Genomic DNA, 57,671 nt, shown 5'->3' on the forward strand with positions numbered 1-57,671 from the left:
CGCTCTGATGATTGCGGCTGAAATGGTCGAGGTAGCGCTTCACCTGTTCGGAATACGCCTTGTCGTCGCTGCGAATATGGTTGAACAGCCAGCGCGACAGCATCGAGCGCAGCTCATCGGCCACATCCTCGCCGGCATCGAAGCGCAGCTTGTACTCGTTCACGCGCCGCGTGAACATGTCGTGCACGCGTTTGTGCGCGGCGCAGAACTGATAGCCGGCCTCTTCCATCAGCTCTTCTTCGAACGCGAAGTGCGACATCGTGTAATCGACGAGCTCGCCGATCGCGTCGGCGATCGCATCCTGATCGTGGCCGGCGGCGCCGAGCGCATTGATCAGATCGACGATGCGTTCGTGTTGCCGGTCGATCACGGCGATGCCGGTGTCGAGTTCCGGTGTCCAGACGAGTGCTTTCATGGGCGCTTCCTGCGTATGCGTCGTGGTGGTGGTGTACTCTCTCCATCGCGACATCCTGAAGTTTTGAGCCGAATCAAAATGCGAGCGACCACATCCGCATGCGCGGAACGGAAAACGCGAACCGTGAGACGTTTCGCGCTTCCTGTCCGAGGTTTCCGGGCGCGATCACGATGCGTCGCATCCTGATCGTCGGTCCCGGCGGCAGCGGCAAATCGGCTCTTGCCCGACGTATCGCGGCGCGGCTGGATCTGCCGTTGATCCATCTCGATGCCCGCTACTGGCGCCCGGGTTGGGTGGCGCCTTCGAAGGACGACTGGCGACAAACGGTCGAGCGCCTGACGCAGGACGAGCGCTGGGTGATGGACGGCAACTACGGCGGCACGCTCGGGCTGCGCCTCGACGCCTGCGACACCGCGATCCTGATGGACCTGCCGCCGCGCGTCTGTCTGTGGCGGGTCCTGCGGCGACGCTGGACCTACCGCGGCGTCTCGCGCCCCGACATGGCACCCGGGTGTCCGGAGACCATCGACCCGCGGTTCCTGGGGTGGATCGCGCTCTACCGCTGGCGCAATCGTCCCGCGGTGCTCGCGCGATTCGCCGAGGCCGCGGCTGCGGGCAAGCGGACGCTAGAGCGTGTTATGTACTTTTTCATGTGCCGCGAAGGTCGTCTGCGGGCCCGAGCCAAGGCGCGCGCCGCGGCCAAGGCTGGCGGCCTTGGCAAGGTGCGCAACGCTGGATCGGGCCCGCAGACGGCCTTCCCTCCGGGTTGCGCCCCTGTGGCGCCGATCCTGCGGTCCGTGACTTGCCTTGGCCGCCAGCCAAGGCTGCGCCACGGAACCTTGCCTCGACGCCACAGGCTGCGCAACGCGACACATGAAAAAGTACATAACACGCTCTAGTGCTGGATTCGGATGCGGCCGTCGAGGCGTTCCTCGCGACATTGCCCGCCGCGGGCGGATGATGCGCCCGTGGCGGATGGCGTACGCTTGGCGCATGCGCACTCTTCTCCGCTCCGCTCTTGTTCTGATCCTCGTCTCGGTCGCCGGGTGCGGCGAGGAGGCCCCGCCACCGAAGCCGCTGATCGCCGGCGATCTGACCATCGAAGCCTGGCCGCTGCCGGCGATGCCGGGTTCGGCGCAGCCCGATCTGGTCGTGGCGCCGGATGGTCGCCTGTTGCTCAGCTGGATCAACACCCAACCCGGACGCCGACCGGCGTTCCAGTTCGCCGAGTCCTATCCCGACGGCCGCTGGGCCACCGCGCGCACCATCGCGGTCGGCAACTCGATGTTCGTGAACTGGGCCGACACCCCGCACATCGCGGCCACGGCCGATCGCGCGCTGTGGGCGCACTGGCTGCAGAAATCCGCGGACGCGCCCTACGCCTACGACGTCATGCTGGTGCGGTCGCTCGATCACGGCATGAACTGGAGCGCACCGCGCAAGGTCCACGACGACACCACCACCACCGAGCACGGCTTCGTCTCCTTCTGGCCGCAGGGCGACGATGCCCTGGGCGTGGCCTGGCTGGATGGCCGCAATACCGGAGCCGGCGATCACGACGGCCATGGCGACGCCTCTCACGGCGAGGGCCACGGTGGCGCGATGACCGTGCGGGCGGCGGTATTCGACGCGGCGCTGCGCCCGTCCGCGGCCGCCGAAATCGACGCCAGCACCTGCGATTGCTGCCAGACCGATGCGGCCGCGATCGGCGATGGCGCGCTGCTGGTCTACCGCGACCGCAGCGACAAGGAAATCCGCGACATCTACGCCACCCGCTTCGACGGCGAGGTCTGGTCGAAGCCCGTGCGCGTGCATGCCGACGACTGGACCATGCCGGCCTGCCCGGTCAACGGTCCATCGGTGGCGGCGAGCGGCGAGGCCGCGGTGGTGGCCTGGTACACCGCGCCGGGCGATACGCCGACGATCAAGCTGGCGCGTTCGACCGACGGCGGCGCGAGTTTCGGCAAGCCGCTGACGGTGGACAGCGGGGCTGCGGTGCTGGGCCGGGTCGCGGTCGCGAGCGACGCGCGGCAGGTGTGGCTGGTCTGGATGCGCGAGGACGCAGGCAGGCAGTCGCTGTGGTTGACGCGTTATTCGCCCGACCTCGCGACGGAACTGCAGCGCACCCGGCTCGCCGACGTGCAGGGCGGCGGCCGTGCCACCGGATTGCCGCGGCTCGCGCTGCGCGGCGACGCCGCACACGTGGTGTGGACTGATGTCGTCGATGGCCAGCCGCAGCTGCGCGGGATCCGGCTGACGGCGCGATAGCCTTCACGGCGGCGGCTTTCGGATTCTCGAGTTTCACGACCGACATCGTTCCGGCGATGCGGGACGTGGTCCTGCTGCGCTACGCCATTTCGAAAAATCGATCGATTTTCTTCAGCCGAGATGTTCCAGCGCCAGATAGTCCGCGCTCTGCATTTCGATCAGGCGCGATGCGGTGCGTTCGAACGCGGCGGCCAGACGCTCGCCGCGATACAGCGCGTGCGGCGCCGCATCCGCGCTGCACACGAGATTGACGCGGCGATCGTACAGTTCGTCGATCAGCGTGACGAAACGGCGCGCGGCATCGTCGTTCTGCGCGTCGAACGCGGGGATCCCGCCGAGCAGCACGGTGTGGAATTCGGTGGCGATCTCGATGTAGTCGGCGCTGCCGCGCGGACCTTCGCACAGTTCGCCGAAATCGAACCACGCCATGCCCTTGGTGCGCGCGCGCACCGCGATGCGGCGACCGTCGATGTCGATGCCGGCATCGCGGTGGCCGTCGTCGCCGTGCAGTTCGTGCCAGCGCGATTCCAGCCAGACGTCGCTGTCGGCGTCGAGCGGCGCGCGGTAGACCGGCGATCGGATCAGCGCGCGCAGCCGGTAGTCGTTCGGCGAATCGAGATGGACCACATTGCAGTGGCGTTCGATCAGCGCGATCGCCGGCAGGAAGCGCGCGCGCTGCAGCCCGTCCCTGTAGAGGTCGGAAGGCGCCGCGTTCGAACTGGTGACGAGGACGATGCCTTCCTCGAACAGGCGTTCCAGCAGCCGGCCCAGCAGCATCGCGTCGCCGATGTCGCTGACGAAGAATTCGTCGAGCACCAGCACCCGCAGCGAGGTGCGCCACTCGCGCGCGATCGCCGCCAGCGGATCGCGCTCGCCGGCATGCGCGCGCAGGCGTTCGTGCACTTCGCGCATGAAGCGGTGGAAATGGGTGCGCCGTTTCTCGCGGATCGGCAGCCCGGAATGGAAGAGATCGATCAGGAAGGTCTTGCCGCGGCCGACGCCGCCCCACAGATATAGGCCGTTCGGCGAAGGCGTTACCGGTTTGCCGAACAGCGCATCGAGCAGACCCTTGCGCGGCTGCGGTGCGGACAGGATCGCATGCAGGCGGTCGAGTTCGCGCAGCGCGCCGTGTTGCGCGGGGTCGTCGTTCCAGTCGCCGCGGGCCACGCCCTCGGCGTAGCGCGCGGATGGCGCCGCGGTGTCGCTCATGATGCGGTGCCGGTCTCCGGCAGGTGCCGCTGCACGCCATGCTTGATCGCGCCGCGCAGATCCATGAGTTTGCGATGGAAGAAATGGCTGGTCTCGGGCATCCGCACGATCTCGGCCTGCGCGCCGATGCGCTGCAGCCAGTCGTACACCGCCTGCGGGTCGACGATCTCGTCTTCCTCGCCCTGGATCACCAGCCACGGCATCGTCGGCGTGGCGATGCGTTCGAACTCCCAGCGTCCGGCCGGCGGCGCGATCGACACCAGCATCGCCGGACGCAGTTCCATCGCGGCGCGCAGGCTGACGTAGGCGCCGAAGCTGAAGCCGGCGAGCCACAGTGCGGCGTCCGGGCGCGCGGCGCGCACCCAGGCGACCACCGTGCGCAGATCGTCGAGTTCGCCCTCGCCGTGATCGAATGCGCCCTCGGATTGGCCGACGCCGCGGAAGTTGAAGCGGACGGTGGCGATACCGAGTTCGCGCAGGCTGCGCGCGGCCATCGTCACCACCTTGTTGTGCATGCTGCCGCCTTCGGTGGGCAGCGGGTGGCACAGCACCGCCACCACCGGCACGGCGGCGACATCGGCCTCGGGCGGATCGACCGCGACCTCGAGCGCACCCGCCGGTCCCGGCAGGGTCAAGACGGTCGCGACGGCGGGGAAGGCGGGCGAGGTCATGTGGGGATGATAGCCGCCGGGGCGCTCAGGGCCGGCGCAGGCGCAGGCCGACCACCAGCGGATCGTGGTCCGAACTGCGCCAGGGGCCGCGGTCGCCGGGGCGCGCCTGATAGCCGCGGTTGTCGGGTTCATCGGCATTGCTGTGCCATTCCGCCGCGCCGGCGAGCCGTGCGGCCAGCCCCGGGCTGAGCAGCGCGTGATCCAGGCGGCCGGTCTGGGCCTCGTAGACGTAGCTGTACGGGCTCTCGCCACGGGCGCCTTCGAAGGCATCGCGCCAGCCGGCCGCGACCAGCGCGCGCACCGGGTCCTCCATGGTGTAGGCATTCAGATCGCCGACGATCATCATCAGATCGCTGCCGCTGCGCGTCGGATCTGTCCGCAGCCAGGCGTCTAGGCGGCGCGCCGATTCGGTGCGGGTGGGGTTCCAGCAGCTCTGGCCGTCCTTCTGGTCGGCCTCGGCGCCGGTCGCGCTGCCGCAGCCTTTCGACTTGAAGTGATTGGCCACCACCGTGAACACCGGGCCGTCGCCGGCGCGGAAGCTCTGCGCCAGCGGCGGGCGGCTGCGGCTGCCGAACAGGTCGTCGGCCAGCGCTGCGGCGGCGCCGACGGGCTGCGCACGGGAGGCGCGATAGATCATCCCGACCCGGATCTGGTCGCCGCCGGCGGGGGCTTCGCTGGCGATGAACCGCCAGTCGCCGTCGCCGCTCCGGTTCAGGGCGTCGACCAGCAGCGCGACCGCGGATTCGGGGCCGAATCCGTCGTTCTCCAGCTCCATCAGCGCGGCGATGTCCGGATCCAGGCCGCGGATCGTGGCGACCAGCCGGCCGAGCTGGGCCTCCAGTTCGGCCGGAGTGCGCGCACCGCGCGGGGTCGGAAACCCGCCGCCGCGGCCGTCGCCGTTGAAGAAATTCTCCAGATTGAAGCTGGCGATGCGCACGTCGCCGCCGACCTTCGGCGGCTTCGGTGCCCGGGCGGGCCGGAATTTCGGGGGCGTGGTCGGCATCAACAGGTAGCCGCCGCCGCGCTGGTCGATCACGCCTTCCAGCCGCACAACCCGGCTGCCGCTGCGAAGGTCGGCGTCCTTCGGCAGGAACCACACCGTTTCCGGGCGTTCTGCGGTGCTGCCGTCGTCCACCCGCAGGGTGCGGCGGACATTGTCGGCCGCGAGGGCCCGGGCGGCTTCGCCCGGAGCCACGGCGTCGCTGGGCGTACGCAGGCGTTCGCCGAAATTGACGATCAATTCGCCCTGTTTTTCCAGGCGATGGGTCCCGGCGACGGTCAGCGGCGCTGCGATCCGCACGCGCATGCCCTCGAACCGTTCCCAGTCGGCCGGCGCGGTCGCGATCCGGATCGCGCGTGGCGTGTCGATGGTGGCTTTCAGCGAGGCGGGCGACACTCGCTGCAGGGCGGTCAGCGTGCCGCGCCCGGCGTCCAGTTCGGCGACGGTGCCGCGGATGCGGAGCGATTGGCCGACCGTGATCGGCGGCCCGGAGGCGCCCTCGGCCTCGATGAAGACAGCATCGGAAGTCGCCGGGTCGCCATCGCCGCCGTCCTGCAGGTACCAGCCGCGTCGGCCGCCGTCGACCGCGGCGGTGACGATGCCCTGCACCGTCACCGCTTCGCCGACCCGCGCGCTGCGCTCGCCGGTGCCCTGGACATCGCCGATGCGGAGGGTGTCCTGTGCGGCGCCGGTGGCGCTCCAGAGGAGACACAGCAGCGGCAGGAATCGGAACGGGACGGGTCGGCGCATGGGTGGCCCCTGTGGCGGAAAGGACAACGCCGCCCGGAGGCGGCGTTGCGGATGTGCTGCGGCGCTGACGCTGCGGCGCCGGGACCTGCGATCAGACCTGTTCGAGCATCCAGTCGACCGTGGCCTTGACCTGATCGTCGGTCAGGGCCGGGTTGCCGCCCTTGGCGGGCATCACGCCGGCGCTGCCGGTGAAGCCTTCGATCGCATGCTTGTACAGCGTGTCCTTGCCTTGGCCGGCGCGGGCGCCGATGCCTGCGGCGTCGAGCTTCGGCGCGCCGCCGGCGCCCGAGTTGTGGCAGCCCGCGCAGAGATTGCCGTAGATCACCGAGCCGTCGAGCGTGCCGCCGTAGGCGACCTGGGATGCGGCAGCCGCCTTGGCGGCTTCGTCGGCGGCGGCCTTGGCGGCTTCGCCGCTGGCGCCGGCGTAGACCTGGCCGGTCGGCGCGATGCGGGCTTCGGTGCGCTTCACTTCGACCGGATTCGCCTGCCGCGGCAGTTCATGGTGGAGGTAGGCCGCGAACAGGATCAGGCCCAGCGTCACCGCCATGAGGAAGGCGATGACCATCGAAAAGCGCTTCAGAAAGTCCAGATCGTAATTGCGCACGAACTCACCCGGGAACAGAGCATGATGGAACCGCCGCGATGGCGGGACGGCCGGTTGAGGCCGCACAATCCGGGCAGTATAAGGGGTGTGACGGCCCGGATTCGAGCCCGGACGCCCCGAAAGCCGCCCGATCCGGTTCCAGGGCGGGCATCGTCGGTCCCCCGGCGGCGATCTTTAGTACGGAAGTCGGGTTCGGCTTCGCGCCGGCCCGTGGCACACTAGGCCTGCCATGAGCGATTCCTCCGTCCTCGATCTGATCCAACTGCGCCGCGGTTGCACCTACTGTTCGGTCCGCCAGCTTTGTCTGCCGGGCGGGATCGCCGCGGAAGAACTGCAGCGGCTCGACCAGATCGTGCAGCGCCGCCGGCCGGTGGCTCGCGGCGAGCGCCTGTTCCGCCTCGGCGATCCGCTGACCGCGGTCTTCATCGCCCGCGACGGCGCGTTCAAGTCGGTCAGCATCAGCGAAGACGGCGAAGAACAGGTGCTCGGCTTCCATCTGCCTGGCGAACTGATCGGTCTGGATGCGCTCGGCAGCGGCCAGCATCGCTGCGAGGGCGTGGCCCTTACGGCGGCCACGGTCTGCGAAGTGCCCTACGACCAGCTCTCCGAGGTCGCGGCGCAGGTGCCGACGTTGCAGCAGCAGTTGTTCCGCGTGATCGGCCAGAGCGTGGATCGCGACCAGGATCATCTCGGCATTCTCGTCCGTCGTCAGGCCAACGAACGCATCGCCCTGTTCCTGCACAGCCTTGGCGAGCGTTATCGCAACGTCGGCCAGTCCGATCGTCTGTTCCAGTTGCCCATGAGCCGCGAGGACATCGCGCGTTTCCTCGGCCTCGCGCTGGAAACCGTGAGCCGCGGCTTCACCCGGTTGCAGGACGACGGCGTCATCGACGTGACCGGGCGTCGTGTCGAGATCCTGAACGTGGCCGAGCTGTTGCGGCTTGCCCACGGCGCCGAATCGTCCGGCGACGGCAAGCAGCGACGCGCCTGATCCTTGCCGCTTCGCGCGGCACGTGAAAGCGCATCACACGCTTCAACCCGCCGGATCGACGTCCCGCACGCGCTCCCAGTCCAGACCGAACCGTGCCAGATACTTGCGCAGGCGGTCGGCGTCGTTGGTGCTGCTGCGCCGTGCGCGTGAGGCGGCGAACAGCGTGCGCCCGGCTTCCGACAGCGATTTCGCGCGTGCGCAGACGCGCACCGCATCTTCGAGCTGCACCCGATCGAAGCGATCGAGCGACGCCGCCTCGTCGCCGAGCAGCGCGTCCAGCAGCGTTCCGCCGTCGTGGGTGCGCCACAGCGCGCGCAGCCGCGCGATTTCCTCGTCCACCAGCGCCACCTGGATGCGCCCGGCATCGGCCAGCGTCGCCATCCGCATCACCGAGGCGCCGAGATCGCGGAAATTCCCGCGCCATCGCGCATCGGCGCTGGTCGCGAAGCGCAGATAGCGCGCCCGCGCTTCGCGGTTGAAGGCCACGCGCTGTCCCTGTTCGCGCGACCAGCGCTCGAGTTCGAAATCGAGGTTGGGTTCGATGTCCTCCGGGCGTTCGGCCAGGCCCGGCAGGCGATAGGTCCACAAGTTCAATCGCGCCAGCAGGTCGTCGCGGAAGCGTCCGCGCGCCACCGCGTCCTGCAGATCGCGGTTGGTGCCGGCGATGAGCTGGAAATCGCTTTCCACGTCCTTGTCGCCGCCCACCGGCGGGAAGCGCTTCTCTTCCAGCGCGCGCAGCAGCAACGCCTGTTCGTCCAGGCCGAGTTCGCCGATCTCGTCGAGGAACAACAGCCCGCGATCCGCGGAGCGCAGCAGCCCGGCGCGATCGCTGCCGGCGCCGGTGTAGGCGCCTTTCACGTGGCCGAACAGCGCGCTCATCGCGCCGTCGCCGCGCAGCGTGGCGCAGTTCACTTCGACGAAACGCCCGGGCAGCTGATGCTTGAGTTTCTTCAGCTCGAACACGCGCTTCGCCAGTTGGCTCTTGCCCGCGCCGGTCGGGCCCATCAGCAGCATCGGCGCCTTCGAACGCGTGGCCACGGTTTCGATCTGTTCGATCATGCGGTTGAACGCGGCGTTGCGGGTGGCGATGCCGCTCTTCAGCAGATCGCGGTCTTCCAGCCGCTGCTGCGCGAAACGCTGCGCGATGCGGTCGTAGCGGGAGAGATCCAGATCGATGATCGCGAAGCTGCCGGGATCGCTGCCGCCCTGCTTGCGCGGCGGCGAGGTCTGCAGCAGGCGGCCCGGAAAATGCCGGCTCTCCGCGAGCAGGAACCAGCAGATCTGCGCGACATGGCTGCCGGTGGTGATGTGGATGTAGTAGTCCTCGTCCTCCGGGCGGAACGCGTAACCGCGCAGGAAATCGTGCAGCGTCGCGTACACGCCCTCGAAATCCCACGGGTCGGCGAGGTAGGTGTCGTGCCGGCGCACCGCGGTGTCGGGCGAGATCTGCGCGAAGTCGTCCTGCACGATCTGCGCGAGCTTGCCGTAGCGGCGCTCGTCCACCAGCAGTTCCAGCTGGTCCACGAGGAAGTCCTCGTGCTGGCCCAGCGAGATCGTGGGCCGCCATTTTTCCCACCGCCCGGGACCGCTGCCGGCATCCAGCTGGGTGCCGAGCATGCCGAAGATGACCTGACGCCTGCGCATGATCGAATCCGATAAGAAACGATCCAAATATATATGAAATATCAGATAACAGTGCGGACGGAAATCCATGAAATCAGAACAACATTCTTTGAAAACAATGAATTGAATCAATTCGGGTGAAGTTGGCATGGCGATTGCAATGCATGGGGCAAACCGGAACGGGCATTCCCGACAAGACGACACCATGGCCAACCTTTCCCTCTTCGCTTCCAGCCGCCGTGCCCTGCCGGTGGCGACCGCCCGCAACGAAGCCGGCGGACTCGCCTATGCCCGCAGCCCGCGTGGCGCGCTGGCGCTGTATGCGGCCACCGGCTGCCTCAACAGCACCTTCTACGCGAGCGATGCCGAGCAGCTGGACCGCGTGCTGGCGCTGTGCGCCGAGGTCGAGCCGCGATTCGTCGCGCAGACCGCGATCCATGCCCGCCGCATCGGCGCGATGAAGGACATGCCGGCGCTTCTGCTGGCCAGCCTGTCGGTGCGCGATCGCGCGCTCTTCGCCGCCGCGTTCCCGCAGGTCGTGGACAACGGCCGCCTGCTGCGCAACGTCGTGCAGATCCTGCGCAGCGGCCGCGTCGGCCGGAAATCGCTGGGGTCGCTGCCGAAGCGCCTGGTGCGCGAGTGGCTGGATCGCGCGTCCGAGAAGCAGCTGTTGAGCGCCGCGATCGGCAATGCGCCGTCGCTCGCCGACGTGATCCGGATGGTGCACCCGAAGCCGGCGGATGCCGGGCGCGAGGCGCTGTACGCCTGGATCCTCGGCAAGCCGCACGATCCGGCGCGATTGCCGGACACGGTGCGCGCCTACGAGGCGTTCAAGCGCGACCCGGCGAACGCCGAGCTGCCCGACCTGCCGTTCCAGTACTTCACCTCGCTGACGCTGGATCGCGCGCAGTGGGCGACGCTGGCCCGCCGTGCCTCGTGGCAGAGCCTGCGCCAGAACCTCAACACCTTCGCCCGCAAGGGCGTGTTCGAGGACAAGGCCGCACTCTACGAGGTGGTGGCGAAGCTGACCGATGTCGATGCGATCCGCCGTGCCCGCGTGTTTCCGTATCAGCTGTTGACCGCGTACCAGGCCACCGAAGGTCTGCCGCGCGAGATCGGCGAGGCGTTGCAGGACGCAATGGAAATCGCGACCCGCAACGTGCCGGCGCTGCAGGGCGACGTGGTAGTGGCGGTGGACGTGTCCGGGTCGATGGCCTCGCCGGTCACCGGCGTGCGCAAGGGTGCGACCACCAGGACCCGATGCGTGGACGTGGCGGCGCTGATCGCGGCCTGCGTGCAGCGCAACAGTCCGCTGGCCCGGGTGATGGCGTTCGACACCGCCGTGCGCGACGTGCGCCTGAATCCGCGCGACAGCGTGATGACCCAGGCGCGGCAGTTGGCGCAGTTGTGCGGTGGCGGCACCAACGTCAGCGCGCCGTTGGCGCAGTTGAACCGGGAGAAGGCGAGGGTCGATCTGCTGGTGCTGGTGTCCGACAACGAAAGCTGGCGCGACACCCGCGGCGAAGGCGCGACCGAGACCATGCGCCAATGGGCGCAGATCAAGGCGCGTTGTACGCAGGCGAAGCTGGTGTGCATCGATCTGCAGCCGTACGCCACCAGCCAGACGGTGGAGCGTGCGGACGTGATCCACGTCGGCGGCTTCAGCGATGCGGTGTTCGATCTGCTCGCGAATTTGGCGGCGGAAGGCGCCGGTGCGCAGCGTTGGGTCGACAAGATCGCCGACATCGAGGTGTGAGTTTCAATGCCCGGCCGGCAATGGGGCCGGCCGGGCCGGGGGAGATTGTTCTTGGGCGGTTGCGAATGCCCGTCGGACTACATTCGGTTCCAGCCGGTTCGATTCCGGCAAGTCCGGCGTCTTCTTGTCGCAGCCGCCCGTCGTTTCATCGCTGTCGATGATCGCGAATGCTTTGGGAACTACAGACTCTTAATCTCCAGGTCGCGGGTTCGAGTCCCGCCCGTCGAAAGACGGTAGCTCAGTCGGTAGAGCAGGGCGTTCCCTCACTTCTTGTCGCGGTCGTCGGCAGCTTCATTTCAACGGAATCTTCATCATGCAATGCAACGGGAGCAGTCACATGTCCGAAGTCTGGGCGATCATCATCGGTGGATGCCTGCTGCTGATCGTGTACGGCATCGTCTCCGCGAACAGGAGCGCGAAGCGTCAACGCGAAGCGCGCGAAAAAATGCTGCCCTACCTCGAAGAAACGATCGCGACGGATCGCAGGCATCACCTGTTCATGTCCGATGGACGCAGGTTCATGGACGTCCGGATCCTCGGCACCACCGATCCGAAGCTGGGCCAGTCTCCGCTCGGGGACTGGGGTCTCATGCTCGTGATCCTCCTGGATTCGGGAAAGAAGGCGTTCATCCGTCCGTCTTCGGTGCGCTGCATCGAGGAAGCCTGACATCTTTATCTTCGTCGGCCGCGAATGCCGATGGAACTACACGACTTCTGTTGTCGCGGGTTCGAATCCCGCCCGCCGCAGGGCGGTAGCTCAGCCTGGTAGAGCTCAGAAAAACGTTCCATTCCTTTCGTCGCGGCCGGCGATCTTCTTTACACATGCGAGAATGCAACATGACCACCAATCACTACGATGTCATCCAGGAAGCCGGTGCCGCGCCGATCAAACTGTGGACCCGCGGCGTGCCGCTGGAGGACGAGGCGCGCAAGCAACTGCAGAACATCGCGAAACTGCCCTTCATCCATCGCTGGATCGCGGTGATGCCCGACGTGCATCTCGGCAAGGGCGCGACCGTGGGGTCGGTGGTGCCGACCATCGGCGCCATCGTGCCGGCGGCGGTGGGCGTGGATATCGGCTGCGGCATGATCGCGGCGCGGACCACGTTGACCGCGAGCGATCTACCCGACAATCTCGCCGACATCCGCAGTGCCATCGAGCGCGCCGTGCCGCACGGCCGCAGCCCCGCACGTGGCGGACGCGACAAGGGCGCCTGGGACAGCGCGCCGGCGCTCGCGATCGAGGGCTGGTCGCAGCTGGTCTCGGATTTCGAGAAGATCTGCGAGCGCCACCCGCACCTGAAGAACACCAACAACCTCAATCACCTCGGGACCCTCGGCACCGGCAACCACTTCATCGAGATCTGCCTCGACGAGGACCAGCGCGTGTGGTTCATGCTGCACTCCGGTTCGCGCGGCGTCGGCAATGCCATCGGCAGCCATTTCATCGAGCTGGCGAAGCAGGAAATGCGTCGCTGGATGATCAATCTGCCGGATCAGGATCTCGCGTATCTGCCGGAAGGCAGCGCGCACTACGCCGATTACGTGTTCGCGGTCGATTGGGCGCAGCGCTATGCGCGGATGAACCGCGAGATCATGATGCGCCACGTGGTCGAAGCGATGCGCAAGGCGATTCCGAAGCCGTTCGAAGCCCAGGCCGAGGCGGTGAACTGTCATCACAACTACGTCCAGCGCGAGCATCACTTCGGCAAGGACGTGCTGGTGACCCGCAAGGGCGCGGTGAGCGCGCGCAAGGGCGAGCGGGGCATCATTCCGGGCAGCATGGGCGCGAAGAGCTTCATCGTGCGCGGGCTCGGAAACGAGGACAGCTTCTGCAGCTGCAGCCACGGCGCCGGCCGGGTGATGAGTCGCACCCAGGCGAAGAAGCTGATCAGCCTGGACGATCACATCGCCGCGACCGCCCACGTCGAATGCCGCAAGGATGCCGACGTGGTCGACGAGTCGCCCGCGGCGTACAAGTCCATCGACGTGGTGATGGAGGCGCAGCAGGATCTCGTCGAGATCGTGCATACCCTGCGTCAGGTCGTATGCGTCAAGGGGTGAGGAGCGGCATGCATGTGCGGCACTGCCGCGCAGCCGCTCCGAACGCCCGCGCATGGATGCGCGGGCCGGGCGAATCCGGAGCCTGTCGGGTGTCGCCATGGATGGCACCGCAGCCGATGGACGAAATGAGGGCGCGCGCAGCACGATGCATGCAACAAGAGCGAAAGTGACATGACCGGAACAGACATGATCGAAGTCGATGGCTCTGCCGGCGGCGGGCAGCTGCTGCGCACCGCGCTGAGCCTCGCCCTGTGCACCGGCACGGGGTTCACCATGCAGAAGATCCGGGCGAAGCGTTCGAAGCCCGGATTGATGCGCCAGCATCTGACCGCGGTGAACGCCGCCGCGACGATCGGCAATGCGTATGTCGAAGGTGCGGAACTCGGCGCGACGACGCTGCGTTTCGAGCCCGGTGTCGTCGTGCCCGGCGAGTATCGCTTCGCCACCGGCAGCGCCGGTTCGGCGACGCTGGTGCTGCAGACCGTGCTGCCGCCGCTGTGGCGCTGCGATGCGCCGTCGCGCCTGCGCCTGGAAGGCGGCACCCACAATCCGCTGGCGCCGAGCGCGGATTTCATCGCCGACACCTATCTGCCGTCGCTGGCGAAGTTCGGCATCGACGCCGGGGTCGTGCTCGAACGCCCGGGCTTCTTCCCGGCCGGTGGCGGGATCCTGCACGCCACCGTCTCGCCTGCGCCGGCGCTGCGGCATGCCGAGTTCATCGAGCGTGGCGCGCTGCAGTCCATCGATGCGATCGCGATGCTCTCCGGTCTCGCGTCCGGCATCGGCGAGCGCGAATTGCAGGCGGTGGCCAAACGCCTGCAACTGTCGCAGAACGCGTTGCACCTGCGTCAGGTGCGTCCGTCGCTGGGACCGGGCAACGCCTTGCTGATCCGGGTGCGGCACGAACAGCACGCCGAAACCTTCACCGGTCACGGCGAGCGCGGGCTGTCCGCGGAAAAGGTGGCCGAACGGCTCGCCGACGAAGCGAAGGCCTATGTGCGCGGCAGCGCCTGCGTCGGCGAGCATCTCTCCGACCAGTTGCTGCTGCCGATGGCGCTCGCCGGTTCGGGTGCGTTCGTGGTCGCCGCGATCAGCGATCACCTGCAGAGCAATGCGCGCCTGATCGAGAAATTCCTGCCCGTCGAGATCGACTGGGCCGAAATCGCGGGCGGCTGGCGGGTGACGGTCGCGTCCTGACCCGACCGCTCAGGCGCGCGCGTCGCGCAGGCGCAGGCCGACGCCCGGTTCGGTGACGATCCAGCGCGGTGAGGCGGCATCGTCGCCGAGCTTGTGCCGCAGTTTCGCGACGAGGATCCGCAGATAGTGGGTGTCGTCCTCGTGGGTCGGCCCCCACACTTCGCGCAGCAGTTGCGGCTGGGTCACCACCCGGCCGGCGTTGCGCGCGAGCAGCGCGAGCAGCGCGAATTCCTTGCGCGTCAGGGCGACATCGCGACCGTCGGCCTGCACTTCACGACGCGCGAGATCCACGACCAGACCGTCCAGCGCATACACCGGCGCGTCGTGATCGATGCCCGCTGCGCTCATGCGCAGCAGCGCGCGGATGCGTGCCATCAGTTCCTGGATACCGAAGGGCTTGGTGACGTAATCGTTGGCGCCGGCGTCGAGCGCGGCGACCTTCTCGCGTTCGTCGGCGCGCACGGTGACCATGATCACCGGCACGTGCGACCACTGCCGCAACTCGCGCAGCACCGCATGGCCGTCGCGGTCGGGCAGGCCGATGTCGAGGATCACCAGATCCGCGCACTGCGTCGCCAGCGCGGCGAGTCCCGCTTCACCGGTCTCCGCCTGGACCACGACATGGCCCTGCGCACGCAGGCTGATCTCGAGGAATTTCCGGATCTGCGGCTCGTCGTCGACGATCAGGATGCGGGCGGGGAGCGGGCTCATGCGGAGGCGGGCGGCGGTTGCAGTCTCGGCAGGGTAATGCGGATGGTGGTCCCGCGGCCATGCGCGCCGGGCAGGGCTTCGACGCTGCCGCCGTGGGCGCCGATCATGCCCTGGCAGATCGTCAGCCCCAGGCCGGTGCCCTCGCGTCCGCGATCGCCGCGCTCCACGCTGTAGAACATGTCGAAGATCCGCCGGCGTTCGTCTTCCGGAATGCCCGGGCCACTGTCGGTCACGTCGATGCGCAGCGCGCCCTGCGCATCGTCGCCGGCTTCGATCGTCACCGCGCTGTCCGGCGGCGAGAATTTCGCCGCGTTCTCGATCACGTTGAACAGCGCCTGCTCGACCAGCGCCGGATGCACCCACAGCGGCGCGAGATCGTCGGCGATCCGCGATTCGCAGATCGCCCGCGGCTGATAACGGCGCAGGCGACCGACCGCCGAGCCGATCAGTTCGTCCACGCCGATCCAGTCGCGGTTCAACGACAGTCCGCCATGGCCCAGGCGGGTCATGTCCAGCAGATTCTGGATGTAGCGGTCGAGACGTTCGCCTTCGATCCGGATCGTGTCGAGCAGATCGGCGCGGTCCTTGCCGTCCATGCGCTCGCCGTAATGCTCCAGGCTGGATGCGGCGCCGATGATCGACGCCAGCGGCGAGCGCAGATCGTGCGAGACCGACGACAGCAGCGCGGACCGCAGTCGCTCGGTCTCGCCCGCGACGCGCGCGTCCTCGAGATCGGACACCAGCCGCGTGCGCAGCATCGCCTGGGCGATGTCGTCGATCATCGCTTCGGCCAACCGACGCTGTTCGGCGGTCAGACGGACCATGCCGGGCACGAAGCGCAACCCGACCAGCCCCAGCGTGCGCGCGTTGCCGAGCAACGGCAGAAACCACCAGTCCACGCTCGACAGCGTGTCGGTGTAGCGTCCGGCGGGCTGGCCGTGGCGCAGCACCCAATCCGCGGCGGCGCTGGTCTTCTGGTCGATGCCGGCATCGGCGTCGGGCGCCAGCGGCCCGGTGCCGAGATGCACCACGACATCGGCGTCCAGCGCGCGACGCAGGGCCACGCGCGCGGCCTGCGCGACCTGTTGCGGATCCGCGGCGCTGGCGAGGTCGCGGCCGAGCGCCTGCAGCGCGGTCGCGTGCGCGTTCGCGGCGCGCAACGCGAGCACCTGCGTGCGCAGCTTCGCCGCCAGCCGTCCGGCCAACAGCGCCGCGCCCAGGAACAGCAGCACCGTGGTCACGCCTTTCTGCGCGCTGATGTAGAACGTGAACCGCGGGGCGATGAAGAAGAAGTTGTAGGCGAGGAAACACAGCACCGCCGCCAGGATCGCGGCGGCCATGCGGGTGCGCGTCGCGACCACCAGCACTGCGACGATGAAGATCATCGACAGATCGCCGAGGCCGAGCCAGCGTTCGGCGACGCCGGCCGCGACGATCGCCAGCGCCGAACACAGCACCGCAAAACCGAGATCGCCGGCGCGCAGGGTGTCGCGGGTGTCGGCGAACGAGCGTCGCGCCTGCGCCCGCGCCTCGGGCGGACTGACGATGGTCAGCTCGTAGTGCGCGCCGCGTTGAAGCAACTGTTGGGTGATGGTGCGATTGAGCATGCGCGCGAGCGGTCGTTCGCGGGTGCGGCCGACGATGATCGACGAGGCGCCGATCCGCGACGCATGGTCGAGCAGCGCATCGACCACGCCGGAGCCATGCAGCAGTTCCGCGCCGCCGCCGAGCCGTCGCGCCAGCGCGAACGCACGCTCGATGTCCTGCTGCACGTCCGCAGTGGATGCTCCGGTCTGCACGCTGACCACGGTCCACGGCGCGTCGCGCCGTTCCGCGATCCGGCGCGCGATCCGGACCAGATATTCCGACTGGCCGCGACCGTCGATCGCCACCAGCACCTGCCGGCGCAGGTTCAACGCGCGTTCGCCATGCGCGGTGCGGACCTCGCGCAGATCGCTGTCGACCCGGTCCGCGGCGGTCTGCATCGCCAGTTCGCGCAGCGCGGCGAGATTGCCGGGCACGAAGAACGACTGCAGCGCCTGCGCCGCATGATCGGGCAGGTAGACCTTGCCCTGGCGCAGGCGTTCGATCAGTTCGTCCGGCGGCAGGTCCACCAGCACGATGTCGCGCAGCCGGTCGAACACCGAATCGGGCACGGTTTCGTTGACGCGCACGCCAGTGATCCGGTGGACCACGTCGTTGAGGCTTTCCAGATGCTGGATGTTGATCGTGGTGTGGACGTCGATGCCCGCGTCCAGCAATTCCATCACGTCCTGCCAGCGTCGCTCGTGGCGGCTGCCGGGCGCGTTGCGGTGCGCGAGTTCGTCGACCAGCGCCACCTGCGGGCGGCGCGCCAGCAGCGCGTCGAGGTCGAGCTCGTCCAGGGTGCGCTCGCGATAGGTCGTGATCCGACGCGGCAGCACGTCGAGCCCTTCCAGCATCGCCGCGGTATCGGCGCGGCCGTGCGTCTCCACCAGCCCCACCACCACGTCGATGCCGCGCTGTTTCAGTTCGCGCGCGCGGGACAGCATCGCGAAGGTCTTGCCGACGCCGGGCGCTGCGCCGAGGAACACGGTCAGGTGCCCGCCGCGCTGGCGCTTGAGTTCGCCGATCAGCGCGTCGGCCTGCTGCCGACGCTGCGTCGCGCTGCGGGCGTCAGTCATGGCGTCGTCGTTCATGGCGCCATTGTCGCGCGGTCGTCACGGCAGCGCATCCAGCGCCAGGTTCAGCGCCACCACGTTCACCCGCGGCTGGCCGAGGACACCGAACTGCGGCGCTTCGGTGGCGCGGTCCACCAGCACCGCGACCGCGCGCTCGGGCACGCCGCGGGCCTTCGCGACCCGCGCGATCTGCACGCGCGCCGCGTCCGGCGAAATGTGCGGATCCAGGCCGCTGCCGGAGCGCGTCGCGAGATCCGGCGGGACATCGGCCGGCGTGATGCCTTCGCGCGCGGCGATGGCTGCGACGGCAGCGTCGACGGTCGCGATCAGATCGGGATTGGTCAAGGCCTGATTGCTGCCGGCCGCTGCCATCGGGTCGTAGTTCGCCGCCGACGGACGCGACTGGAAATAGCGCGCGTCGGCGAAGGGCTGGGCGACCCAGCGCGAGGCGATGGGTCTGCCGTCGCGGACGATCAGGCTGCCGGTCGACTGCTGCGGGAACAGCAGTCCACCCAGGGACGCGACGCTCGCCGAATACAGGAAACCGAAACCGGCCAGCGCGATCGCGGCCATGACCAGCGCCGGGCGCCAGGCGCCGCGGGCGATCAACGTTTGGGAAGAGGAGTTCATGTCAGCCTCCGAATGCAGAGAGGAGCAGATCGATCAGCTTGATCGCGACGAACGGCAGCAGCATGCCGCCGACGCCGTACAGCAGCATGTTCCGGCGCAGCAGCGACACCGCAGACGCCGGACGGAAGCGCACGCCCTTCAGCGCCAGCGGGATCAGCGCGGGGATGATCAGCGCGTTGAAAATGAGTGCCGACAGCACCGCGCTGCGCGGGCTCGACAGCTGCATCACGTTCAGCGCCGCCATTTGCATGGTGTTTCCTTGGAGCTGGGCCGCGGCGAACATCGCCGGCAGGATCGCGAAGTACTTCGAAACATCGTTCGCCAGCGAGAAGGTGGTCAGCGCGCCGCGGGTGATCAACTGCTGCTTGCCGACCTCGACCACCGCCAGCAGTTTCGCCGGATCGCTGTCGAGATCGACCATGTTGCCGGCTTCCTTCGCGGCCTGGGTGCCCGAATTCATCGCCAGGCCCACGTCGGCCTGCGCCAGCGCCGGGGCGTCGTTGGTGCCGTCGCCGACCATCGCCACCAGCCGTCCTGCGGCCTGTTCCTCGCGGATGCGCGCCAGCTTGTCTTCGGGCCGCGCTTCGGCGATGTAATCGTCGACACCGGCCTCGGCGGCAATCGCGGCGGCGGTCAGCGGGTTGTCGCCGGTGATCATCACCGTGCGCACGCCCATCTCGCGCAGCCGCGCGAAGCGTTCCTTCACGCCGTGCTTCACCACGTCCGACAGTTCGATCACGCCGAGCACGTACGCGCCCTCGGCGACCACCAGCGGGGTGGCGCCGCTGCGGGCGATCTGTTCGACCCGCGCGCCGAGTTCCACCGGCACGCCGCCGCCGAGTGCGTCCACGTGGCGCGCGATGGCGTCGCCCGCGCCCTTGAGGATGCTGCGTGCGAGCGTGCCTTCGCCGGCCGGCAGATCCACGCCGGACATCCGCGTCTGCGCGCTGAACTGCACGTAGCGCGCGTGTTCGGGATCGACGAGGGTCGCGCCCTGCGCGAGCGCCAGCTTCACCACCGACTTGCCTTCGGGCGTCGGGTCCGCCAGCGACGCCAGCATCGCCGCATCGCGCAGTTGTTCGGCGGAAATCCCGCTCAGCGCGTAGAACCGCGTCGCCTGGCGGTCGCCATGGGTGATCGTGCCGGTCTTGTCGAGCAGCAGCACGTCCACGTCGCCCGCGATCTCCACCGCCTTGCCGGATTTCGCCAGCACGTTCGCCGACAGCGCGCGGTTCATGCCGGCGATGCCGATCGCGGGCAGCAGACCGCCGATGGTGGTCGGGATCAGGCACACCAGCAGCGCGATCAGCAGCAGTGGATCGAGCGTGGCGCCGACGAACCCGGCGATGAAGGGCAGCGAGGCGACGACGATCAGGAAGGTGAGCGTCATCGCCGCCAGCAGCATCGTCAGCGCGATCTCGTTCGGGGTCTTCTGCCGGTTGGCGCCTTCCACCAGCGCGATCATGCGGTCGAGGAAGCTGCCGCCGGGTTCGGCGCTCACCGCGATCACGATTTCGTCCGACAACACCTTGGTGCCGCCGATCACGCTGCTGCGGTCGGTGCCGGCTTCGCGCAGCACCGGCGCGGATTCGCCGGTGACCGCGGCCTCGTTCACCGTCGCCAGGCCTTTCACGATCTCGCCGTCGGCGGGAACGAGTTCGCCCGCGGACACGATCACGGTGTCGCCTTTGCGTAATTGTGTGGCGGGCACGCGGGTTTCGTGGCCGTCCTCGTCGAGACGACGGGCGACCAGATCCCGGCGTGCGGCGCGCAGCGACGCCGCCTGGCCACGGCCGCGGGCTTCGGCGACGGCCTCTGCGAAATTGCCGAACAGCACCGTGATCAGCAGGATCGCGGCGATCGCGAGACCGAAACCGGGCGGCGCATGGCCGGCGAGCGTGATCAGCAGCGCGAGCAGCGTGCCGAGCAGCACGATCGCCATGACCGGGCTGCGCACGGCGTGCACGGGCGAGAGTTTGCGCACGGCGTCGATGCAGGCGGCGCGCAGGGCGGCGCGGTCGAGGCCGGCAATGCTGGCGCGCCGTTGCGCACCGGATGCGGTGGTGGGTTGCATGGGAACCTCAGCGCGACAGGAGCTGCAGGTGATCGGCGATCGGGCCGAGCACCAGTGCAGGCATGAATTGCAGGATGGTCAGGATCGCGACGATCGAGACCAGGGTGAGGGCGAAGGTCGGCGTCTCCACGCGCAGCGTGCCGGCGCCTTCGGGCGCGACCCGCTTCTTCGCCAGCAGGCCGGCGATCGCCAGCGGCACCAGCAGCGCCGGGAATCGGCCGAGCGCCAGCACCAGCGATGCGGTGGTGTTCCACCACACGGTGTTGTCGCCCAGGCCTTCGAAGCCGGAACCGTTGTTCGCGAACGCCGAGGCGTATTCGTAGAAGACCTGCGAAATGCCGTGGAAGCCGGGGTTGGAGTTGCCGGTGAGCGCGGGCATCGCCAGCGTCGCCGCCGTGAAGCCAAGCAGGGCCAGCGGCTGCAGCAGGATCAGCAGCGCGAGCAGGCGCACTTCCGGCGCTTCGATCTTTCGCCCGAACAACTCCGGCGTGCGCCCGGTCATCAGCCCGGCGAGGAACACCGCCAGCAGCAGGTAGACGATGAACTGCAGCGCGCCGCAGCCGATGCCGCCCCAGATCGCGTTCACCAGCATGTTCGCGATCTCGACGCCGCCGGTGAGCGGCGCCATCGAGTCGTGCATGGCGTTCACCGAACCGTTGGAGGTCTGCGTGGTCAACGCGGCCCACAGCGCCGAAGCGTCGACGCCGTTGCGCACTTCCTTGCCTTCCATCGACGCGACGGTTGCCTGCGCCGGGAGCGCATGCTCCGCAAGCATCGCCGCGCCGGTCGACAGCAGCGACATGCCCAGCATGGTCGCGAACACGAACGTGCCGAAGCGCCGACGGCCGGTGAACGGGCCGATCATGCAGGCGATGGCGACCGGGATCAGGATGATCGCCAGCGTCTGCAGCAGGTTGGAGAACGGCGTCGGATTTTCCAGCGCGACCGCGCTGTTCGGGCCGTACCAGCCGCCGCCGTTGGTGCCGAGCTGCTTCACCGCGACCATCGGCGCGACCGGGCCCACCGGGATGTGCTGCGTCGCCATGCCGGCGCTGGCGTCGATCGGGGTCACGTCGGCGCCGCGCGCGAGCGTGGACGGCACGCCCTGCGAGGCCAGCAGCAGCGACCACACCAGGCACAACGGCAGCAGGATGCGCAGCGCGCCGCGGGTGACGTCGACCCAGAAATTGCCGACATCGCGGTCGACGCCCTCGCGAGCGTCGCCATTCGACCGCATCGCTTCGCGCCCGCCGAACAGCCCGCGCAGGGTCGCGACCAGTACCGCCAGGCCGAACATCGGCGTGATCACCTGCAGGCCGACGATGCCGACCATCTGCGACAGATACGACAGCTGCGCCTGGCCGGAATAATGCTGCTGGTTGGTGTTGGTGAGGAACGAGACCATGGTGTGCAGCGCGAGATCCCAGGTCATGCCCGGGACCCGGTCCGGATTCAGCGGCAGCGCACCCTGGGCCATGAACAGGCCCCAGACGACGAGTCCGAGCACGAGGTTCGCCAGCAGGAAGTGGATGGCGTAGCCGCGCCAGGTTATGCCGCCCTGCGCACTCGCGCCGAGCAGCCGGTACACGCCGCGCTCCAGCGGCAGGAACAGGCGGTCGCCGGGGGCGGGATCGCCGCGCATCACCCGCGCCATGTACTGCCCCAGCGGCCAGCCCAGCGCGATGGCGAGCGCCATCACCAGTACGAATTCGATCATGGCGGGCCTCAGAATTTCTCGGGGTTCAGGATCACGTACAGCAGGTACGCGGCCGCCAGCGCGATGCACAGCGCGCAGGTTGCGATCAGCCAGGTGGGCATCGGGTTGTCCTCGGAATGCGGGATGCGATCGAGCGCCGGGGTGGCGTCTTTGCAGTGCGAAATTCTCGAACCGTCGCCCGCAAAGTCGCTATGCGGCGGCGGCCCCGCCGGCGTAAACATCGCGTAAATTCGCCGGCCGCGGCTTTCCGTCGCCGGTTTGCGGCAGGTCAAGGCGGCGGCGGTGCGCGGTCTCTAGGCTTGCCGCTTCCGCTCGCCGTCACCGAGGTCGCCACCGTGTCCGCCCATCCGCATTCGTCCGCCGCGCTCGCCGCGCGGCTGCTGCCGCTGCTCGATCTGACCAGCCTGGGCGAGGACGACGCGCCCGAAACGATCCGTGCCTTGTGCGCGCGCGCGCTTCAGTCGCCGGTGGCCCCGGCCGCGCTGTGCGTGTATCCCGAGCACGTCACCACCGTGCGCGAGACGTTGCGCGGCACCGCGGCGAAGGTCGCGACGGTGGTGAATTTTCCGGATGGCGGCAGCGATCCCGCGCGGGTCGAACGCGAAACCCGGCGCGCGATCGCTGCCGGCGCCGACGAGATCGACATGGTTCTGGCGTACCGCGCGCTGCTCGACGGGGATGCGCGGTCGGCGCAGCGCGGTGTCGAAGCGTGCCGGGCCGCCTGCGGCGACGGCGTGCTGCTGAAACTGATCATCGAAAGCGGCGAGCTGCAGACGCCCGCACGCATCCGCGAGGCCTGCCGGATCGGTCTGGATGCCGGCGTCGATTTCCTCAAGACCTCCACCGGCAAGGTCACGGTGAACGCGACCCCCGACGCGGCCGCGATCATGCTCGACGAGATCGCCGCGGCCGGCGGACGCTGCGGCTTCAAGGCCGCGGGCGGCATCCGCACGCTCGATGCGGCGAGGACCTACATCGATCTCGCCGCCGAACGGCTCGGCGACGCCTGGGTGACGCCCGCGCGGTTCAGGATCGGCGCCAGCGGATTGTTCGACGCCGCTCTCGACGCGCTCGCGGAACGCTGAACATGCGTCGCGCCGTGTGGGTGGTGATGGATTCGCTGGGACTGGGCGCCGCGCCGGACGCCGCCGTCTACGGCGATGCCGGCGCCGACACCTTCGGCCACATCGCCGCGGCCTGCGCCGAAGCGCCGCGCGGCCCGCTGCGACTGCCCACGCTCACGCGTCTCGGCCTGCCGCAGGCGCATGCGCTCGCGCGCGGTCGTGCGGCCGCCGGCTTCAACGATCTGCCGCGCCCGGAAGGCGGCTGGGGCTACGCCGTCGAGCGCGCCTGCGGCAAGGACACGCCGTCCGGCCACTGGGAAACCGCGGGTGTGGTGCTGCAGCGGCCGTTCGGATTGTTTCCCGATCGCGAGCGCAGCTTCCCACCCGAATTGCTGCGCGCGCTGATCGAAGAAGCCGGACTGCCCGGCGTGCTCGGCGATTGCCACGCCTCGGGCACCGAGATCATCGCCCGGCTCGGCGCCGAACACATCGCCAGCGGCAAACCCATCGTCTACACCTCCGCCGATTCGGTGCTGCAGATCGCCGCGCACGAAGATGCGTTCGGCCTGCAGCGGCTGTACGACGTGTGCGTCGTCGCGCGTCGGTTGCTGGTCCCGTACGACATCGGCCGGGTCATCGCGCGCCCGTTCGTCGGCAGCGCGGACACCGGCTTCACGCGCACCGGACATCGCCGCGATTACGCGCTGCCGCCGCCGGCACCGACGCTGTTCGATGCGGTGCAGGCCGCGGGCGGCGAGACCGTGTCGGTCGGCAAGATCGGCGACATCTTCGCGCACCGCGGCATCGCGCGGACGGTGCCGGCCCACGGTCACGACGCGCTGTTCGACGCCACGCTCGATGCGCTCGCGCAGGCCGGCGACGGCGCGCTGATCGCCGTCAACTTCGTCGACTTCGACAGCGTCTACGGCCACCGCCGCGATGCGCTCGGCTATGCCGCGGCGCTGGAAGCCTTCGACGCGCGATTGCCCGCGCTGCTCGCCGCGCTGCGACCGGACGATCTGCTCGCGATCAGCGCCGACCACGGCTGCGACCCCACCTGGCCGGGCAGCGACCACACCCGCGAAACCGTGCCGCTGCTGGCCTGGACTCCGACGCTGCGCGCGCGCTGCGTGGGCCGTCGCGAGAGTTTCGCCGACATCGGCCAGGGCATCGCCACCCATCTGCGTCTGCCGCCGCTGGCGGCGGGGCGCTGCTTTCTCACCGACACCGCCGACCTTCCCGCACGCCCATGAGCACACCGCATATCGATGCCGCGCCCGGCGCCATCGCCGACACCGTCCTGTTTCCCGGCGATCCGCTGCGCGCGCGTCATATCGCCCACACGTTCCTCGACGACGCGGTCGAGTTCAATGCGCGCCGCAACATGCTCGGCTACACCGGCCAATGGCGAGGCCGGCGCGTGTCGGTGATGGGCAGCGGCATGGGCATTCCCTCCAGCGCGATCTACGCCACCGAACTCGCGCGCGTCTACGGCGTGCGCCGGATCCTGCGCATCGGCACCTGCGGCGGCGTCGGCGACGTCGCGCTCGGCGACCTGCTGCTCGCGCAATCGGCCAGCAGCGATTCGCGCTTCAACCGCCTGCACTTCGGCGATCACGACCTCGCCGCCTGCGCCGATTTCGCGCTGCTGAAGGCGGTGGTCGATACCGCCGCGCGCCGGCAGGTCCCGGTGCGCGTCGCCCATGTGTTCAGCACCGACTGCTTCTACGACGGCGATCCCGAGCTCGTCGCGCGACTGCGCCGGCACCGCATCGTCGGCATCGACATGGAATCCTCGGGCCTGTACGGCCTGGGCATGCGCGAAGGCGTGCAGTGCCTGTCGCTGCTGACGGTCAGCGATCACCTCGAACGCGGCGAACACATGCCCGCGGCCGAGCGCGAACAGGGCCTCGCGCGGATGGCGACGCTGGCGCTGGACAGCCTCGAAGGATGCGCCTGACATGAGCGGCGATCCGTCCCTGTATCCCTGCTTCCTCGGCCCATACGCGGAGAACGACGATCTGCTGGAATCGCTGGTGGTCGGCTTCCTTCGCGATCACGTCTACTGGCGGCGCAATCTGCATCCGGAAGATGCCCCGGCGATTCCCACCGGCGCCAATCGTCGTGCCGACTACATCGATTTCGAATCGCGGCTGCGGCGCGAACTGCACAGCCTGTCGGCCGCGCTGAAGCGCAGCGTGCCGTTCCACAGCCCGCGCTACATCGGCCACATGGTCAGCGACCTGCTGCTGCCCGGGCTGACCGCGCAGATGCTGGCGCTGCCCTACAACCCGAACAACGTCAGCGCCGACGCCGCGCCGGTGACGATCGATCTCGAACTCAAGGTTGGCCTGCAACTGGCGGCGATGGTCGGTTACGTGGCCGATCCCGCGCGCGAGGACTGCGCGTTCGGCCATCTCACCTCGGGTGGCACGCTCGCGAACCTGCAGGGGTTGCGGCTGGCGTTGTCGCTGAAGGCGTTCCCGGTCGCGCTGCGCGCGGCCGGCGTGCCGCTGCCCAGTATTCCCGACGACGACTGGGCCGCGTTCAATCTGCTGCCGGGCGCGTCGACCGCGCTGTTCGCGCAGTGGTGCGCGTGGCTGGCGTCGTTGCCTGCGGCCGAACGCACGCCATGGTCGCGGCGGGTCGAAGCGGCGCGGATCGAATCCCTCGGCATCGCGGGGTTCTTCGCGAAGCACGCCGCGCTGTCGGTGCCGCGGGTGTTCGCCCCCGCCACCGCGCATTACTCCTGGAGCAAGGGCATGAAGATGCTCGGCCTGGGGCGCGATCAGCTGCAGCTGATCCCGGGCAAGGCGATGCGGTTGGATCTCGATGCGCTGGAAGAGGCGTTGCACGGGTGCCTGCGCGATCGGCAACCGGTGCTGATGACCGTCGGCGTGCTCGGCAGCACCGAATTCGGCACCATCGATCCGATCGATGGGCTCGCCGATCTGCGCGATCGCATGCATCGCGACGGGCTCGGCATGGCCCTGCATCTCGACGCCGCCTGGGGCGGTTATCTCGCGACCCTGTTCCGCGACACCGAAGGCGGATTGCGCAGCGCCGATGCGGTCGGCGCCGAGTTCGCGCGCTTCCCGAGCGCCGCCGTGCACGCGGCGGTAGGCGCGATGTCGCGGATGGATTCCATCACCATCGACCCGCACAAACTCGGCTACATTCCCTATGGCGCCGGCGCGTTCCTGTGCCGCGACCAGCGCGCGATCGCATTGCTGTCGGAAGGCGCCGACTATGTGTTCGACCAGGCCGGCGGCGACGATTTCTTCACCCGCCATCGCCAACTGGGCCGTTACATTCCCGAAGGCTCGAAGCCCGGCGCCAACGCCGCCGCGGTGTACGTCACCCATCGCGTGCTGCCGCTGGACTACAGCCATTTCGGACGCCTGCCCGCGCAGAGCATCCGCAACACCGAAGCGTTCATCGCCGCGGCCGAGGCGTTCGTCGCGCGCATCGCACCGCTGGCGCATGCGCTGATTCCGTTCGCGCCGGACAGCAACCTCGTCTGCCTCGCGATGAACCCGCGCGGCAACCACGACCTCGCGACGATGAACCGCTTCATGCGCCAACTGCACCGCGCGCTCAGCGCCGACCACGACCGTCCGCTGCAGCTCGGCGAACACTTCGGATCGATCACCACGCTCAAGCGCGACACGATGGGCGCCGCCGACACCGCCCGCGTGCTCGAAGCCCTGCATCTGCCCCCGGACGCCCTCGACGATACCGACGACGAGCGCGACCGCATCGTCATCCTGCGCCACACTCTGATGAACCCGTTCCTGCTCGACGAAAACGGCGCCAGCGTCTATATCGACGGCTATTTCGATTACCTGGAAAAGCGGTTGGCGGAGGCGTTCCGGTAGTCCCTGCGTGGGTGCACCGTGCCACGGCCTGTCGGATAGACTGGCCGCTTCGGGGGCCCGCATGCACTGGATACTGCAAACCAATCTGTTCCAGGAAGCCGAGTGGTCGCGTCTGGTGGCGACGCTGGAGCAGTTCGGCCTGCCTTACAGCGTGCATCGGGTCGTTCCGTTCGTGGGCGAGCTCGAACCCCTTCCCGTGCTGCAGGCGGCCAAGGCCGTGTGCTTCGGTTCTTATTCCATGCGCCACTCCGCCAGAAAATACCGCTGGGATCCTGGCGTGTACGACCTGTTCGACCAGGACTTCCTCGCCCAGAAAGTGGCGTGGGGCGAGCGCATGCTCAACGCGGATTCCCGCGTCCTGGCGTTCGAGGAGGTGCAGCTCGAACATCCGACGTTCCTGCGTCCCATCGACGACTCGAAGTATTTCGCCGGACGCGTGTTCGACCCGGAAGAATTCGAAGCGTGGCGACGGCGCGTGTGCGATCTCGACGAGGACGACGGCACCAGTCTGTCGCCCACGACCCGGGTGCAGGTGTGCACGCCCAAGACCATCCACGCTGAATACCGGTTCTGGATCGTGGGCGGGAAGATCGTCACGAAGTCGCTGTACAAGCTGGGGCGCCGTGTCGTTTATGCCAGCGATGTCGACGAACGCATGGACCATTTCGTCCTGCAGGCCGTGGCGGACTGGCAACCGCATCGCGCGTTCGTCATCGATGTGTGCGACACCCCGGAAGGACCGCGGATCGTGGAAATCAACACCCTGAATGCGGCGGGCTTTTACGCCGGAGACGTGCAGAGACTGGTGGCGGCGCTGGAAGAACTGGAAAGCTAACGGGTGGATGTCTCGATGGAGGGTCGAGTCGGAGATCTGGGCCCACCAGGATTCGAACCTGGAACCAAGGGATTATGAGTCCCCTGCTCTAACCGTTGAGCTATAGGCCCGTGACAGGAATCTTAGCAAGGCCAAGCGCCATGCTGGGTTCCGGTCTGCGTCTGGCCGGTGCGGGAATGTCCGGCAAGGAGTCGCGCCTCCCGGCGCTCCTGCAAGAACCTGGATATTGCGGCCGTACAAATGCAGAGCCCGCCTTGCGGCGGGCTCCGTGGGGTAGCGGTCGGATCGTTTCGATCGCCGCGGCCGGTGGCGGCATGGCGTCAGTCGATGTCGAGGAAGCTGCGCAGTTGTTCGCTGCGGCTGGGGTGGCGCAGTTTGCGCAGGGCCTTGGCTTCGATCTGGCGGATGCGCTCGCGGGTGACGTCGAACTGCTTGCCGACTTCTTCCAGCGTGTGATCCGTGTTCATGTCGATGCCGAAGCGCATGCGCAGCACCTTGGCTTCCCGCGGAGTCAGGCCGGCGAGGACTTCACGCACGGTTTCCTGCAGGTTGATGTTGGTGGTGTTCTCGATCGGGGATTCGACGTTGGTGTCCTCGATGAAGTCGCCGAGGTGGCTGTCCTCGTCGTCGCCGATAGGAGTCTCCATCGAGATCGGTTCCTTGGCGATCTTCAGGACCTTCCGGATCTTGTCCTCCGGCATGTCCATTTCCTTCGCCAGCTCTTCCGGGGTCGCTTCGCGGCCGTACTGCTGCAGCATCTGCCGGGAAATGCGGTTGAGCTTGTTGATCGTTTCGATCATGTGCACCGGGATGCGGATGGTGCGCGCCTGATCGGCGATCGAGCGGGTGATGGCCTGGCGGATCCACCACGTGGCGTAGGTCGAGAACTTGTAGCCGCGGCGGTATTCGAACTTGTCCACGGCCTTCATCAGGCCGATGTTGCCTTCCTGGATGAGGTCGAGGAACTGCAGGCCGCGGTTGGTGTACTTCTTGGCGATGGAGATCACGAGGCGCAGGTTGGCCTCGACCATTTCCTTCTTCGCCTTGCGCGCCTTGGCTTCGCCGTAGGCCATCGCGCGGCTGATTTCCTTGATGTCCGCCAGTTCCAGGTACAGCGCCTGCTCGATGGCGATGGTCGCTTCCTGTTCGGCGATGATCTGTTCCTTCACGTCGCGCAGGCCCGAGGACCACTTCTGCTTGCGCTTGAGCATCTCGTCGACCCAGCCGAGGTTGGTCTGGTTGCCTTCCCAGGCGCGGATGAAGTCCTTGCGCGGCATCCTGGCGATGCGGGTGGAGAGGTCGAGGATGCGGCGCTCGTGTTCCTTGATCTGGCCGAGCACGTCGCGCAGCTTGCGCACGAGGGTGTCGGTCAGCGGCAGGGGAAGCTTCAGGGTCATGAACTGCTCGGCCATCTCCTCGCGGAGCTTGGCCAGCGCCTTGTTGCCGGCGCCCTGCTTGGCGTAGGCCTTCTGGAAGTGGTCGTAGCCGGCGGCCAGCACTTCCATGCGGCGCGCGACTTCGGCCGGGTCCGGGCCGGTGGGCGCGGCTTCTTCGGCGGCGCCGTCGTCTTCTTCCTCTTCGTCGATCTCGACGTCGCCGTCGGCGATTTCGGCGACCGGGATCTCTTCGGCCGGTTCTTCGACGTCGTTGAAGCCGGCGACGATGTCGGCGAGGCGCTTCTTGCCGGCCTTGTGCAGGTCGTACTCTTCGAGCAGCAACTGCACGGACCACGGGAAGCTGGCCAGCGCGGACATCATCTGGGTGAGGCCTTCCTCGATCCGCTTGGCGATGGCGATTTCGCCTTCGCGCGTCAGCAGTTCGACCGTGCCCATCTCGCGCATGTACATGCGCACGGGATCGGTGGTGCGGCCGCCTTCGCCGTCGAGCGCGGTCAGCGTGGCCGCGGCTTCTTCGGCGGCGGTGTCGTCGACTTCGCGGCCGCCGGTGTTGCCGTCGGCGAGGATCAGGGTGTCGACATCGGGCGCGACTTCGTGCACCTCGATGCCCATGCCGTTGATCATGCCGATGATGTCTTCGATCTGCTCCGGATCGACAAGGTCGTCGGGCAGGTGATCGTTGACCTCGGCATAGGTCAGGTAGCCCTGCTCCAGGCCCTTGCTGATGAGCTGCTTGATGTCGGACTGGGGAGCCGGACGTTCGTTGGCCATGGGCACGCCACCGTGGGAAAAGTGAACCCGTAATTATAACAGCCCGGGGGTCGGGCTGGGCGCCGGAACGGGTGGCATCGGCGCGGGATCGGGTCGGAACCCGTTCGAAATCCCTTCGAACTCGCCTCGAACGTCCATCGAACCTGAATCGAAGTCCGGTCGGCAGCGGGCACGAATCGGACAGGGGAGGTCGGCACAGCCCGATGTGGTGTGCGGGAGGCGGCGATTCAAGCGCGCCGCACCGCGATTCAGGCCCTTAGCAGGAAGGTGACCGGTCCGTCGTTGATCAGGCCGACCTGCATGTTCGCGCCGAAACGGCCGGTTTCGACCGATGATCTGTGCTTTGCACGGCAGTAATCGACCATTTCGGCGAAGATGTGCTCCGCTTCCACAGGCGGAGCTGCGGTGCTGAAGCTCGGGCGCAGGCCTGAACGGGTGTCGGCGGCCAGGGTGAACTGGCTCACCAGCAGTAGGCCGCCGCCAGTGTCGGCCAGGGAGAGGTTCATCTTGCCGTCGGCGTCGGAGAACACCCGGTAGCGCAGCAGGCGGTCGCCCAACTTCGCGATCTGCGCCGGGCCGTCGCCGGGCTCCACGCCGACGAGGGCCAGCAGCCCCGGGCCGATGGCGCCCACGGTCTCGCCATCGACGACGACGCGGGCTTCGGTGACGCGCTGGATCAGGGCGAGCATGGCGGTCCATGGACGGTGGGAAGCCCGCAATCGTAGACGCTGCCGCGGGTGTCGGGGCGCGAGCGGCGCGCCGGCTCCCGTAGACTTCGGCGATGACCGACGCCTTCGCCCGCCTGCTGTATCTCGTCGCCAGCGCCATCGGCCGCCTGCCATGGCCCCTGCTGCGCGCGCTGGCCGACGCCATCGCCTGGCTGTGGCGGCGCAGCGGCGGGCGCGAGAGCCGAGTGGCCGGGCGCAATCTCGAACTGGCCTATCCGGACATGCCCGCGGCCGAGCGCGAGGCGCTGCAGCGCGCGATCCTGCGCACCACCGCGCGGCAGACTCTGGAGACGCTGCGGTTGTGGACCCGGCCGCATGCGGAAAACCTGCGGATGATCCGCGAGGCGCAGGGCGTGGCGCTGTTCGATGCGGCCATCGCCGCCGGCAGGGGCGTGATCGTGGCCGCACCGCATTACGGCAATTGGGAGCTGCTGAACCAGTGGCTGGCGGCGCATACCGAACTGGCGATCCTGTACCGGCCGCCGGATTCGGCCCTGGGCGAGGCCTTCCTGCGCCGGGTGCGCGCCGACGGCGACGACCGCGTCGTGCAGATCCGCGCCGAGGCCGCGGGCATCCGCCAGTTGTTCAAGCGCCTCCGCGACGGTGGCGTGACCGGCATCCTGCCGGACCAGCAGCCGAAGAAGGGCGACGGCGAGTTCGCCGATTTCTTCGGTCGTCCGGCCTATACGATGACCCTGCTGCCGCGGCTCGCGGAGCGCAGCGGCGCCGCGGTGCTGTTCGCGTACTGCGAGCGCATCGGCGATCTCGCGTTCGCGCTGCGGATCGAACCGGCGCCCGCGGAGATCGCTTCGGACGATACGATGGTCGCGACCGCTGCGCTGAACGCGGCGGTGGAGCGTATCGCCCGCCGCGATCCGGCGCAGTACCAGTGGACCTACAAGCGCTACACGCTGCATCCGTCGATGAACCCGTACTTCAACCCGTACCGCGACCTGGAAGGCCGTGCATGACTCAGCCGTTTGACGACAGTTCCCCTGCGTTTCCCGACGCCGTGCCTGCGGAAGCACCGCCTGCGGGTGTGGCCGCCGAAGCTGCGCCGCAGCGTGATGGCGATGCCGACTGGGACGGGCCACGCGGATGGCAGCAGTTGCCGAAACGCGCGTATCGGGTGTTCCTGTACGTGTCGCTGCTGGTCGCGGCGATGCCGGCGACGATGGCGACCATGATCCTCGACGACGTGCTGGCGCGGCGCGACTGGGGCTGGATGGCGATCGCGGCGATGTGGGTTGCGACCTTCGTCGTGGCCCTGTGGGTCGCGCACAAGCGCTACCGCTACACCTTCTGGATCCTGGACGAGGACGGCTTCGCGGTGCGTCGTGGCCGGCTGTGGCAATGGGAAACGCGCGTGCCCAGTTCGCGGGTGCAGCATCTCGATCTCAAGCGCGGGCCGCTGGAACGCGCGCACAACCTGGCCTCGCTGGTGCTGCACACCGCCGGCACGCGCCTGAGCGCGGTGAGCATTTCCGGGCTGGACGATGCCGACGCCGAGCGCCTGCGCGACCACTTCAGCCGTCAGATCGACCGACAGGCCGACGATGACCACGCCTGAGTCCGTCGACCACGCGCCGATCGAGCTGCCGTCCGAGGCGCAGCCCGAACGCCGGCTGCATCCGATGTCGTGGCTGTTCGTGCTGATCCAGCAGCTCAAGCAGTTCATCGTGCCGATCCTCGCCCTGTTCCTGTTCGGACGCGGCGACCGCAACGACCTGTGGTCGCTGGTCGCGATCTGCATCCTCGGTGCGATCTCGATCTGGCAGTTCTACACCTACCGTTTCCGCATCGGCGAGGACAGCCTGCAGATCCGCAGCGGCCTGCTGCAGCGCAGCCTGCGCCAGATCCCGTTCGCGCGCATCCACAACGTCGGCCTGCACCAGACCCTGCTGCACCGGATCTTCGGCGTGGCCGAGGTGCGGCTGGAATCCGCCGGCGGCATCAAGCCGGAAGCGGAGATGCGCGTGCTGAAGCTCGACGATGCGCTGGCGCTGGAAGCGCTGGTGCGCCGCCGCCGCGGCACCTCGGCCGCGGTCGCGGCGTCCGAAGCGGCGGCGGACACCGGCGAGGTGCTGCATACGCTGTCCACCGCCGAAGTGGTGCGCGTGGGCCTGATCTCCAACCGCGGCATGATCGTGGTCGGCGGTGCGTTCGCGGCGCTGTCGCAGATCAGTCCGGATCTGGTGGAACGCGTCCTCGAGTTGATCGCCTACGGCATGTTCGGCGTGGTCGACAGCTACGGTCGCGGTCACGAAGCCGCGGCCGTGCTGCTGATGCTGATCGCCTTCATCGTGATGATCCGGATGTTCTCGGTGCTGATCGCGTTGCTGCAATACAGCGGCTTCCGGTTGGAGGAACATGGCCGCCGGCTGACGCTGGAACGCGGCCTGTTGACCCGCATCCGTACCAGCACGCCGCGTCGCCGCATCCAGTCGTGGACGCTGCGCGAGGGCATGCTGCATCGCTGGTTCGGCCGGCGCACGCTGGAAGTGGGCACGGCGGTGCTCGACAACGGGTCGCACAGCCAGCCGCGCTCGCTGCGCGAGGTCGCGCCGGTGGCCACGCCCGAACGCTGCGACGCACTGATCCGGCATCTCGCGCCGGAACTGCACTGGCCGCCGCAGGACTGGCGTCCGCTGCATCGGCTCACGTTCTGGCGGTTGTTCGTGCCGCAGCTGCTGCTGGCCGCGGTGCTCGGCGCGTGCGCGCTGTACGAGTTCGGCGCGCTCGGCTTCGTCTTCGTCGCCCTGTGGGTGCCGTGGATCGCCTACATCGCCTGGCAGAACGCGCGCCATGCCGGTTACGCCGTCGACGGTCTCACCATCGCCGCCCGCGGCGGCTGGTGGACGCGCGAGTGGCGGTTCGCCGAGATCGGCAAATTGCAGGCGATCCGTCTGGGCCAGTCGCCGCTCGATCGCAGGCTCGGCATGGCCCACCTGCTGCTCGACACCGCCGGCGGCAATGCGCTCGCGAAGCCGCTGCGCCTGCGTTTCCTGCCCGAGGCCGAGGCGCGTGCATTGCATGAAACCCTGGGCCGCGAGATCGCGCGCAATGCGTTGCGATGGTGACGACGTTCTCGTAGGACGGCCTTCAGGCCCGATCTGGGCTGATGCGATGCCTCGAGGATAAAGATCGGGCCTGAAGGCCCTCCTACGGTCGGAACTTCAGCCGAATCCCCAATACCCCAGCTTCGCGCGGATCTGCAGCGCGCGCAGGCGGCCGTCCAGCGGTTTTCCGCGCAGCCGTCCGAGCTTGCCGGCGATGAGATCCTCGGTCGCCGCGAGCACGCGTTCGGACGAACGCCCGTCGCGATACGGGTGGATGGCATCGGCGTAGGCGACGATCGCCGCGCGCAGCGCGGCGTCCGGCGCGAACGCGCGTGCGAGCATCGCAGGCAACCGCGCGGGGTCGTCGAAGTCGAGCATGTGCGGCTTCGGCGCGCGGTTGCGCAGCGTGACCACCGGTTTGTGCTGGACCACGAATTCCGAGACCACCGAGGTGGTGTCGGCCACCAGCACGTCGGCGGCGCGCTGCGCGGCCATCAGCTGCTCGGTTTCGACGAAGGCCGCGTTCGGCCCGGCGAGCGCGCGATAGCGGTCGAACAGCGCGGGCGCGCATTTCGGATGCAGGGTCAGCAGCCAGTAACGGTCGCCGCGCGCGACCTCGGCGGCGATCGCGTCGAACAGATGCGGCGCGGCGCTCAGGCGTTCGGTGAAGGTGGAGGCGAAGAGCACCGTGGCGCGACCGTCCGCCGGTGCGCGCAATGTCGCCGCCGCGCCGCCGTCGTCGCGGAACAGCGGATCGAGCTTCGGCCAGCCGGTCTCGACCACCGCGAAGTGCGGCTGCCGCGCGGCGAGGTCCCGGAACGGCGCGGTGGTCGCGGGCCCCTGGGTGCAGTACAGATCGAACAGTCCCCGCACCCGGAAATGCCCGCGGGCGTCCTCGCGCTTCTCGACGTTGAAACCGTGGAACAGCTGCACCTTCGGGCCGGTGAGGAAGGTCGGCACCCAGTTCGCGGCGCTGAACACCGCCCGCGGTCGCAGCGCCACCGCCTCGCGCAGGCTTATCATGCGCAGGGGTTCCGGCAGGCGCGCGCCCGCGGCGCCGTCGGCGAAACAGGCATGCACGCCGTGTCCCGCCGCCCGCAGCGCATCGGCGAGCGGCTGCAGGATGGGCAGCGCATAACGCTCGGTCGCGAACAACAGGTACTCCGCCATCAACACGTCTCCGCCCACGGCACCGCCGATCACTGCCTGCATTATCACGTTCAACGAGGCCGACCGCATCGGCGACTGCCTCGCCTCGCTGGATTTCTGCGCGGAGATCGTGGTGGTCGACTCGGGTTCGACCGATGACACCCGCAAGATCGCGGAAGCCGCCGGGGCGCGGGTGCTGGTACGACCCTTCGACGGCTTCCGCAGCCAGAAGCAGTTCGCGGTCGATCAGTCGACCCACCCCTGGGTGATCTGCCTCGATGCCGACGAGCGCGTGAGCCCGGAACTGCGGGCGTCGATCCTCGCCGCGCGCGACGCCGGGTTCGCCGGCGCCGACGGCTACCGTTTCGCGCGGCTGAGCGAATACTTCGGAAAATTCCTGCGCCGCGGCAACGCCTATCCCGATCGCGTGCTGCGATTGTTCGACCGCCGTCGCGGCGGCTGGCGCGGCGACCGCGAGATCCATGAGGCGGCCAGCGTCGACGGCGCGGTGAAGACGCTCGCCGGCGATCTGATCCACTACCCGTACCGTTCGCTGATGCAGCAGTTGCAGAAGACCGAGCGCTACGCGCGGATGATGGCCGAGCACGAATTCGCGCGCGGCAAGCGCGCCTCGCTGGGCAAGCTGATCCTGTCGCCGGCATGGCGGTTCTGGCGCGGCTACGTGTTCCGGCTCGGCTTCCTCGACGGCTGGCACGGTCTGGTCTACGCCTACGTCCGCGCCAACTACGTGCGCCAGAAAACGATCATGCTGTGGATGCTGGAGCGCGGGCAGCGGGTGGAGTGAACGATGCGGGCCGCGCATCAGGCCGTGCCGCTCTGCGTTTTTGCCGTCATCCTCGCGCAAGCGAGGACCCAAGCATCAGCGGCGATCGAGCCTGGGTTCCTCGCTTGCGCGAGGATGACGGTGATATTTCCCCGCGCGCCCCGAGTCACGCTTCGATTCGCCGCGCAACGCGGATCTTCACCTTCGACGCATCGCACGCAGCACACATGCCCACATCCTCCGAATTCACGAACGCACAACGCGGCACGCCCCCATGACCCTCGACACCCTGACCTTCGACAATGCTTTCCTCGCCGCACTGCCTGGCGACGACGAGACCGGCCCGCGCCGTCGCGAGGTGCGCGGCGCGCTGTGGTCGCGGGTGAAGCCCACGCCGGTGGCGGCCCCGCGCACGCTGGCGGTGTCGCGCGAGATGCTCGGCGAACTCGGCCTGGACGACGCGGACGCGGCCAGCGCGCGCTTCGCCGAGGTCTTCGCCGGCAATGCCCTGTTGCCGGGCATGGATCCGTTCGCGACCAATTACGGCGGCCATCAGTTCGGCCACTGGGCCGGGCAGCTGGGCGACGGCCGCGCGATCTCGCTCGGCGAAACCGTGAACGCCGCCGGCGCGCGCCGGGAGCTGCAGCTCAAGGGCGCCGGCCCGACGCCGTACTCGCGCAGCGCCGACGGTCGCGCGGTGCTGCGTTCGTCGATCCGCGAATTCCTGTGTAGCGAGGCGATGCATCACCTTGGCGTGCCGACCACGCGCGCGCTGTCGCTGGTGGCCACCGGCGAAGACGTGGTCCGCGACATGTTCTACGACGGCCATCCGAAGCCCGAACCCGGCGCGGTGGTGTGCCGGGTCGCGCCGTCGTTCCTGCGCCTCGGCCATTTCGAGCTGCCGGCCTCGCGCGGCGAAACCGACCTGCTGCGGCGTCTGGTCGATTTCGCGATCCGCCGCGATTTTCCGCATCTGTCCGGCAGCGGCGAAGGGCTGTACGCCGACTGGTTCGGCGAGGTGTGCACGCGCACCGCGCGGCTGATGGCCGAATGGATGCGGGTCGGATTCGTGCATGGCGTGATGAACACCGACAACCTGTCGATCCTCGGCCTCACCATCGACTACGGCCCCTATGGCTGGATCGACGACTACGACCCCGACTGGACACCGAACACCACCGATGCCGGCGGCCGCCGCTATCGCTTCGGCTGGCAGCCGGCGGTCGCGCGCTGGAATCTCGTGCGCTTCGCGCAGGCGCTGTCGCCGCTGTTCGATGGCGCCGACGCGCTGCAGGCGGGCATCGACGCCTTCGGCACGGCCTACACCGCCGCGGACCGCGACAACATCGCGCGCAAGCTCGGGCTGCACGAATGCCGCGACGGCGATGTCGCGCTGATGCGCGACCTGCATGCGCTGCTGCATGCGGCCGAGGTCGACATGACCCTGTGGTTCCGCGCGTTGACCGATTTCGATGCCGGCGCCGAGGGTGCGATGCCGACGCTGGCGCCGTTCGCGGAGGCGTTCTACGACCCGGCGAAACGCGACGCCCACGCGCCGCAACTGGTCGAGTGGCTGCAGCGCCATGCGGCCCGCCTGCGCGACGACCCCCTGCCGGCCGCGGAACGCCGCGCGCGCATGCGTCTGGCCAATCCGAAATACGTGTTGCGCAACTATCTCGCGCAGCAGGTCATCGATCGCGCCGAGGCCGGCGACCCGAGCGGCATCGCCGAGCTCCTCGACGTGTTGCGTCGCCCCTGCGACGACCAGCCCGGATGCGAACGGTTCTCGGCCAGACGCCCGGACTGGGCGCGGGACCGCGCCGGATGCTCGATGCTGTCCTGCAGCTCCTGAGCGCGTGCGGCGTCTTCACGGCCCGTCTGCGCCGGCCTTACTTGCCGGCTTTCTTCTCTTTCTTCTCCGCGCGTTTCTCTTTCAGGGTCTTCTCGGGTTTCTTCTTGTCCTGCTTTTTCTGATCCATGCCTTTGGACATGATGGGCTCCGCGGTGTCGAGTGATCGGGCGGCCAGCGTAATCCGGGCGGGGGAGTCGGTAAACCATCGCGATCCTGCGATCCGGGGTGTCCGATCACGGTCGTCCGATCACAGCTGCCCGATCGCAGCTGCCCGATCGGGATGACCCGCCTCGTCCGGGCCGGGATCTCGGCCCGGACCCTGCCGGCGGCGATTCCGGCCCGTCGGAGCTTCATCGCCGGGGCCCGGAGCCCGCCAGCGACAGGCATCTACCTTTCCCCACGCTGAATACGGGGGCGCATGCGCGCGACACTCATCCCATTTTTTTTGCGCGGCGGGCGGTTTCCGCGCTGTTCTTGCCGGGGGGCGATCGCCGACAATGGCGACGCTGTTCCTGCGCCACCCTCCCGTCATCCCGGCACGTCCCTGCGGATTGCCCCCGCAGCTCTGCCCCATCCAAAGGCCTTCCCCCGATGGCTCGCACTCTCGTCACCGGCGGCGCCGGGTTTCTCGGCTCGCATCTGTGCGACCGCCTGCTCGACGACGGACACGATGTCCTGTGCGTCGACAATTTCTTCACCGGCAGCAAGCGCAACATCGCCCATCGCCTGGAGCATCCGTACTTCGAGCTGATGCGCCACGACGTGACCTTCCCGCTCTACGTCGAGGTCGACCAGATCTACAACCTCGCCTGCCCGGCCTCGCCGGTGCACTACCAGCACGATCCGGTGCAGACCACCAAGACCAGCGTGCACGGCGCGATCAACATGCTGGGCCTGGCCAAGCGGTTGAAGGCGCGGATCCTGCAGGCCTCCACCAGCGAGGTCTACGGCGACCCGGAAGTGCATCCGCAGCCCGAGGGCTACTGGGGCCGGGTGAACCCGATCGGCATCCGCAGCTGCTACGACGAAGGCAAGCGCTGCGCCGAGACCCTGTTCTTCGATTACCATCGTCAGCACGACCTCGACATCAAGGTCGTGCGCATCTTCAACACCTACGGCCCGCGGATGCATCCGAACGACGGCCGCGTGGTCAGCAACTTCATCGTGCAGGCGCTGCGCGGCGAGGACATCACCATCTACGGCGACGGCCGCCAGACCCGCAGCTTCTGCTACGTCGACGACCTGATCGAGGCGTTCGTGCGGATGATGGGCACCGGGGCCGGCTTCACCGGCCCGATCAACATCGGCAATCCCGGCGAGTTCACCATGATCGAACTCGCCGAGAAGGTGCTGGCGCTGGTCGGCGGCCGGTCGAAGCTGGTGTTCCGGCCGCTGCCTTCGGACGATCCGAAGCAGCGCCAGCCCGACATCGCGCTGGCGAAATCCGTGCTCGACTGGCAGCCGAAGGTCGCGCTGGACGACGGGCTGAAGGAAACCATCGCCTACTTCCGCCGCACCCTGGACGGGGCCGCGGCATGAGCGAGGCGACCACCACCTTCGGGGTCGTCGTCACCTGCTACAACTACCGCGATTTCGTGGTCGAGGCGGTGGACAGCGCGCTGGCGCAGACGCGGCCGCCGAAGCGGATCGTGGTGGTCGACGACGGTTCGAAGGACGGTTCGCAGGATCTCCTGCGCGAACGCTACGGCGACGATGCGCGGGTGACCCTGCTGTTCTGCGAGAACGGCGGCCAGCTGGTCGCGTTCCAGCGCGGCCTCGCCGCCACCGACGCCGACGTGATCTGTTTCCTGGATGCCGACGATCGCTGGGAACCGGCGCATCTGGAGAAGATCGGCGCGATCTACGACCGCCGCCGCGACGTCGATTTCGTGTTCAACGACATCGTGCTGTTCGGCAACGAATCGCGCACGATCGCCTTCGCCGATCGCGAGATGGATCTGGGCTACACCGCGATCGCGACCTGCGAACTGGTGCACTGGTACGGCGCGCCGACCTCCGCCATCTCGCTGCGCCGCACGATGGCCGAGCGCTGCCTCGACCTGCCCGCGCACGTCGCGAAGATCTGGCGATTGTCGGCGGACAATTGCCTGGTCTACGGCGCCAGCGTGTTCGCGGGGCGCAAGTATTTCCTGCCCACCGGCACCGTTGGCTACCGCATCCACGGCAAGAACGGCTGGTGGTCCAATCGCGGCCCGACCGAGACCTATCTCAATCGCCTGCGCTCGCGCGGCCTGGTGGCCGAATACGCGCGCATGGCCGGGGTCGTGCCCGAGGCCATCGAGCTGGTGAAACACGAGTTCAAGACCAAGCCCGACCCCGACTGGCGGGAAATCCGCCGCTACGCGGGGTTGGCGCTGCGGACCCGGGGCAGCGTGTTCAAGCGCACGGAGCGCGCGTTGAGCATCCTGACCCATCGCCTGAAATCCCCGAAACGCTCCAAGGACTGAGGACGCGCGACATGAAGGTGCTGCTCACGAACTTCCATGAAGGCGACGGCGGCGGCCACACCACCTATCTGCTGGCGCTGGCCCGCGGACTGGCGGCCGCCGCGCACGAGGTGCATCTGGCCGCGCCGCCGACCAGTCGCCTGTATCGCGAAGCATCGGCGCTCGCGGGCGTACGCACGCTGGCGCAGCCGTTTCCGAACGGGCTGTCGCAACTCGCGGCGGCGGCGCGCGCGCGCCGGCAACTGCGCGAGTATCTGCGCCGGCACGACTTCGACATCGTCCACGTCAACGGTTCCACCGATCACCGCATGGTGCTGTCGGCGAGCGCGCGCCTGCCGCACCTGCCGAAGATCGTCTTCACCAAGCACAACTCCAAGGCCGCGCAGGGCCTGACCCATCGCTGGCGCGCGCGCCGCACCGACGCGGTGATCGCGGTCAGCGAGTCCACCCGGCGCATGCTGGAAGCCACGCCCTACGCGCGTTGCCGGTTGCGCACCGTGCGCAACGGCGTGGACGTGGCCCGCTTCGCGCCCTGGCCCTCGGCCCGCGACGACGAGCGCGACGCTCTGCGCCGTCGCTGCATCGGCGATGCGCGGCTGCTGCTCGGCAGCAATGCCGGCACCGCCGAGCACAAGGGCTGGATGGATCTGCTCGACGCCCTCGCCGCGCTGCCGCAGGAACGGCGCGCGCAGGTCGCGGTGCTGCTGTGCGGCCGACCGCCGTCGCCGGAGCAGCGCCAGCGCATCGAAGCGCTCGGCCTGCAGGACCGCGTGCATTTCACCGGCCTGCTGGACGACGTGCGTCCGGCGATCGCCGCGATCGACGCCGGCTTCGTGCTCTCGCACGCGGTCGAGACGATTTCCTTCGCCTGCCGCGAAATGATGGCGATGGGCAAGCCGGTGCTGGTCAGCGATTACGCGGGCCTGCCCGAGAACATCGACGAGGGCGTCGACGGCTTCGTGGTGCCGGTGCGCGATCGCGACGCCATCGCCGCCGCGGTGCTGCGGATGCTCGACGCCCACGACCGCCTGCCGGCGATGGGCGCCGCCGCCCGGCGCAAGGCCGAACGCGAATTCGGCCTCTCGACGTTCATCGCCGCCACCGAAGCGGTCTACACCGAGCTGATGCCCACGCTCGCGCCGGTCCTGCACGGTCGCGCGAACGAGACGTTGACGACGCGGGCGCATTGAGCAAGGCGAAGCGGTCGCGCCCGCGGCCGGCTACACTGTCGCCATGCCTCTTCTGACCTTGAATGACGTCGACTTCGGCGTCGGCGGCCCGCTGCTGCTCGACGGCGTGGACCTCGCCATCGAACCCGGCGAACGCATCGCCCTGATCGGCCGCAACGGCGCCGGCAAATCCACCCTGCTGCGTTTGCTGGCCGGCGAGCACAAGCCCGACGACGGCGACATCCGCGTCGAGGGCGGCGTGCGCATCGCCCGGCTCGAACAGGAAGTGCCGGCGGACGCCAGCGGCACCGTGTTCGACGTGGTTGCGGCCGGGCTCGGCGCGCTTGGCGCGCTGCTGGCCGACTATCACCACCTGATCCATGCCGACGAGATCGACACCGACCGCCTCGCGGTCGTGCAGTCGAAGATCGAGGACGCAGGTGGCTGGTCGGTGGACCAGCGGGTGACCGAAACCCTGGCGCGGCTGGACCTGGACGGCGATGCCGACTTCGGGCGCCTGTCCGGCGGCATGAAGCGTCGCGTGCTGCTGGCGCGCGCGCTGGTGTCGGCGCCGGACCTGCTGCTGCTGGACGAGCCGACCAACCATCTCGACATCGCCGCGATCGACTGGCTCGAAGGTTTCCTGAAAGCCTGGCCGGGCGCGCTGGTGTTCGTCACCCACGACCGCCGCTTCCTGCGCGCGCTGGCGACGCGGATCGTGGAGATCGATCGCGGCCAGCTCACCAGCTGGCCCGGCGACTGGAACAACTATCTCCGTCGCCGCGAGGAGCGGCTCAACGCCGAGGCGCAGGAGAACGCGCGCTTCGACAAGCTGCTGGCGCAGGAAGAAGTGTGGATCCGCCAAGGCATCAAGGCCCGCCGCACCCGCGACGAAGGCCGCGTGCGCCGGCTGAAGGCGATGCGCGACGAGCGCGCCCAGCGCCGCGAGCTGTCCGGCAACGTGCGCATGGAAGCGGCGCAGGCCGCGGCCTCGGGCAAGAAGGTGATCGAGGCCAAGGACGTGTCGTTCGTGTTCGGCGCGCGCACGCTGGTGAAGGATTTCTCGACCACGATCCTGCGCGGCGACCGCATCGGCCTGATCGGCGCCAACGGCAGCGGCAAGACCACGCTGCTGAAACTGCTGCTCGGGGATCTGAAGCCGCAGTCGGGCGAAGTGAAGATCGGCACCCAGCTGCAGGTCGCGTATTTCGACCAGTACCGCTCGACCCTGCGCGAGGACTGGAACGCGATCGAGAACGTCGCCGAAGGCAAGGATTTCGTCGAGATCAACGGCCGCCAGAAGCACGCGATCGGCTATCTGCAGGATTTCCTGTTCACGCCGGAACGCGCGCGCGCGCCGATCACCCGCCTCTCCGGCGGCGAGCGCAACCGGCTGCTGCTGGCGAAGCTGTTCGCGCAGCCGTCCAATCTGCTGGTGATGGACGAACCGACCAACGATCTCGATGTCGAAACCCTGGAGCTGCTGGAAGAGCTGCTGGGCGAATATCCGGGCACGCTGCTGCTGGTGAGCCACGACCGCGATTTCCTCGACAGCGTGGTCACCTCGACGATCGTGATGCCCGACGCCAGCGCTTCTGGCGCCGGACGGATCGAGGAATACGTCGGCGGATACAGCGATTGGCTGCGGCAGCGTCCGGCACCGGGCGAATCGGCGAAGGCCGCAGTCGCGGCCGCGTCGAAAGCCGCAGCGCCGACACCCACACCCGCCGCGGCCGTGCCGAAGCGGAAACTCAGCTACAAGGACCAGCGCGAACTCGAAGCGCTGCCGCAGACCATCGAGGATCTCGAAACGCGGATCGCGGCGATGACCGCGGCGATGCACGAGCCCGCGTTCTTCCAGCGCGATCACGCTGCGGTCGCCGCGCACAATGCCGCGCTGTCGGCGGCGCAGGCGGAACTGGAGCAGGCCTACGCGCGCTGGGAAGCGCTCGAATCCGAATAGGCGGTGCGTCGACTCACCCCGCGAACGTCAGCCCGCAGTCCTGCGCGAACCGCGCGCAGCGCTCGCGCATCGCCGACAACTGCGCCGCACGTCGCGCTGGGTCGCTGACCACGAAGCGGTCCGCGTCCGCGGCGAACGCGCGCAGTTCATCGGTCACTCGCGCGATGTCGGCGGCGGTCGCCGCGCGCACCGGCCGCAGGTGGTTGCGGGCCTCGCGGCCGCCGAAGCCGGTGGCGCGGGCCATCCGGTTGCCCAGCGCCTTGGTCTGCGGCAGCGCGCGCTGCAGTTCGACGTGTACTTCGGCCGCGTCGAGCGTGAGCCCGAGCGTGTCCAGCCAGTCCTGCCATTTGAAATCGTTGAACCGTCGCGCCAGCACGACCGCGCGCCACGGAATGCCCAGCGCGTCGGCGAAGATCGCGCCATGCAGCGATTCGGTGAGCACGCGCTCGCAGCCGGCCAGCGCCGCGGTCACCGCTTCGGGCGACTGTCGCGGGTCGATCGGCACCAGCCCGGCATCGCGCGCGATCGCATCCCAGTCGGCGCCGTCGTAGCTCTTGTGATGCGGCACCAGGCCGACGCGCCCGGGTACGGGCGCGCAGGTCCGGCGCAGACCCGGCCACAGCACCGCGCCATCGCCCAGCCCCAGCGCGGGATCCACGCCGCAGCGTTCCGCGGTGCGCGGGCCGCGCACCCAGTACACCTTCCAACTGTCGTCCAGCGCCGGCCGGCCGCGATAGCCGCAGCCGGAGCCGAGCACATACTTCGGCCCTTCCGGACGCGAGCCGCCGAGCAGGGTGCCGACGCCGTACAGATGCGCGTCGGGATGACGCATCTCCAGATCGGGGAAGAGTTCCGGCCACAGCACGACATTGACGTCGTCGCCGAAGTTGCCGGTGGCGAGTTTGCAATAGCGAAGCTTCATGTCGATGGCCCGGCCCCCGCCCGGCGCATCCCTGTCGACACTCGATGATGGCGGACTTCAGTCCTCCTGACCATCGGCCTCATTCTGGCCCTGCACGCCGTGCGGGATGCACGAAGCATCGGCGGCGGCGGCGGGCACCAGCCACCAGCGGCGGCGATTGGAGACGCCCGCGAAGATCGCCTTCGAGCGGTCCACGCACTGCGACAGCGCCGGCTCCTGCACCAGCAGCCAGCGCCGCTGCGGCGCATCCGCCTGCCAATGCATCGCCTGCGACAACTGCTCCGGCCACGGTGTCTTGAAGCCGAAGGTCGCGGCGGGACGATCGGCCATCAGCAGGTTCTGCTCCTTCCATGCGACCAGACCGAGTTCGGCGTCGGCGCCGATGCGCGCGCCCGCCGATTCCATCAGCCCGCGCGCGGAGCTGGAGGGATTCAGCAGCGGATATGCGACCACGCCGTAAAGCACCCACACCCCACCCAGTGCCCACAGCAGCCCGACGACGCCGTTGCGCACGCGGTGCCAGCCCGCGCAGGCGATGGCCCATGCGCCCATCGCCATCAGCATCGCGAACGCGGCGTGGCCTTCGTCGGTGAATCCGCGATCGGCCATCACTTTCGTTTCGAACTTCGGCGTGCCGAACCACATCCACACGCCGGCGATCAGCAACGGCGCACCCAGCGCCAGCGCGAACGCGAAGCCCAGCCGTTTCGCCCAAAGCCGGCGCACGATGCCCGGCAGCAGCGGGCCCAGCGCGAGACACATCATCGGCAGCGCCGGCATGATGTAGACGTCGCGTTTGCCGCTGGGAATCGAGAAGAACAGGATGATCAGCGCCCACCACGCCAGCGGCAGCAGATAGCGCGCATCGCGCCGTCGCAGCCGCGTGCGCCAGGCCGGAAACGCCCACCACAGCGCGAACGCGGTCGGCAGCCAGGCCGTGGCCATCACCACGAAGTGGTACCACGGCGGTTGCGCGTGATCCCACGATTTCGCGTAGCGGCCGGCGGTCTGGCGGAACAGGATGTCGTCGAGATACGCCCTGTATTCCGGGTTGTCCTGGCTCAGCGCGGCGGTCACCATCGGCACCAGCCACAGCGCCGCGGCGAAGACGAAGGCCAGCGGCCCGACGATGAAGCGCCAGTCGCGCGCATGCACGCGCACCCGCGGCCAGTGCATGAACGAGGCGATCGCCGCGGGCAGGATCATCAGCAGCGCCAGTCCGCCGACGCCCTTGGTGATCGTGCCGATGCCGGCCGCGAACCAGCCCAGCGTCCACAGTTTCCAGTTCGGCCCGCACAGCAGATGCCGCAACAGCCCGTAGTTCGCGAGGGTGATGAAGAACGTCACCAGCGGATCGATCTGCGCCTTCTTGCTCTGGTAGGTGAACTGCAGCGCGAACAACAGCGCCCACGCCGCGTACAGGCCCACCCGGCGCGTCCACAGCCGGCGGCCGAGGTCGTACACGCACCACAGCGTGCCCAGCGCGGCGAGCAGCGACGGCAGCAGGAAGGCGATGCGCCAGTCGCGGAACACGGTGTAGAACGCGGCCTCGAACCACATCAGCATCGGTGGCTTGTCCGAGTACAGCTCGGTGCCGCGATGCGGGAACAGCCAGTCGCCGCTTTCGACCATCTGCTTGGCGACGAGGGTGAATCGCGGCTCGTCCGACGGCCAAGGATCGCGAAGGCCCAGTCCCGAACCCAGCACCAGCAGGGCGACGATGGCGAGTAGCCAGAATTCTCGTGAGGCGCGTGTCTTCAGCATGCGGGCATCTTAGGGCGTGTCATGCGTTTTTGTAGGAGCACCGGCAGGCGCGACAGAACGCTGCGCAATCGGTCGAGCGCGCAGACCGCATCAGGCTTTCCGCAGCCGCGCGTAGAAGAACCCGTCCATGCCGTCCTCGCCCGGCAGCCGCTGCCGGCCGGCGCCCGCGGGATGACCGAAACGGTCGTCGAGCGGTTCGGCCGTGGCGTCGGCGGTGCGCGCGAGGAAGGCGTCGATCTGCGCCGCGTTCTCGCGGGCGAGGATCGAGCAGGTCGCGTAGACCAGCACGCCGCCGGGCGCGACCGCCGGCCACAGCGCATCCAGCAGCCGGGCCTGGGTCGACACCAGCGCCTCGATGTCGGCCGGCTGCCGGTGCAGCAGGATGTCCGGCTGCCGCCGGACGATGCCGGTCGCGGAGCAGGGCGCGTCGATCAGCACGGCGTCGAACGGCGTGCCGTCCCACCACGATGCGAGATGGGTCGCATCGACGGTCTCCAGCACCACGTTCGCGTCCACGCCGACGCGTTTGAGGGTTTCGGCGGTGCGACGCAGACGGCGCGGGTCCACGTCGAGCGCGGTCAGCCGCAGCGACGGATCGCGTTCCAGCAGATGTGCGGCCTTGCCGCCGGGCGCGGCGCAGGCATCGAGCACGCGCGCGCCCGGCGCGGGCGCGAGCGCATCCGCCACCGCCTGCGCGGAACCGTCCTGCACCGAGAGCCGGCCCGCGTCGAAGCCGGGCAGATCGGCGACCGCCATCGAATCCTCGATCCGCAGCGCCTCGGGCAGGACCGGATGCGCGGTCGCGGCGATGCCGGCCGCCTGCAGATCCCGCAGCGCCGCGTCGCGCGTTGCGGTCTGCCGGTTCACCCGCAGCCACAGCGGCGCCGCGGTGGCGCTCGCGGCGAGCAGCGCATCGGCCTGCGCCGGCCAATCGCGCCGCACCTCGTCGAGCAGCCATGCCGGCCAGGCCTGCGCCGGGTCGGCGGCAGGCAGGCCTTCGCGCAGCGCGCGCCGCAGCAGCGCGTTGACCATGCCGGCCTGGTGGGTGCGACCGAGTGCGCGTGCGGCTTCCACGGTGGCGTCCACCGCGGCATGCGCCGGCAGCCGCAGCGCGTCGATCTGCGCGAAGCCGACGTACAGCAGCGCGCGCAGCGGGGCGTCGCGCTGTCCCAGCGGTTTCGCCATCCAGCCATCGAGCGCCGCGGCATAGCGCGCGCGTCCGCGCAGCGCGGCGAAGCAGATCGCCTCCACCAGCGCGCGGTCGCGCGGGTCGGCGAGCTTCGGCAAGGCGCTGGCGAATTCGCCTTTCAGCGAACGGCCGCGATGCAGCACCGCATCGAGCACGCGCGCGGCGGCGAGGCGCGAGGCGGTACCGGAAGCCGGCGCGTTCATGGCGTCGCCTCGATGAGGGCAAGCGCCTCGCGCGGGAAGGTCGCGAGCCAGCGCGTCGTGCCGTCCGCGGCGACGCATTCGCAGAGATAGCCGTCGGGATGCTTCGGCGCCCGCAGCGCCATCACCACGGTCGCGATGTCGCCGATCTCCGGCGCGCGCGCGTAGCGGTTTTCGAGGCCGCAGCGCATGCCGTCCAGCGATGTCACGCGGACGACGTCCAGCTCGCGGATCGCCTGCATCAACGGCGTGCGCATCGAGGGTGCGTTCATGCGGCGGGCGGCATCAGGTCGCGACGCGCGTTGAGATAGTCGGCGGCGGTGATGATCCTGCCGCCCTCGCGCTGCAGCGAACGGATGCGCAGCGCCCCGTCGCCGCAGGCGATGTCGATGCCGTCGCGGCCCGCGGCCAGCACCGTTCCCGGCGCCGGGTCGTGCGCGGCATGCAGTGTGGTGTCGAGTGCGATGGCGCCATGGATGCGCACGCGCTCGCCGGCGAGTTCCGCCTCCGCCACCGGCCACGGGTTGAACGCGCGGACCTTGTTCGCGAGTGCGGTCGCGGGCTGCGACCAGTCGAGCTTCGCCTCGTGCTTGTCGAGCTTGTGCGCGTAGGTCACGCCGTCGTCCGGCTGCGGTCGCGCCACCGGCACGATGCCCGCACGCAGCAGGCCCAGGCCATCGGCCAGCACCTGCGCGCCGAGTTCCGACAGGCGATCGTGCAACTGGCCGCCGGTCTCCTGCGCGCCGATCGCCAGCGCCTGCGACAGCAGCACCGGGCCGGTGTCGAGGCCCTTCTCCATCCGCATCAGGCACACGCCGGTCTCGCGGTCGCCGGCCTCGATCGCGCGCTGGATCGGCGCCGCGCCGCGCCAGCGCGGCAGCAGCGAGGCGTGCACGTTCCAGCAGCCGTGGGTCGGGATGTCGAGGATCTTCTGCGGCAGGATCAAGCCGTAGGCGACCACGATCATCAGATCGGGTTTGAGCGCGCGCAGCGCATCGCGCGAGACCTGCGCCTTCAGCGTTTCCGGCTGCAGCACTTCGATCCCGCGCTGCAGCGCTTCCAGCTTCACCGGTGACGGCGTGAGCGCGCGCCCGCGGCCGGCAGGGCGATCCGGCTGGGTGTAGACCGCCACGACCTCGCCATGGCGCGCCGCGGCGCGCAGACAGGGAACGGCGAAGGCCGGGGTGCCGGCGAAGACGATGCGGAGGGACATGTTCGACGCGCTCGTGAAGGCGGGGAAGTGGCCGTCATTCGCGCGCATGCGGAAATCCAGCGACTTTCAAATTGAAACGAAAGGTAGAGCAGCCTTCAGGCCGCTTCGGAAGCGCGGCGGAATCAGCGGCCTGAAGGCCGCTCTACCGGCGGCGCGAGGTCAGGCCGCGCTGTTGCGCCGCGCCTTCTCCAGCTTCTTGCGCACCATGTCGCGCTTGAGCGGCGACAGGTAATCGACGAAGAGCTTGCCGTCGAGGTGATCCATTTCGTGCTGGATGCAGATCGCCAGCAGGCCGTCGGCCTCGATCTGGAACGGCTGGCCGTCGCGGCCGTAGGCCTTCACCGTGATCCGGTTGGCGCGGGTGACGTCGGCGAAGATGCCGGGGACCGAGAGGCAGCCCTCCTGGTACACCTGATGGCCGTCGGCCTCGACGATCTCCGGGTTGATGAACACCCGCGGTTCGTTCTTCTCTTCGCTGGTGTCGATCACCATGAAGCGGCGGTGGTCGTCCACCTGGCTGGCGGCCAGGCCGATGCCCGGCGCTTCGTACATGGTCTGGAACATGTCGTCGAGCCGGGTCTGGAACGCCGGATCGGCGATCCCGGCCGGATCCACGGCCACGGCTTTGGTCCGGAGACGGGGATCGGGGAATTCGAGAATTGAGAGGAGCGTCATGTTTGCGGCGCCGGGGGAGGGCGAAAGGCCCGATTGCGTCCCATTGTACCGCCTTCCGACTTGCCAAGAGCCCGGTTTTGTGGGCTATAGTGCGGCCGTTGTGTTGGGGAAAATCCCAAGGGGAGCAAGTAGATGGCCAGCATCCTTAAGCGCGTTTCTCACCGTTTCAAGGTGATCGGCGCCGTTGCCCTCCTCACCGTGGGCACCTACGCGGTCGCCCAGGAGGAGTTCCGTGGCGATCATCCCGACACCTACGTGGTGAAGCGTGGCGACACCTTGTGGGACATCGCGGGGCGTTTCCTGAAGCGGCCGTGGCTGTGGCCGGAGATCTGGCAGGCCAATCCGCAGATCGCGAATCCGCATCTGATCTATCCGGGCGACGTGATCAGCCTCGCCTATCTCGACCGCGTCGGCGTCGGCGTGCAGCCGGGCCCGCGCACGGAGGGACCGATCAACGCGATTCCGCTGTCGCAGATCGAGCCCTACCTGCGCGATCTGCGCGTGGTCGACAGTTTCAAGGACCTGCCCTACGTGGTCGGCCTGGAAGAAGACATCACCCGCGGCGTCGTCGGTCACCAGGCCTACGCGCGCGGTCTGGAAGGCGCCCAGGTCGGCCAGCGTTACGCCATCGTCCGCCCGACCACCCGCTACGTGCGGATCGGCAAGCGCGAGTGCTGCGACATGCTCACCCGCAACCATTACGACTTCCGCGGCGGCCTCGTGCCGGGCTTCGGCACCGCATGGAGCGACACCGCCGGCGCCGATGTCGGTCGCGAGGAACTCGGCCACGAGCTGTACAAGGTCAACGCCGGCACCGTCACCAAGCTGATGGAAGGCGATGTCGAGGTCACCACCCTGCGTCTCGACCAGCGCAATGTCGAAGTCCGGGTCGGCGATCGCCTCATCCCGGTCGATGCCCAGCCCTACGACCTGCAGTTCTTCCCGCATGCGCCGAAGCAGCCGCTGGACGAGAACAAGGCCCGCGTGCTGGCCGTGGCCAACTCGCTGACCAGCGGCGGTCCGCTCGATGTGGTCGCGCTGTCCGTCGGCGCGCAGGACGGCGTCGACAACGGCACCGTGCTGTCGATCTGGCGCCAGGGCAGCAATGCCATGGACCGCGTGCAGGAAGGCTACTGGCGCGGCGAGGAAACCGTGCCGAAGGGCCGTCGCGTGCAGTTGCCGGACGAATACGCCGGCCACGTGATGATCTTCCGCACCTTCGACAAGGTCAGCTACGGCCTGGTGATGGAGGGCGTGAAGCCCAGCCGCGTCGGTTATCGCCTGAAGCACCCCGACGCGAAGTAACGGAAGGGGATTCACGGAACGATCGTCCGGTTCGGAATTTTCCGACACCACGATGCGACGGCGCCCGAGGGCGCCGTCGTCGTTTGCGCGCCAGGATGGCGGCATGGACATGTTTCCCGACACCCCGGCCGATGCCGACACCGAAGCCCTGCTCGCCCTGCTGCTGCCGGGAGGCGCCGTCGCCCCGAGGCGGGATCTGCTCGACGCCCATGGCACGCCCGCGGCCGTGCGCGCGCTGCCGCGCAGCCGCTGGCGCGGGGCCGGCCTGGACGCTGCGCAGATCCGTGCGCTCGACGGCGATCCGGCCGGGCTCGATCCGGTGCTGCTGGCCCGCTGCCGCGACTGGCTGCGGCAGCCCGGGCATCACCTGATCGGCTGGCACGATCCCGACTACCCACCGTTGCTGCGCCGGGCCGGAAGCCCGCCGCTTGCCCTGTTCGTGGCCGGCGACCCGAGTCTGTTGTGGCATCCCGCGGTGGCGGTGGTCGGCAGCCGCGGCCCCACGGCCGGCGGGCGCGACAACGCAAGAGCCTTCTCGCGGGCGCTGGCGGCGGCGGGGTTCGCGGTGGGCAGCGGACTGGCCGCGGGCGTCGACCGTGCCGCCCACGAGGCCGCCCTGGAGGTCGGGGGCATCACGATCGCGGTGCTCGGCACCGGCCCCGACGTGCCCTACCCGCAGGAGCATGCGGGGCTGATGGCGCGGATCGCGACTGAAGGCGCCGTGGTCAGCGAACATCCGCCGGGCACGGCGGCGCGACGCGAGCATTTCCCGAGCCGCAACCGGATCCTCGCCGGGCTGAGCCTCGGCACCCTGGTCATCGAGGCCGCCGGCCGGTCCGGGGCGCTCATTACCGCCCGCCTGGCCGCCGACGCCGGGCGCGAAGTGTTCGCGGTGCCCGGGTCGATCCACAACCCCATGGCCCGGGGCTGCCACCGGCTGATCCGCGACGGTGCGGCGCTGGTGGAGTCCGCCGACGAGGTGATCGCGGCGCTGGGCACGTGGGCCGGCGCCCTGCGCGGCGAACTGCGGCGCCGTCTGGGCGCCGCCGGGCAGGTCGACAAGGACGGCACAGCGGCCCCGGTGCCGGCCGTGCAGGACGATCCCGCCCACCACAGATTGTGGCGCGCGCTCGGCCATGACCCCAGCACTATGGATCAGCTGGCCGAACGCACCGGATTGACGGCTGCGGCCCTGTCCTCCATGCTGCTGAACATGGAGTTGCAGGGGCGGGTCGCGGTCGAACACGGTCGATACAGCCGGCGTTAGAAACCCGTCTGCATCGACGCCGGCGTTCCCGGCGCGGGTCGAAGCGCATTCGCCTCCATCCTTTCCAGTGCGCCGACGTGCGCAAGTCAGGGGACATGAAAGAAAGCATTCTCGATGTGCTGCTCTACCTCTTCGAGCACTACATCGCCAACGACGCGGATCTCGCCCGGGATCGCGATTCTCTGCAGAACAGCCTGCTGCAGGCTGGTTTCAGTCCGGCCGAAATCCACAAGGCCTTCGACTGGCTGGACGGCCTTGCCGAGCGCCGGCCCGGCGTGGTTTCGACCGCCGTCGCGCCGCGCGCCGACGGCCCCACCCGCGTGTTCTTCGGGCCCGAGCTGGACAAGCTCGACGTCGAATGCCGCGGGTTCCTGATGTTCCTTGAGCAGCACGGCATCCTCGACGCCAACCAGCGCGAGCTGGTGCTGGATCGCGCCATGGCGCTGGACCAGGACGAACTGGACCTCGACGACCTCAAGTGGGTGGTGCTGATGGTGCTGTTCAATCAGCCGGGTTCCGAAGCCGCGTACGCCTGGATGGAAACGCAGATGTTCGAGGACGACGGCGAACTGGTGCACTGACGCGCATCACGCGCGTCGCACCGTGCGCGGACGCGTCCGCCGCGATGTAGACGATGGGGAAGGCATGACCGACTGGTATTACCACGCACCCGGCCAGGGCAGGGTCGGACCGCTCACCGCGGACGAGATGCGCGCGTGTTATCGCGAGCGGAAAATCGCGCGCGACACCCTCGCGTGGCACGACGGTCTGCGCGAATGGCAGCCGCTGGAACGCCTGATCGAGGAACTGGGGCTGACCGGCGTGCAGCCCGACATGTCGCGGCCGCCGCCGCCACCGCCGATGCGGCCCGCCGCGGCCACCGCATCGCATGCCGCGCGGCCCAGCGCGCCGGTGGAACCGCCGCCGTCCAACCGCACCGGCTGCATCATCGCGGTGATCGTGGTCGGCATCATCGGCCTGTTCCTGATCGGCATCCTCGCCGCGATCGCGCTGCCCGCGTACAACGATTACGTGAAGCGCAGCCGGGCGGCGCAGAGCGGACAGGCAGACCCCACCACCCCCGCCAACCCCACGATGCGCGACGACGCGTACGACGCCGGGCGCATGGAAAAGACCGATGCGCTGGCGCGCGATCTGCTCACGGACACGATGCGGGAGTTCTACGCCGCCAACGGCAACGTCTGTCCCGACACCTTCGAATTCGAGCGGATGATGGTGCGCTACACGCGCTATCAGGGCGACGAGGACGGCTGGTTCAGCGTCGATCCGGCGCGGCCCCTCAGCGGCGTGTGCGCCTACGCGGTCCGTTTCCACGGTCTCGGTCCAGAGGTGAAGGACAGGACCGTGCAGTACGACGTGACCGTCGCCGACGACGAGATCACCGTGTACTGCCGCAACATCGATCTGCCCGCCGGTTTCGCGCCGCCGCGCTGCGGCGCCTGAGCGGGAGTCCGCATGTCCGCACCGCCACCGCTTCCGCCCGGATTGCAGCGCAGCGAACAGATCGCCGATGCCTTCGCCCATCGCGGCGATGCGCACCTGCCGCCGCGGCCGCCGAAACCGGGCATGTCCGGCTGCGCCATCGCCGCGATCATCGCTGCGGTGGCGGGCGTGATCGGCGTGTTCGTCATCGGCATCCTCGCCGCGATCGCGGTGCCGGCGTACCAGGAGTATCTGGTGCGTGCGCGCACCCAGGAAGCGTTCCAGGTCGCGCAGACGCTGCAGCCCCGGGTCGACGAGGAGCGCGCGCGCACCGGCACCTGCCCAGGCAACCTCGAGATCGGTTACGGCCGCAGTGCGGTCTTCGAGCTCGGTGGCGAGGAAGGCGTGGCGAAGGGCAGCCACATGCGGCTCAGCGCCGGCGCCGCGGACAACGGTGACTGCGCGTTCGAACTGCGTTTCCAGAACATCGCCGCCGCCGTCGACGGCAAGACGCTCGTGTTCCGTTCGGGCGACGACGGCTGGAGCTGCCTCGAAGGGACGCTGGACAACCGATACCGTCCGATGCAATGCCGATCCACCGAAACGACGCCCTGACGGACGAACGAAAACCGCCTGTCGGGGCAGCCAGGGAGGGCTGCTTCGGGTCAGGCCCGGGAGCACCGGGCGCACGACTCGAACAACGCGCATGACGCGCGTTTTCCACAACCTGCTATGGACCCGAACCGATGACCGAGTGGTACTACAGCGACGCACAGCGTCAACAACATGGCCCGGTGACGCCCGGCGATCTGGCCGCGATGCACACCAGGGGCCAACTGCCGCCGGACACCCTCGTCTGGCGCGAAGGCATGTCCGAGTGGAAGCCCTGGCGGGAGATGATCCGTGAAGTGGTCGTCGGCGGCATGCCGGACGATCCGCGCGCCGAAGCGCTGGTGAAGGCCGCGGAAGCCGCGCCGGACGATGGCGCCTATCGCCCCTACGCCATCGCCGAGCCGTCGCCCTACGCGCCGCCGCAGGCGCGGGTGGACACGGGCGCGGCGGTGATCGCCGGCGGGCATGTGGTCTACGCCGGCTTCTGGAAACGCGCCGCGGCCTATTTCATCGATTACTTCGTGGTCACCGCGATCACCTACGCGCTGATGATCCCGGTCGGGATCGTCGCAGGGATCGGCATGGGCGCGTCGGCCACGTCGGACGACCCGTTCGGCAGCGGTCTGGGTTTGGCCTTCATCGGGCTGATCTACCTGATCTCGTTCACGATTCCGGCCCTCTACTTCGCCTGGATGCATTCCTCCGGCCATCAAGCCACGCTCGGCAAGATGGCGGTGGGGATCAAGCTGGTGCGCGGCGACGGCGAGCGGGTGAGCTTCTGGCGCGCCTTCGGCCGCCTGTTCGCGACCATCCTCAGCAGCCTGATCCTGATGATCGGCTACCTGATGGCGGGGTTCACCGAGCGCAAGCAGGCGCTGCACGACATGGTCTGCGACACCCTCGTGGTCGACAAATGGGCCTACACCGACCACCCCGAATGGCAGCGCGAGGAACTGGGCACGGTCACCATCGTCATCCTGGTGCTGGCGGGTCTGGCCGTGTTCGGCATGATCGCGCTGTTCGCGACCTTGGGCGCCATGCTGGCCGGCGGCATCCGCTGATCGGACGCTCGAAGGGCCCGGTCCGCGGCCCGGGCCGAACCTGAACAAGGGGGCCGTCAGGCCGCCGGGCGGGCCCGTCCGGCGGCCCTGTCGGAACTGTCCGCTTGACACGGGCAGCCCGGACGTGACACCACTAAAAAAAGAGAACTGACCGACGCCCGGGCTTCCCCCGGGCGTCGCCATCTGGTCGGACGCCCCGGGAACGCCCCGTGGCGGCCGGCGGTTGCCGCCTCCGCCCGTCGGTCGCGGCCTTTCCGGATCCCCCGCTCGCAATGGCCAAGAATCTCCTCATCGTCGAATCGCCCGCCAAGGCCAAGACGATCAACAAGTACCTCGGCAAGGATTTCCACGTCCTGGCTTCCTACGGCCACGTCCGCGACCTGGTCCCCAAGGAGGGTGCGGTCGATCCCGAGCGCGGCTTCGCCATGCGCTACGAGCTGATCGACAAGAACGAGAAGCACGTCGACGCCATCGCCAAGGCCGCCAAGGCCGCCGACCACCTCTACCTCGCGACCGACCCGGACCGCGAAGGCGAGGCGATCAGCTGGCACATCGCCGAGATCCTGAAGGAGCGCGGTCTGCTCAAGGACCGCACCCTGGAGCGGGTGGTGTTCACCGAGATCACGCCGCGGGCGATCAAGGAAGCGATGGCGAAGCCGCGCGCCATCGCCAGCGATCTGGTCGACGCCCAGCAGGCGCGCCGTGCGCTGGACTATCTGGTCGGCTTCAATCTTTCGCCGGTCCTGTGGCGCAAGGTCCAGCGCGGCCTCTCCGCCGGCCGCGTGCAATCGCCGGCGCTGCGCATGATCGTGGAGCGCGAGGAGGAAATCGAAGCCTTCATCGCCCGCGAGTACTGGACCATCGAGGCCGAGTGCGCGCATCCGTCGCAGGCGTTCACCGCCAAGCTGACGAAGCTGGACGGCAAAAAGTTCGAGCAGTTCACGGTCACCGACGGCGACACCGCGGAAAGCGCGCGCAAGCGGATCGCGACCGCGGCCAACGGCGTGCTGCAGGTCACCGACGTCGCCAGCAAGGAGCGCAAGCGCCGGCCGTCGCCGCCGTTCACCACCTCCACCCTGCAGCAGGAGGCCTCGCGCAAGCTCGGCTTCACCACCAAGCGCACCATGCAGGTCGCGCAGAAGTTGTACGAAGGCGTGAGCATCGGCGAGGAAGGCACCGTCGGCCTGATCAGCTACATGCGTACCGACTCGGTCAGCCTGTCGGCCGAGGCGCTGAACGAACTGCGCGACGTGATCGCGCGCGATTTCGGCACGAAGGCGCTGCCGGACAAACCCAACGTCTACCAGACCAAATCCAAGAACGCCCAGGAAGCGCACGAAGCCGTGCGTCCGACCTCGGCGCTGCGCACGCCGTCGCAGGTGTCGCGTTATCTCAGCGACGACGAGCGCCGCCTGTACGAGCTGATCTGGAAGCGCGCCGTCGCGTCGCAGATGGTGCCGGCCACGCTGAACACGGTGTCGGTGGATCTCGCCGCAGGCGGCGAGCACAGCTTCCGCGCCAGCGGCACGACCGTGGTCGATCCGGGCTTCCTCGCGGTCTACGAGGAAGGCAAGGACCAGAAGAACGACGACGACGACGAAGGCCGCAAGCTGCCGGCGATGAAGCCCGGCGACCGCATTCCGCTCGACCGCATCCACACCGACCAGCATTTCACCCAGCCGCCGCCGCGCTTCACCGAAGCGGCGCTGGTGAAGACGCTGGAGGAATACGGCATCGGCCGGCCGTCGACCTATTCGTCGATCATCCAGACCCTGCTGTTCCGCAAGTACGTCGAGATGGAGGGTCGAAGCTTCCGCCCCAGCGACGTCGGCCGCGCGGTCAGCAAATTCCTCAGCGGGCATTTCACCCGTTACGTCGACTACGACTTCACCGCGAAGATGGAGGACGACCTCGACGCCGTGTCCCGTGGCGAAGAGGAGTGGGTGCCGCTGATGGAGAAGTTCTGGGGCCCGTTCAAGGAACTGGTCAGCGAGAAGACCGAATCCGTCGACCGCTCCGAAGCCACCGGTGCGCGCGAACTGGGCAACGACCCGAAATCCGGCAAGCCGGTCAGCGTGCGCCTCGGCCGTTACGGGCCGTACGCGCAGATCGGCGACAAGGACACCGACGAGAAACTCGAGTTCGCCTCGCTGCGTCCCGGCCAGTCGATGCACACGATCACTCTGGCGGATGCGCTGGAACTGTTCCGCCTGCCGCGCAAGCTCGGCGAGAGCGGCGGCGAAGAGGTGAGCGTCGGCATCGGCCGTTTCGGCCCGTTCGCCAAGCGCGGCAGCGTCTACGCCTCGCTGAAGAAGGAAGACGACCCGTACACGATCGATCTCGCCCGCGCGGTCTTCCTGATCGAGGAGAAGGAAGAGATCGCGCGCAACCGGATCATCAAGGCGTTCCCCGACAGCGACATCCAGGTGCTCAACGGCCGCTTCGGCCCTTACATCAGCGACGGCAAGCTCAACGGCAAGATTCCGAAGGATCGCGAGCCGGCATCGCTGACGTTCGAAGAAGTGACGCGACTGCTGGAAGAGACCGGCAAGCCCGCGCGCAA

General features: G+C 68.7%; 48 protein-coding genes, 1 tRNA gene and 1 pseudogene (2 of these 50 cut by a window edge). 28 read left to right on the forward strand and 22 right to left on the reverse strand.

What is annotated here, in order from left to right; genetic code table 11:
* Window positions 1-415 carry the 5' portion of a bacteriohemerythrin gene (locus ABD974_RS07240; protein ID WP_345302630.1) on the reverse strand. 41 nt of this gene lie to the left of the window's left edge, so the window shows 415 of its 456 coding nt (coding positions 1-415); the start codon lies at window positions 413-415; the stop codon falls past the left edge of the window.
* 98 nt (window positions 416-513) lie between these two features.
* Here ABD974_RS07240 and ABD974_RS07245 point away from each other — a divergent pair, with 98 nt between their 5' ends.
* Window positions 514-1,314 carry an AAA family ATPase gene (locus tag ABD974_RS07245; RefSeq protein WP_345302631.1) on the forward strand — a complete coding sequence of 267 codons (801 nt, stop codon included), beginning with the start codon at window positions 514-516 and terminating at the stop codon, window positions 1,312-1,314.
* A gap of 94 nt (window positions 1,315-1,408) precedes the next feature.
* Window positions 1,409-2,683: a sialidase family protein gene (locus ABD974_RS07250; RefSeq protein WP_345302632.1), complete on the forward strand. Its 1,275-nt coding sequence runs from the start codon at window positions 1,409-1,411 to the stop codon at window positions 2,681-2,683.
* Window positions 2,684-2,794: 111 nt separating this feature from the next.
* On the opposite strand, the gene zapE is transcribed toward ABD974_RS07250, so the two are convergent.
* From zapE to ABD974_RS07270, 4 genes are all read right to left on the reverse strand, one after another.
* Complete coding sequence (gene zapE, locus ABD974_RS07255) at window positions 2,795-3,892, reverse strand: cell division protein ZapE (RefSeq protein ID WP_345302633.1); 1,098 nt, start codon at window positions 3,890-3,892, stop codon at window positions 2,795-2,797.
* Entirely contained in the window at window positions 3,889-4,563 is a 675-nt protein-coding gene (locus ABD974_RS07260) for an alpha/beta hydrolase (protein ID WP_345302634.1), read from the reverse strand. The genes zapE and ABD974_RS07260 overlap by 4 nt, the downstream gene beginning before the upstream one ends.
* A 25-nt stretch (window positions 4,564-4,588) precedes the next feature.
* Window positions 4,589-6,313, reverse strand: a complete 1,725-nt coding sequence (locus ABD974_RS07265) for an ExeM/NucH family extracellular endonuclease (protein ID WP_345302635.1) — start codon at window positions 6,311-6,313, stop codon at window positions 4,589-4,591.
* Window positions 6,314-6,404: 91 nt separating this feature from the next.
* Window positions 6,405-6,917, reverse strand: coding sequence for a c-type cytochrome (locus tag ABD974_RS07270; protein ID WP_345302636.1), 513 nt, complete (start codon window positions 6,915-6,917; stop codon window positions 6,405-6,407).
* Window positions 6,918-7,146: 229 nt separating this feature from the next.
* On the opposite strand from ABD974_RS07270, the gene fnr reads away from it, so the two are divergent.
* Window positions 7,147-7,908: a fumarate/nitrate reduction transcriptional regulator Fnr gene (gene fnr, locus ABD974_RS07275; RefSeq protein WP_345302637.1), complete on the forward strand. Its 762-nt coding sequence runs from the start codon at window positions 7,147-7,149 to the stop codon at window positions 7,906-7,908.
* A gap of 42 nt (window positions 7,909-7,950) precedes the next feature.
* On the opposite strand, the gene rtcR is transcribed toward fnr, so the two are convergent.
* Complete coding sequence (rtcR, locus tag ABD974_RS07280) at window positions 7,951-9,552, reverse strand: RNA repair transcriptional activator RtcR (protein ID WP_345302638.1); 1,602 nt, start codon at window positions 9,550-9,552, stop codon at window positions 7,951-7,953.
* Between the two features lie 184 nt (window positions 9,553-9,736).
* Between rtcR and ABD974_RS07285 the strand changes: the two genes are divergently transcribed.
* From ABD974_RS07285 to rtcA, 4 genes are all read left to right on the forward strand, one after another.
* The gene (locus ABD974_RS07285) at window positions 9,737-11,287 is read left to right on the forward strand and encodes a VWA domain-containing protein (RefSeq protein WP_345302639.1); all 1,551 of its coding nucleotides are present in this window, start codon (window positions 9,737-9,739) and stop codon (window positions 11,285-11,287) included.
* 337 nt (window positions 11,288-11,624) lie between these two features.
* On the forward strand, window positions 11,625-11,954 hold the full coding sequence (locus tag ABD974_RS07290) for a hypothetical protein (protein ID WP_345302640.1): 330 nt from the start codon (window positions 11,625-11,627) through the stop codon (window positions 11,952-11,954).
* Window positions 11,955-12,124: 170 nt separating this feature from the next.
* Window positions 12,125-13,351 carry an RtcB family protein gene (locus tag ABD974_RS07295; RefSeq protein ID WP_345302641.1) on the forward strand — a complete coding sequence of 409 codons (1,227 nt, stop codon included), beginning with the start codon at window positions 12,125-12,127 and terminating at the stop codon, window positions 13,349-13,351.
* Window positions 13,352-13,522: 171 nt separating this feature from the next.
* Window positions 13,523-14,548, forward strand: coding sequence for an RNA 3'-terminal phosphate cyclase (gene rtcA, locus ABD974_RS07300; RefSeq protein ID WP_345302642.1), 1,026 nt, complete (start codon window positions 13,523-13,525; stop codon window positions 14,546-14,548).
* 9 nt (window positions 14,549-14,557) lie between these two features.
* Here rtcA and ABD974_RS07305 read toward each other — a convergent pair whose 3' ends face one another.
* The 6 genes from ABD974_RS07305 to ABD974_RS07330 are packed head-to-tail and all read right to left on the reverse strand — an operon-like array spanning window position 14,558 to window position 22,612.
* Complete coding sequence (locus ABD974_RS07305) at window positions 14,558-15,259, reverse strand: response regulator (RefSeq protein ID WP_345302643.1); 702 nt, start codon at window positions 15,257-15,259, stop codon at window positions 14,558-14,560.
* Window positions 15,256-17,922 carry an ATP-binding protein gene (locus ABD974_RS07310; protein ID WP_345302644.1) on the reverse strand — a complete coding sequence of 889 codons (2,667 nt, stop codon included), beginning with the start codon at window positions 17,920-17,922 and terminating at the stop codon, window positions 15,256-15,258. Before ABD974_RS07310 ends, ABD974_RS07305 begins: the two co-directional genes overlap by 4 nt.
* A gap of 36 nt (window positions 17,923-17,958) precedes the next feature.
* Window positions 17,959-18,549, reverse strand: a complete 591-nt coding sequence (gene kdpC / locus ABD974_RS07315) for a potassium-transporting ATPase subunit KdpC (RefSeq protein ID WP_345302645.1) — start codon at window positions 18,547-18,549, stop codon at window positions 17,959-17,961.
* Window position 18,550: 1 nt separating this feature from the next.
* The gene (kdpB, locus tag ABD974_RS07320; RefSeq protein WP_345302646.1) at window positions 18,551-20,623 is read right to left on the reverse strand and encodes a potassium-transporting ATPase subunit KdpB; all 2,073 of its coding nucleotides are present in this window, start codon (window positions 20,621-20,623) and stop codon (window positions 18,551-18,553) included.
* A 7-nt stretch (window positions 20,624-20,630) separates the two neighbouring features.
* A complete protein-coding gene (gene kdpA / locus ABD974_RS07325; protein ID WP_345302647.1) occupies window positions 20,631-22,340 on the reverse strand; it encodes a potassium-transporting ATPase subunit KdpA in 1,710 nt (569 codons plus the stop codon).
* Window positions 22,341-22,348: 8 nt separating this feature from the next.
* Complete coding sequence (locus tag ABD974_RS07330) at window positions 22,349-22,612, reverse strand: potassium-transporting ATPase subunit F (RefSeq protein WP_345302648.1); 264 nt, start codon at window positions 22,610-22,612, stop codon at window positions 22,349-22,351.
* Between the two features lie 27 nt (window positions 22,613-22,639).
* On the opposite strand from ABD974_RS07330, the gene deoC reads away from it, so the two are divergent.
* From deoC to ABD974_RS07355, 5 genes are all read left to right on the forward strand, one after another.
* Window positions 22,640-23,425 (forward strand): deoxyribose-phosphate aldolase, encoded by a 786-nt coding sequence (gene deoC, locus ABD974_RS07335; RefSeq protein WP_345302649.1) that lies wholly within the window; start codon window positions 22,640-22,642, stop codon window positions 23,423-23,425.
* Between the two features lie 2 nt (window positions 23,426-23,427).
* Window positions 23,428-24,657 carry a phosphopentomutase gene (locus ABD974_RS07340; protein ID WP_345302650.1) on the forward strand — a complete coding sequence of 410 codons (1,230 nt, stop codon included), beginning with the start codon at window positions 23,428-23,430 and terminating at the stop codon, window positions 24,655-24,657.
* Window positions 24,654-25,364 (forward strand): purine-nucleoside phosphorylase, encoded by a 711-nt coding sequence (gene deoD, locus ABD974_RS07345; RefSeq protein WP_345302651.1) that lies wholly within the window; start codon window positions 24,654-24,656, stop codon window positions 25,362-25,364. The genes ABD974_RS07340 and deoD overlap by 4 nt, the downstream gene beginning before the upstream one ends.
* Window position 25,365: 1 nt before the next feature.
* A complete protein-coding gene (locus tag ABD974_RS07350) occupies window positions 25,366-27,282 on the forward strand; it encodes a pyridoxal phosphate-dependent decarboxylase family protein (RefSeq protein ID WP_345302652.1) in 1,917 nt (638 codons plus the stop codon).
* Between the two features lie 61 nt (window positions 27,283-27,343).
* Window positions 27,344-28,117, forward strand: coding sequence for an ATP-grasp domain-containing protein (locus tag ABD974_RS07355; RefSeq protein ID WP_345302653.1), 774 nt, complete (start codon window positions 27,344-27,346; stop codon window positions 28,115-28,117).
* A 37-nt stretch (window positions 28,118-28,154) separates the two neighbouring features.
* Here the strand turns inward: ABD974_RS07355 and ABD974_RS07360 are convergent.
* From ABD974_RS07360 to dtd, 3 genes are all read right to left on the reverse strand, one after another.
* Window positions 28,155-28,227 (reverse strand) — tRNA-Ile (locus ABD974_RS07360).
* Between the two features lie 210 nt (window positions 28,228-28,437).
* Window positions 28,438-30,285, reverse strand: a complete 1,848-nt coding sequence (gene rpoD, locus ABD974_RS07365) for an RNA polymerase sigma factor RpoD (RefSeq protein ID WP_345302654.1) — start codon at window positions 30,283-30,285, stop codon at window positions 28,438-28,440.
* 248 nt (window positions 30,286-30,533) lie between these two features.
* A complete protein-coding gene (dtd, locus tag ABD974_RS07370; RefSeq protein ID WP_345302655.1) occupies window positions 30,534-30,974 on the reverse strand; it encodes a D-aminoacyl-tRNA deacylase in 441 nt (146 codons plus the stop codon).
* 92 nt (window positions 30,975-31,066) lie between these two features.
* Between dtd and ABD974_RS07375 the strand changes: the two genes are divergently transcribed.
* The 3 genes from ABD974_RS07375 to ABD974_RS07385 are packed head-to-tail and all read left to right on the forward strand — an operon-like array spanning window position 31,067 to window position 34,093.
* Window positions 31,067-31,984, forward strand: a complete 918-nt coding sequence (locus tag ABD974_RS07375; RefSeq protein WP_345302656.1) for a lauroyl acyltransferase — start codon at window positions 31,067-31,069, stop codon at window positions 31,982-31,984.
* On the forward strand, window positions 31,981-32,583 hold the full coding sequence (locus ABD974_RS07380) for a PH domain-containing protein (protein WP_345302657.1): 603 nt from the start codon (window positions 31,981-31,983) through the stop codon (window positions 32,581-32,583). The genes ABD974_RS07375 and ABD974_RS07380 overlap by 4 nt, the downstream gene beginning before the upstream one ends.
* On the forward strand, window positions 32,570-34,093 hold the full coding sequence (locus ABD974_RS07385) for a PH domain-containing protein (protein ID WP_345302658.1): 1,524 nt from the start codon (window positions 32,570-32,572) through the stop codon (window positions 34,091-34,093). Before ABD974_RS07380 ends, ABD974_RS07385 begins: the two co-directional genes overlap by 14 nt.
* 96 nt (window positions 34,094-34,189) lie before the next feature.
* On the opposite strand, the gene ABD974_RS07390 is transcribed toward ABD974_RS07385, so the two are convergent.
* Window positions 34,190-35,245: a CDP-glycerol glycerophosphotransferase family protein gene (locus ABD974_RS07390; RefSeq protein WP_345302796.1), complete on the reverse strand. Its 1,056-nt coding sequence runs from the start codon at window positions 35,243-35,245 to the stop codon at window positions 34,190-34,192.
* On the opposite strand from ABD974_RS07390, the gene ABD974_RS07395 reads away from it, so the two are divergent.
* The 6 genes from ABD974_RS07395 to ABD974_RS07420 all read left to right on the forward strand — a co-directional run bounded on the left by ABD974_RS07395 (window position 35,241) and on the right by ABD974_RS07420 (window position 43,457).
* Window positions 35,241-36,026: a glycosyltransferase family 2 protein gene (locus tag ABD974_RS07395; protein WP_345302797.1), complete on the forward strand. Its 786-nt coding sequence runs from the start codon at window positions 35,241-35,243 to the stop codon at window positions 36,024-36,026. The genes ABD974_RS07390 and ABD974_RS07395 overlap by 5 nt on opposite strands.
* Before the next feature lie 253 nt (window positions 36,027-36,279).
* Window positions 36,280-37,857, forward strand: coding sequence for a protein adenylyltransferase SelO (locus tag ABD974_RS07400; protein ID WP_345302659.1), 1,578 nt, complete (start codon window positions 36,280-36,282; stop codon window positions 37,855-37,857).
* 591 nt (window positions 37,858-38,448) lie between these two features.
* Window positions 38,449-39,396, forward strand: coding sequence for a UDP-glucuronic acid decarboxylase family protein (locus ABD974_RS07405; protein ID WP_345302660.1), 948 nt, complete (start codon window positions 38,449-38,451; stop codon window positions 39,394-39,396).
* A complete protein-coding gene (locus ABD974_RS07410) occupies window positions 39,393-40,325 on the forward strand; it encodes a glycosyltransferase (protein ID WP_345302661.1) in 933 nt (310 codons plus the stop codon). The genes ABD974_RS07405 and ABD974_RS07410 overlap by 4 nt, the downstream gene beginning before the upstream one ends.
* Window positions 40,326-40,336: 11 nt before the next feature.
* Entirely contained in the window at window positions 40,337-41,515 is a 1,179-nt protein-coding gene (locus ABD974_RS07415; RefSeq protein ID WP_345302662.1) for a glycosyltransferase family 4 protein, read from the forward strand.
* A 43-nt stretch (window positions 41,516-41,558) separates the two neighbouring features.
* Window positions 41,559-43,457: an ATP-binding cassette domain-containing protein gene (locus tag ABD974_RS07420; RefSeq protein WP_345302663.1), complete on the forward strand. Its 1,899-nt coding sequence runs from the start codon at window positions 41,559-41,561 to the stop codon at window positions 43,455-43,457.
* Between the two features lie 13 nt (window positions 43,458-43,470).
* Here the strand turns inward: ABD974_RS07420 and ABD974_RS07425 are convergent, their stop codons facing one another.
* The 6 genes from ABD974_RS07425 to def all read right to left on the reverse strand — a co-directional run bounded on the left by ABD974_RS07425 (window position 43,471) and on the right by def (window position 49,420).
* Window positions 43,471-44,379 carry a polysaccharide pyruvyl transferase family protein gene (locus ABD974_RS07425; RefSeq protein ID WP_345302664.1) on the reverse strand — a complete coding sequence of 303 codons (909 nt, stop codon included), beginning with the start codon at window positions 44,377-44,379 and terminating at the stop codon, window positions 43,471-43,473.
* 57 nt (window positions 44,380-44,436) lie between these two features.
* Complete coding sequence (locus ABD974_RS07430) at window positions 44,437-46,143, reverse strand: ArnT family glycosyltransferase (protein ID WP_345302665.1); 1,707 nt, start codon at window positions 46,141-46,143, stop codon at window positions 44,437-44,439.
* A 90-nt stretch (window positions 46,144-46,233) separates the two neighbouring features.
* Window positions 46,234-47,535: a 16S rRNA (cytosine(967)-C(5))-methyltransferase RsmB gene (rsmB, locus tag ABD974_RS07435; protein WP_345302666.1), complete on the reverse strand. Its 1,302-nt coding sequence runs from the start codon at window positions 47,533-47,535 to the stop codon at window positions 46,234-46,236.
* A complete protein-coding gene (locus ABD974_RS07440) occupies window positions 47,532-47,804 on the reverse strand; it encodes a hypothetical protein (protein WP_345302667.1) in 273 nt (90 codons plus the stop codon). The genes rsmB and ABD974_RS07440 overlap by 4 nt, the downstream gene beginning before the upstream one ends.
* Entirely contained in the window at window positions 47,801-48,745 is a 945-nt protein-coding gene (gene fmt / locus ABD974_RS07445) for a methionyl-tRNA formyltransferase (RefSeq protein ID WP_345302668.1), read from the reverse strand. The genes ABD974_RS07440 and fmt overlap by 4 nt, the downstream gene beginning before the upstream one ends.
* Before the next feature lie 159 nt (window positions 48,746-48,904).
* A complete protein-coding gene (gene def / locus ABD974_RS07450; protein ID WP_345302669.1) occupies window positions 48,905-49,420 on the reverse strand; it encodes a peptide deformylase in 516 nt (171 codons plus the stop codon).
* A 132-nt stretch (window positions 49,421-49,552) separates the two neighbouring features.
* Here def and ABD974_RS07455 point away from each other — a divergent pair, with 132 nt between their 5' ends.
* The 7 genes and pseudogenes from ABD974_RS07455 to ABD974_RS07485 all read left to right on the forward strand — a co-directional run.
* Entirely contained in the window at window positions 49,553-50,725 is a 1,173-nt protein-coding gene (locus ABD974_RS07455; protein WP_345302670.1) for a LysM peptidoglycan-binding domain-containing protein, read from the forward strand.
* Between the two features lie 109 nt (window positions 50,726-50,834).
* Window positions 50,835-51,992, forward strand: coding sequence for a DNA-processing protein DprA (gene dprA, locus ABD974_RS07460; RefSeq protein WP_345302798.1), 1,158 nt, complete (start codon window positions 50,835-50,837; stop codon window positions 51,990-51,992).
* A 95-nt stretch (window positions 51,993-52,087) separates the two neighbouring features.
* A complete protein-coding gene (locus ABD974_RS07465; protein WP_345302671.1) occupies window positions 52,088-52,573 on the forward strand; it encodes a DUF494 family protein in 486 nt (161 codons plus the stop codon).
* Between the two features lie 64 nt (window positions 52,574-52,637).
* Window positions 52,638-53,456 (forward strand): DUF4339 domain-containing protein, encoded by an 819-nt coding sequence (locus tag ABD974_RS07470; protein ID WP_345302672.1) that lies wholly within the window; start codon window positions 52,638-52,640, stop codon window positions 53,454-53,456.
* 12 nt (window positions 53,457-53,468) lie between these two features.
* On the forward strand, window positions 53,469-54,050 hold the full coding sequence (locus tag ABD974_RS07475; RefSeq protein WP_345302673.1) for a pilin: 582 nt from the start codon (window positions 53,469-53,471) through the stop codon (window positions 54,048-54,050).
* Between the two features lie 131 nt (window positions 54,051-54,181).
* Window positions 54,182-55,108, forward strand: a complete 927-nt coding sequence (locus ABD974_RS07480) for an RDD family protein (protein ID WP_345302674.1) — start codon at window positions 54,182-54,184, stop codon at window positions 55,106-55,108.
* A gap of 272 nt (window positions 55,109-55,380) precedes the next feature.
* Window positions 55,381-57,671: pseudogene (locus tag ABD974_RS07485) on the forward strand (DNA topoisomerase I) (its annotated part continues 190 nt past the right edge of the window); the annotation flags it as partial.

Source organism: Lysobacter hankyongensis, assembly GCF_039543145.1.
In the GTDB taxonomy this organism is placed as follows: domain Bacteria; phylum Pseudomonadota; class Gammaproteobacteria; order Xanthomonadales; family Xanthomonadaceae; genus Lysobacter_I; species Lysobacter_I hankyongensis.

Bases quoted from the DNA above. Each gene is read 5' to 3' on its own strand.
- ABD974_RS07465 (WP_345302671.1), top strand. From the start codon at position 52,088: ATGAAAGAAAGCATTCTCGATGTGCTGCTCTACCTCTTCGAGCACTAC.
- def (WP_345302669.1), bottom strand. From the start codon at position 49,420: ATGACGCTCCTCTCAATTCTCGAATTCCCCGATCCCCGTCTCCGGACC.
- ABD974_RS07425 (WP_345302664.1), bottom strand. From the start codon at position 44,379: ATGAAGCTTCGCTATTGCAAACTCGCCACCGGCAACTTCGGCGACGAC.
- ABD974_RS07340 (WP_345302650.1), top strand. From the start codon at position 23,428: ATGCGTCGCGCCGTGTGGGTGGTGATGGATTCGCTGGGACTGGGCGCC.
- ABD974_RS07305 (WP_345302643.1), bottom strand. From the start codon at position 15,259: ATGAGCCCGCTCCCCGCCCGCATCCTGATCGTCGACGACGAGCCGCAG.
- ABD974_RS07245 (WP_345302631.1), top strand. From the start codon at position 514: ATGCGCGGAACGGAAAACGCGAACCGTGAGACGTTTCGCGCTTCCTGT.
- ABD974_RS07455 (WP_345302670.1), top strand. From the start codon at position 49,553: ATGGCCAGCATCCTTAAGCGCGTTTCTCACCGTTTCAAGGTGATCGGC.
- zapE (WP_345302633.1), bottom strand. From the start codon at position 3,892: ATGAGCGACACCGCGGCGCCATCCGCGCGCTACGCCGAGGGCGTGGCC.
- ABD974_RS07420 (WP_345302663.1), top strand. From the start codon at position 41,559: ATGCCTCTTCTGACCTTGAATGACGTCGACTTCGGCGTCGGCGGCCCG.
- deoD (WP_345302651.1), top strand. From the start codon at position 24,654: ATGAGCACACCGCATATCGATGCCGCGCCCGGCGCCATCGCCGACACC.
- ABD974_RS07260 (WP_345302634.1), bottom strand. From the start codon at position 4,563: ATGACCTCGCCCGCCTTCCCCGCCGTCGCGACCGTCTTGACCCTGCCG.
- ABD974_RS07405 (WP_345302660.1), top strand. From the start codon at position 38,449: ATGGCTCGCACTCTCGTCACCGGCGGCGCCGGGTTTCTCGGCTCGCAT.
- ABD974_RS07285 (WP_345302639.1), top strand. From the start codon at position 9,737: ATGGCCAACCTTTCCCTCTTCGCTTCCAGCCGCCGTGCCCTGCCGGTG.
- kdpA (WP_345302647.1), bottom strand. From the start codon at position 22,340: ATGATCGAATTCGTACTGGTGATGGCGCTCGCCATCGCGCTGGGCTGG.
- ABD974_RS07355 (WP_345302653.1), top strand. From the start codon at position 27,344: ATGCACTGGATACTGCAAACCAATCTGTTCCAGGAAGCCGAGTGGTCG.
- ABD974_RS07385 (WP_345302658.1), top strand. From the start codon at position 32,570: ATGACCACGCCTGAGTCCGTCGACCACGCGCCGATCGAGCTGCCGTCC.
- ABD974_RS07415 (WP_345302662.1), top strand. From the start codon at position 40,337: ATGAAGGTGCTGCTCACGAACTTCCATGAAGGCGACGGCGGCGGCCAC.
- ABD974_RS07400 (WP_345302659.1), top strand. From the start codon at position 36,280: ATGACCCTCGACACCCTGACCTTCGACAATGCTTTCCTCGCCGCACTG.
- fmt (WP_345302668.1), bottom strand. From the start codon at position 48,745: ATGTCCCTCCGCATCGTCTTCGCCGGCACCCCGGCCTTCGCCGTTCCC.
- fnr (WP_345302637.1), top strand. From the start codon at position 7,147: ATGAGCGATTCCTCCGTCCTCGATCTGATCCAACTGCGCCGCGGTTGC.
- rtcA (WP_345302642.1), top strand. From the start codon at position 13,523: ATGACCGGAACAGACATGATCGAAGTCGATGGCTCTGCCGGCGGCGGG.
- kdpB (WP_345302646.1), bottom strand. From the start codon at position 20,623: ATGCAACCCACCACCGCATCCGGTGCGCAACGGCGCGCCAGCATTGCC.
- rtcR (WP_345302638.1), bottom strand. From the start codon at position 9,552: ATGCGCAGGCGTCAGGTCATCTTCGGCATGCTCGGCACCCAGCTGGAT.
- ABD974_RS07250 (WP_345302632.1), top strand. From the start codon at position 1,409: ATGCGCACTCTTCTCCGCTCCGCTCTTGTTCTGATCCTCGTCTCGGTC.
- ABD974_RS07480 (WP_345302674.1), top strand. From the start codon at position 54,182: ATGACCGAGTGGTACTACAGCGACGCACAGCGTCAACAACATGGCCCG.
- ABD974_RS07375 (WP_345302656.1), top strand. From the start codon at position 31,067: ATGACCGACGCCTTCGCCCGCCTGCTGTATCTCGTCGCCAGCGCCATC.
- ABD974_RS07350 (WP_345302652.1), top strand. From the start codon at position 25,366: ATGAGCGGCGATCCGTCCCTGTATCCCTGCTTCCTCGGCCCATACGCG.
- rsmB (WP_345302666.1), bottom strand. From the start codon at position 47,535: ATGAACGCGCCGGCTTCCGGTACCGCCTCGCGCCTCGCCGCCGCGCGC.
- ABD974_RS07265 (WP_345302635.1), bottom strand. From the start codon at position 6,313: ATGCGCCGACCCGTCCCGTTCCGATTCCTGCCGCTGCTGTGTCTCCTC.
- rpoD (WP_345302654.1), bottom strand. From the start codon at position 30,285: ATGGCCAACGAACGTCCGGCTCCCCAGTCCGACATCAAGCAGCTCATC.
- ABD974_RS07475 (WP_345302673.1), top strand. From the start codon at position 53,469: ATGTCCGCACCGCCACCGCTTCCGCCCGGATTGCAGCGCAGCGAACAG.
- ABD974_RS07470 (WP_345302672.1), top strand. From the start codon at position 52,638: ATGACCGACTGGTATTACCACGCACCCGGCCAGGGCAGGGTCGGACCG.
- ABD974_RS07290 (WP_345302640.1), top strand. From the start codon at position 11,625: ATGTCCGAAGTCTGGGCGATCATCATCGGTGGATGCCTGCTGCTGATC.
- ABD974_RS07310 (WP_345302644.1), bottom strand. From the start codon at position 17,922: ATGACTGACGCCCGCAGCGCGACGCAGCGTCGGCAGCAGGCCGACGCG.
- ABD974_RS07380 (WP_345302657.1), top strand. From the start codon at position 31,981: ATGACTCAGCCGTTTGACGACAGTTCCCCTGCGTTTCCCGACGCCGTG.
- kdpC (WP_345302645.1), bottom strand. From the start codon at position 18,549: ATGAACTCCTCTTCCCAAACGTTGATCGCCCGCGGCGCCTGGCGCCCG.
- ABD974_RS07430 (WP_345302665.1), bottom strand. From the start codon at position 46,143: ATGCTGAAGACACGCGCCTCACGAGAATTCTGGCTACTCGCCATCGTC.
- ABD974_RS07440 (WP_345302667.1), bottom strand. From the start codon at position 47,804: ATGAACGCACCCTCGATGCGCACGCCGTTGATGCAGGCGATCCGCGAG.
- ABD974_RS07410 (WP_345302661.1), top strand. From the start codon at position 39,393: ATGAGCGAGGCGACCACCACCTTCGGGGTCGTCGTCACCTGCTACAAC.
- dprA (WP_345302798.1), top strand. From the start codon at position 50,835: ATGTTTCCCGACACCCCGGCCGATGCCGACACCGAAGCCCTGCTCGCC.
- ABD974_RS07295 (WP_345302641.1), top strand. From the start codon at position 12,125: ATGACCACCAATCACTACGATGTCATCCAGGAAGCCGGTGCCGCGCCG.
- dtd (WP_345302655.1), bottom strand. From the start codon at position 30,974: ATGCTCGCCCTGATCCAGCGCGTCACCGAAGCCCGCGTCGTCGTCGAT.